Origin of the sequence: Thermoanaerobacterium thermosaccharolyticum DSM 571, from assembly GCF_000145615.1 — a bacterium.
Lineage (GTDB): Bacteria > Bacillota > Thermoanaerobacteria > Thermoanaerobacterales > Thermoanaerobacteraceae > Thermoanaerobacterium > Thermoanaerobacterium thermosaccharolyticum.
In genome coordinates, this window is sequence record NC_014410.1 from 2,690,928 (window position 1) to 2,748,598 (window position 57,671).

General features: G+C 32.4%; 53 protein-coding genes, 1 tRNA gene, 5 pseudogenes, 1 CRISPR repeat array and 1 other annotated feature (2 of these 61 cut by a window edge). Of the genes and pseudogenes, 7 read left to right on the top strand and 52 right to left on the bottom strand.

Going from position 1 to position 57,671, the window contains the following annotated elements; genetic code table 11:
- The 11 genes from TTHE_RS13175 to TTHE_RS13220 form a co-directional block, all read right to left on the bottom strand.
- Positions 1 to 479: the 5' portion of a hypothetical protein gene (locus TTHE_RS13175; RefSeq protein ID WP_013299065.1), read on the bottom strand. It extends 232 nt beyond the left edge of the window; 479 of the gene's 711 nt are visible here — the first part of the coding sequence; its start codon is at positions 477 to 479; the stop codon falls past the left edge of the window.
- Positions 480 to 726: 247 nt separating this feature from the next.
- Positions 727 to 1,407, bottom strand: a complete 681-nt coding sequence (locus TTHE_RS13180; RefSeq protein ID WP_013299066.1) for a hypothetical protein — start codon at positions 1,405 to 1,407, stop codon at positions 727 to 729.
- Between the two features lie 160 nt (positions 1,408 to 1,567).
- Entirely contained in the window at positions 1,568 to 2,710 is a 1,143-nt protein-coding gene (locus tag TTHE_RS13185; RefSeq protein ID WP_013299067.1) for a hypothetical protein, read from the bottom strand.
- Positions 2,711 to 2,797: 87 nt separating this feature from the next.
- Positions 2,798 to 3,970 (bottom strand): amidase domain-containing protein, encoded by a 1,173-nt coding sequence (locus TTHE_RS13805; RefSeq protein WP_013299068.1) that lies wholly within the window; start codon positions 3,968 to 3,970, stop codon positions 2,798 to 2,800.
- Positions 3,971 to 4,429: 459 nt separating this feature from the next.
- Positions 4,430 to 4,606, bottom strand: a complete 177-nt coding sequence (locus TTHE_RS13195; protein ID WP_196793635.1) for a hypothetical protein — start codon at positions 4,604 to 4,606, stop codon at positions 4,430 to 4,432.
- A 389-nt stretch (positions 4,607 to 4,995) separates the two neighbouring features.
- The gene (locus tag TTHE_RS13200) at positions 4,996 to 5,370 is read right to left on the bottom strand and encodes a hypothetical protein (protein WP_231292675.1); all 375 of its coding nucleotides are present in this window, start codon (positions 5,368 to 5,370) and stop codon (positions 4,996 to 4,998) included.
- Positions 5,371 to 5,623: 253 nt separating this feature from the next.
- Complete coding sequence (locus TTHE_RS14735) at positions 5,624 to 5,911, bottom strand: helix-turn-helix transcriptional regulator (RefSeq protein ID WP_231292676.1); 288 nt, start codon at positions 5,909 to 5,911, stop codon at positions 5,624 to 5,626.
- Between the two features lie 128 nt (positions 5,912 to 6,039).
- Positions 6,040 to 6,384, bottom strand: coding sequence for a hypothetical protein (locus TTHE_RS14740; RefSeq protein WP_231292677.1), 345 nt, complete (start codon positions 6,382 to 6,384; stop codon positions 6,040 to 6,042).
- A 253-nt stretch (positions 6,385 to 6,637) separates the two neighbouring features.
- A complete protein-coding gene (locus TTHE_RS13810; protein ID WP_013299072.1) occupies positions 6,638 to 7,204 on the bottom strand; it encodes a VanZ family protein in 567 nt (188 codons plus the stop codon).
- 102 nt (positions 7,205 to 7,306) lie between these two features.
- Positions 7,307 to 7,672, bottom strand: coding sequence for a hypothetical protein (locus TTHE_RS13215; protein ID WP_013299073.1), 366 nt, complete (start codon positions 7,670 to 7,672; stop codon positions 7,307 to 7,309).
- 20 nt (positions 7,673 to 7,692) lie between these two features.
- The gene (locus TTHE_RS13220) at positions 7,693 to 8,268 is read right to left on the bottom strand and encodes a hypothetical protein (RefSeq protein ID WP_013299074.1); all 576 of its coding nucleotides are present in this window, start codon (positions 8,266 to 8,268) and stop codon (positions 7,693 to 7,695) included.
- A gap of 230 nt (positions 8,269 to 8,498) precedes the next feature.
- Here TTHE_RS13220 and TTHE_RS13225 point away from each other — a divergent pair, with 230 nt between their 5' ends.
- The gene (locus TTHE_RS13225) at positions 8,499 to 9,566 is read left to right on the top strand and encodes an ERCC4 domain-containing protein (protein WP_013299075.1); all 1,068 of its coding nucleotides are present in this window, start codon (positions 8,499 to 8,501) and stop codon (positions 9,564 to 9,566) included.
- A gap of 30 nt (positions 9,567 to 9,596) precedes the next feature.
- Here the strand turns inward: TTHE_RS13225 and vapC are convergent, their stop codons facing one another.
- From vapC to TTHE_RS13305, 19 genes and pseudogenes are all read right to left on the bottom strand, one after another.
- The gene (vapC, locus tag TTHE_RS13230; RefSeq protein ID WP_013299076.1) at positions 9,597 to 9,995 is read right to left on the bottom strand and encodes a type II toxin-antitoxin system VapC family toxin; all 399 of its coding nucleotides are present in this window, start codon (positions 9,993 to 9,995) and stop codon (positions 9,597 to 9,599) included.
- The gene (locus TTHE_RS13235; protein WP_013299077.1) at positions 9,982 to 10,191 is read right to left on the bottom strand and encodes a type II toxin-antitoxin system VapB family antitoxin; all 210 of its coding nucleotides are present in this window, start codon (positions 10,189 to 10,191) and stop codon (positions 9,982 to 9,984) included. Before TTHE_RS13235 ends, vapC begins: the two co-directional genes overlap by 14 nt.
- A 113-nt stretch (positions 10,192 to 10,304) precedes the next feature.
- Positions 10,305 to 11,021 (bottom strand): hypothetical protein, encoded by a 717-nt coding sequence (locus TTHE_RS13240; protein ID WP_013299078.1) that lies wholly within the window; start codon positions 11,019 to 11,021, stop codon positions 10,305 to 10,307.
- Positions 11,022 to 11,212: 191 nt separating this feature from the next.
- The gene (locus tag TTHE_RS14060) at positions 11,213 to 11,350 is read right to left on the bottom strand and encodes a hypothetical protein (RefSeq protein WP_231292678.1); all 138 of its coding nucleotides are present in this window, start codon (positions 11,348 to 11,350) and stop codon (positions 11,213 to 11,215) included.
- Positions 11,337 to 12,164, bottom strand: a complete 828-nt coding sequence (locus tag TTHE_RS13245) for a toll/interleukin-1 receptor domain-containing protein (protein ID WP_013299080.1) — start codon at positions 12,162 to 12,164, stop codon at positions 11,337 to 11,339. The genes TTHE_RS14060 and TTHE_RS13245 overlap by 14 nt, the downstream gene beginning before the upstream one ends.
- A gap of 320 nt (positions 12,165 to 12,484) precedes the next feature.
- The gene (locus tag TTHE_RS13250; RefSeq protein WP_256961493.1) at positions 12,485 to 12,904 is read right to left on the bottom strand and encodes a putative toxin-antitoxin system toxin component, PIN family; all 420 of its coding nucleotides are present in this window, start codon (positions 12,902 to 12,904) and stop codon (positions 12,485 to 12,487) included.
- Positions 12,867 to 13,142, bottom strand: a complete 276-nt coding sequence (locus tag TTHE_RS13255) for an AbrB/MazE/SpoVT family DNA-binding domain-containing protein (RefSeq protein WP_013299081.1) — start codon at positions 13,140 to 13,142, stop codon at positions 12,867 to 12,869. Before TTHE_RS13255 ends, TTHE_RS13250 begins: the two co-directional genes overlap by 38 nt.
- A 270-nt stretch (positions 13,143 to 13,412) precedes the next feature.
- Complete coding sequence (gene rlmH / locus TTHE_RS13260; RefSeq protein ID WP_013299082.1) at positions 13,413 to 13,892, bottom strand: 23S rRNA (pseudouridine(1915)-N(3))-methyltransferase RlmH; 480 nt, start codon at positions 13,890 to 13,892, stop codon at positions 13,413 to 13,415.
- A gap of 13 nt (positions 13,893 to 13,905) precedes the next feature.
- Positions 13,906 to 14,073 carry a CxxH/CxxC protein gene (locus TTHE_RS14065; protein ID WP_013299083.1) on the bottom strand — a complete coding sequence of 56 codons (168 nt, stop codon included), beginning with the start codon at positions 14,071 to 14,073 and terminating at the stop codon, positions 13,906 to 13,908.
- A 12-nt stretch (positions 14,074 to 14,085) separates the two neighbouring features.
- The gene (locus TTHE_RS13265) at positions 14,086 to 15,207 is read right to left on the bottom strand and encodes a S1C family serine protease (protein ID WP_013299084.1); all 1,122 of its coding nucleotides are present in this window, start codon (positions 15,205 to 15,207) and stop codon (positions 14,086 to 14,088) included.
- Between the two features lie 83 nt (positions 15,208 to 15,290).
- Complete coding sequence (locus tag TTHE_RS13270) at positions 15,291 to 16,541, bottom strand: UDP-N-acetylglucosamine 1-carboxyvinyltransferase (protein WP_041587491.1); 1,251 nt, start codon at positions 16,539 to 16,541, stop codon at positions 15,291 to 15,293.
- Between the two features lie 121 nt (positions 16,542 to 16,662).
- Entirely contained in the window at positions 16,663 to 17,481 is an 819-nt protein-coding gene (locus TTHE_RS13275) for a two-component system regulatory protein YycI (RefSeq protein ID WP_041587623.1), read from the bottom strand.
- Between the two features lie 17 nt (positions 17,482 to 17,498).
- Positions 17,499 to 18,752, bottom strand: coding sequence for a YycH family regulatory protein (locus TTHE_RS13280; protein ID WP_013299087.1), 1,254 nt, complete (start codon positions 18,750 to 18,752; stop codon positions 17,499 to 17,501).
- 12 nt (positions 18,753 to 18,764) lie between these two features.
- Positions 18,765 to 19,160, bottom strand: coding sequence for a hypothetical protein (locus TTHE_RS13285; RefSeq protein WP_013299088.1), 396 nt, complete (start codon positions 19,158 to 19,160; stop codon positions 18,765 to 18,767).
- A 146-nt stretch (positions 19,161 to 19,306) separates the two neighbouring features.
- Positions 19,307 to 19,786 (bottom strand): sensor histidine kinase, encoded by a 480-nt coding sequence (locus TTHE_RS15055; protein WP_423250153.1) that lies wholly within the window; start codon positions 19,784 to 19,786, stop codon positions 19,307 to 19,309.
- Between the two features lie 3 nt (positions 19,787 to 19,789).
- Positions 19,790 to 21,070: pseudogene (locus tag TTHE_RS13290) on the bottom strand (histidine kinase dimerization/phospho-acceptor domain-containing protein); the annotation flags it as partial.
- Positions 20,994 to 21,692, bottom strand: coding sequence for a response regulator (locus tag TTHE_RS13295; protein WP_013299090.1), 699 nt, complete (start codon positions 21,690 to 21,692; stop codon positions 20,994 to 20,996). The gene TTHE_RS13295 and the pseudogene TTHE_RS13290, both read right to left, overlap by 77 nt.
- Positions 21,693 to 21,698: 6 nt before the next feature.
- The gene (locus TTHE_RS13300) at positions 21,699 to 22,514 is read right to left on the bottom strand and encodes a peptidase MA family metallohydrolase (protein WP_013299091.1); all 816 of its coding nucleotides are present in this window, start codon (positions 22,512 to 22,514) and stop codon (positions 21,699 to 21,701) included.
- 159 nt (positions 22,515 to 22,673) lie between these two features.
- Positions 22,674 to 23,939 carry a peptidoglycan DD-metalloendopeptidase family protein gene (locus TTHE_RS13305; RefSeq protein WP_013299092.1) on the bottom strand — a complete coding sequence of 422 codons (1,266 nt, stop codon included), beginning with the start codon at positions 23,937 to 23,939 and terminating at the stop codon, positions 22,674 to 22,676.
- Between the two features lie 186 nt (positions 23,940 to 24,125).
- Between TTHE_RS13305 and TTHE_RS13310 the strand changes: the two genes are divergently transcribed.
- Positions 24,126 to 25,097, top strand: coding sequence for a DnaD domain protein (locus tag TTHE_RS13310; protein ID WP_013299093.1), 972 nt, complete (start codon positions 24,126 to 24,128; stop codon positions 25,095 to 25,097).
- Positions 25,090 to 26,070, top strand: a complete 981-nt coding sequence (locus TTHE_RS13315) for an ATP-binding protein (RefSeq protein ID WP_013299094.1) — start codon at positions 25,090 to 25,092, stop codon at positions 26,068 to 26,070. The genes TTHE_RS13310 and TTHE_RS13315 overlap by 8 nt, the downstream gene beginning before the upstream one ends.
- On the opposite strand, the gene TTHE_RS13320 is transcribed toward TTHE_RS13315, so the two are convergent.
- Complete coding sequence (locus tag TTHE_RS13320) at positions 26,067 to 27,509, bottom strand: M1 family metallopeptidase (protein ID WP_013299095.1); 1,443 nt, start codon at positions 27,507 to 27,509, stop codon at positions 26,067 to 26,069. The two genes, TTHE_RS13315 and TTHE_RS13320, sit on opposite strands and share 4 nt — an antisense overlap.
- Positions 27,510 to 27,649: 140 nt before the next feature.
- On the opposite strand from TTHE_RS13320, the gene ytaF reads away from it, so the two are divergent.
- Positions 27,650 to 28,261, top strand: a complete 612-nt coding sequence (gene ytaF / locus TTHE_RS13325) for a sporulation membrane protein YtaF (RefSeq protein WP_013299096.1) — start codon at positions 27,650 to 27,652, stop codon at positions 28,259 to 28,261.
- A 298-nt stretch (positions 28,262 to 28,559) separates the two neighbouring features.
- Here ytaF and TTHE_RS13815 read toward each other — a convergent pair whose 3' ends face one another.
- The 11 genes from TTHE_RS13815 to cas3 all read right to left on the bottom strand — a co-directional run bounded on the left by TTHE_RS13815 (position 28,560) and on the right by cas3 (position 44,218).
- Complete coding sequence (locus TTHE_RS13815) at positions 28,560 to 29,312, bottom strand: copper amine oxidase N-terminal domain-containing protein (RefSeq protein WP_013299097.1); 753 nt, start codon at positions 29,310 to 29,312, stop codon at positions 28,560 to 28,562.
- Between the two features lie 361 nt (positions 29,313 to 29,673).
- Positions 29,674 to 30,912 carry an IS110 family RNA-guided transposase gene (locus TTHE_RS13335; protein WP_013299098.1) on the bottom strand — a complete coding sequence of 413 codons (1,239 nt, stop codon included), beginning with the start codon at positions 30,910 to 30,912 and terminating at the stop codon, positions 29,674 to 29,676.
- A gap of 302 nt (positions 30,913 to 31,214) precedes the next feature.
- Complete coding sequence (locus TTHE_RS13340) at positions 31,215 to 32,588, bottom strand: IS4 family transposase (protein ID WP_013299099.1); 1,374 nt, start codon at positions 32,586 to 32,588, stop codon at positions 31,215 to 31,217.
- A 176-nt stretch (positions 32,589 to 32,764) separates the two neighbouring features.
- Positions 32,765 to 35,446: a CRISPR direct-repeat array (repeat unit 30 nt; unit sequence GTTTCAATTCCACTATGGTTAGATTAAATC).
- Positions 35,447 to 35,687: 241 nt separating this feature from the next.
- Positions 35,688 to 36,443 (bottom strand): CRISPR-associated endoribonuclease Cas6, encoded by a 756-nt coding sequence (gene cas6, locus TTHE_RS13345; RefSeq protein WP_013299100.1) that lies wholly within the window; start codon positions 36,441 to 36,443, stop codon positions 35,688 to 35,690.
- Between the two features lie 10 nt (positions 36,444 to 36,453).
- A complete protein-coding gene (gene cas2, locus TTHE_RS13350; protein ID WP_013299101.1) occupies positions 36,454 to 36,711 on the bottom strand; it encodes a CRISPR-associated endonuclease Cas2 in 258 nt (85 codons plus the stop codon).
- Between the two features lie 7 nt (positions 36,712 to 36,718).
- Positions 36,719 to 37,711 (bottom strand): type I-B CRISPR-associated endonuclease Cas1b, encoded by a 993-nt coding sequence (cas1b, locus tag TTHE_RS13355; protein ID WP_013299102.1) that lies wholly within the window; start codon positions 37,709 to 37,711, stop codon positions 36,719 to 36,721.
- An 11-nt stretch (positions 37,712 to 37,722) separates the two neighbouring features.
- The gene (gene cas4 / locus TTHE_RS13360) at positions 37,723 to 38,214 is read right to left on the bottom strand and encodes a CRISPR-associated protein Cas4 (protein WP_013299103.1); all 492 of its coding nucleotides are present in this window, start codon (positions 38,212 to 38,214) and stop codon (positions 37,723 to 37,725) included.
- 74 nt (positions 38,215 to 38,288) lie between these two features.
- On the bottom strand, positions 38,289 to 39,005 hold the full coding sequence (locus tag TTHE_RS13365) for a hypothetical protein (protein ID WP_013299104.1): 717 nt from the start codon (positions 39,003 to 39,005) through the stop codon (positions 38,289 to 38,291).
- Between the two features lie 21 nt (positions 39,006 to 39,026).
- A complete protein-coding gene (locus TTHE_RS13370) occupies positions 39,027 to 40,061 on the bottom strand; it encodes a DevR family CRISPR-associated autoregulator (protein ID WP_196793638.1) in 1,035 nt (344 codons plus the stop codon).
- The gene (locus TTHE_RS13375) at positions 40,012 to 41,817 is read right to left on the bottom strand and encodes a hypothetical protein (RefSeq protein ID WP_013299106.1); all 1,806 of its coding nucleotides are present in this window, start codon (positions 41,815 to 41,817) and stop codon (positions 40,012 to 40,014) included. The genes TTHE_RS13370 and TTHE_RS13375 overlap by 50 nt, the downstream gene beginning before the upstream one ends.
- Positions 41,807 to 44,218: a CRISPR-associated helicase Cas3' gene (cas3, locus tag TTHE_RS13380; RefSeq protein ID WP_013299107.1), complete on the bottom strand. Its 2,412-nt coding sequence runs from the start codon at positions 44,216 to 44,218 to the stop codon at positions 41,807 to 41,809. Before cas3 ends, TTHE_RS13375 begins: the two co-directional genes overlap by 11 nt.
- A gap of 227 nt (positions 44,219 to 44,445) precedes the next feature.
- Positions 44,446 to 44,498 (top strand) — a sequence feature (sodium ion sensor (DUF1646 type); this cis-regulatory element may regulate processes involved in with the transportation of sodium ions).
- Between the two features lie 69 nt (positions 44,499 to 44,567).
- On the opposite strand from cas3, the gene TTHE_RS13385 reads away from it, so the two are divergent.
- Positions 44,568 to 45,620 (top strand): DUF1646 family protein, encoded by a 1,053-nt coding sequence (locus TTHE_RS13385; RefSeq protein WP_013299108.1) that lies wholly within the window; start codon positions 44,568 to 44,570, stop codon positions 45,618 to 45,620.
- A gap of 101 nt (positions 45,621 to 45,721) precedes the next feature.
- Here the strand turns inward: TTHE_RS13385 and TTHE_RS13390 are convergent, their stop codons facing one another.
- The 6 genes and pseudogenes from TTHE_RS13390 to TTHE_RS13410 all read right to left on the bottom strand — a co-directional run bounded on the left by TTHE_RS13390 (position 45,722) and on the right by TTHE_RS13410 (position 51,971).
- Complete coding sequence (locus TTHE_RS13390; protein ID WP_041587625.1) at positions 45,722 to 46,393, bottom strand: hypothetical protein; 672 nt, start codon at positions 46,391 to 46,393, stop codon at positions 45,722 to 45,724.
- Between the two features lie 226 nt (positions 46,394 to 46,619).
- Positions 46,620 to 47,423, bottom strand: coding sequence for an Rpn family recombination-promoting nuclease/putative transposase (locus TTHE_RS13395; protein WP_013299110.1), 804 nt, complete (start codon positions 47,421 to 47,423; stop codon positions 46,620 to 46,622).
- A gap of 80 nt (positions 47,424 to 47,503) precedes the next feature.
- A pseudogene (locus tag TTHE_RS13400) lies at positions 47,504 to 47,921 on the bottom strand (UPF0236 family transposase-like protein); the annotation flags it as partial.
- 141 nt (positions 47,922 to 48,062) lie between these two features.
- Complete coding sequence (locus TTHE_RS15175) at positions 48,063 to 48,482, bottom strand: glycosyltransferase family 2 protein (protein ID WP_231292680.1); 420 nt, start codon at positions 48,480 to 48,482, stop codon at positions 48,063 to 48,065.
- Positions 48,454 to 49,401, bottom strand: coding sequence for a glycosyltransferase family 2 protein (locus TTHE_RS13405; RefSeq protein WP_231292681.1), 948 nt, complete (start codon positions 49,399 to 49,401; stop codon positions 48,454 to 48,456). The genes TTHE_RS15175 and TTHE_RS13405 overlap by 29 nt, the downstream gene beginning before the upstream one ends.
- A gap of 568 nt (positions 49,402 to 49,969) precedes the next feature.
- Positions 49,970 to 51,971, bottom strand: a pseudogene (locus tag TTHE_RS13410) (GGDEF domain-containing response regulator).
- A 295-nt stretch (positions 51,972 to 52,266) separates the two neighbouring features.
- Here TTHE_RS13410 and TTHE_RS13415 point away from each other — a divergent pair.
- Positions 52,267 to 52,671: pseudogene (locus TTHE_RS13415) on the top strand (IS30 family transposase); the annotation flags it as partial.
- A gap of 151 nt (positions 52,672 to 52,822) precedes the next feature.
- Here TTHE_RS13415 and TTHE_RS14750 read toward each other — a convergent pair.
- The 4 genes and pseudogenes from TTHE_RS14750 to TTHE_RS13435 all read right to left on the bottom strand — a co-directional run bounded on the left by TTHE_RS14750 (position 52,823) and on the right by TTHE_RS13435 (position 56,646).
- Positions 52,823 to 53,382 (bottom strand): annotated as a pseudogene (locus TTHE_RS14750) (ATP-binding protein).
- A 410-nt stretch (positions 53,383 to 53,792) separates the two neighbouring features.
- Positions 53,793 to 53,868: transfer RNA gene (locus TTHE_RS13425), tRNA-Thr, on the bottom strand.
- A 92-nt stretch (positions 53,869 to 53,960) separates the two neighbouring features.
- Entirely contained in the window at positions 53,961 to 55,247 is a 1,287-nt protein-coding gene (locus tag TTHE_RS13430) for an adenylosuccinate synthase (RefSeq protein ID WP_013299112.1), read from the bottom strand.
- A 16-nt stretch (positions 55,248 to 55,263) separates the two neighbouring features.
- Positions 55,264 to 56,646, bottom strand: coding sequence for an NAD(P)/FAD-dependent oxidoreductase (locus TTHE_RS13435; RefSeq protein ID WP_013299113.1), 1,383 nt, complete (start codon positions 56,644 to 56,646; stop codon positions 55,264 to 55,266).
- 327 nt (positions 56,647 to 56,973) lie between these two features.
- Between TTHE_RS13435 and TTHE_RS13440 the strand changes: the two genes are divergently transcribed.
- Positions 56,974 to 57,671, top strand: the 5' portion of a protein-coding gene (locus TTHE_RS13440) for a threonine/serine exporter family protein (protein ID WP_013299114.1). Its footprint extends 70 nt past the window's final position; the window shows 698 of its 768 coding nt (coding positions 1-698); it begins with the start codon at positions 56,974 to 56,976; the stop codon falls past the right edge of the window.

Consider the following 57,671-nt stretch of genomic DNA (forward strand, 5'->3'; position numbering starts at 1 on the left):
GCTTTTTCCCAGTAAGCTTTATCAATACTTTCTATTTGTCTGAAAGAACCCTCAGAGTAAATAGTCAAAACCGTATAGAGTCTCGTCACTGCAGATCCGTAAGCACGTTCTTTGTAGATGATCAGCTTTGAAGTTTTATAAATATTATTAGATTGAGGCATTACTTTAGAATTCGATGCATATATAGGTTCTACCTTCTCGCCATATGCCTCTATAAACTTGCCAGTATTTTTATCAAAAACCTCTACTCGTGAAAACCCACCTGACTCTGTCCTTGAAATGTTTACTTGAGAAATATCATACGGCACATTCGTATATACATCTTTTAATTTTATCCTATTTTCATTTGCCGTTTTTACTTCCTTTACCAAACTGTTTTCGGCCTTTGCATCTGTGCTATTGAAATCAGATAAGCCATAGGCAATAATAATCAATAGAGCTAAAGCGATGAATATCAAAGAATATATTATCTTTTTCATAAAATCAACCCTCGCAAAGTTTTAGATTAATTTCATAATATATTTACTTCATAAATATGTCTATTGACCAAAAGTACTAATTTTTTTAATACTTTCGTACTAAAATGGAATTAATTGTATACTTAGTGCTTTCCTCGCCCGCAGTGGGATTTCACCGCCTAGCTATTGCCCATGCCGGGCGCACAATAGCAAACAGACCGTTCAACGTTAAATGCACGGTCTGTTTATGTTTATTATGGGATTATTTTTACTTCAGCCTAACCGTAAAATCGCCTGATATGGGAGAGCCAATCTGTGGACCATCATTTACAAAAGAAATGTAGTAATTATATGCAGGATCCAAATTGTAAAATCTTGTTGTCCACCAGCCAGTATTAGAATCTATTTGAAATTTGTCGGAACTAGCAACAAATTTATTCGTGCCAGCTTGATAAACATTAATGTGCCATAAAACATTAGCAGGATAGTCAGCTTTTACATTCCAGTCTACATATAGCTGTGTGGAACCATTTGTGAAAAAATAGTAGTTTGAAAAAATTTCAGTGTTAACTCCACTGAAAGCACCGCTATAAGGTAGATTTGTTCCCTTTGTTGGCCGACTAAGGGACATAGGATTTACATCAGCATCTAAAGAAGCTGCTTTTTGTGATGTCATCTTGGTAGTTTCAGAAGCTGGTTTAGCATTTTCTTCATTTGAAATAGTTATTTGGTTACTGATTATATCTACATTTGAAGGAACTTGCCTCAAATATGTCATTTTTGTCGTCTCAGACGATGGTTTAAGATTTTCTACAATTGGTGCGGAAATTTGTTTACTACCTGTATCCACATTTCCTCCTCGTAAAGCAAATGAAGTTCCACTTAAGCTTAAACTTAAGATGAGTATCAAGATTAAACATATTGATATTCGAATTGATTTTCTGTTCATTTTAATTCCACCTCCTTTCGGTATTAAACTACTATGCAAACATTATCAGTAAATCTTTGGCTTTATTATATATCCATTTCATTAATATTTCAATTGGCCAAAAGTACTAATTTTTTTTAGTACGAAAGTACTAAGTGGAATAAGCAATAAAGTATTTATGCTAATAATTTATGCTTTCAAGACCTGGAAAGTACATCAAATCTGCGTTAAATTCTTTATACAGATTTTTACCTTTCAAATCCATCGAAGATGCAATTTTTTTATCAGGACCAATTACATCCCACGTATCATCGCTTTTTAGATGTATTGCGCCCAATAGCTTATTATCTTTAAATGCGCATATTAGAGGTTCTACATTTGTATCTGTACTTACAGGAAGGCTTAAAATCAACACGTCTTTGTACTTCCCAACAGGCGTTATATCCTTAGAATAGTCCGGCCTAAAGCTTCCTTCCTTCACGATGCTTCTGCATTCTTTCGCAACATCATCAAGCAAAGTTGCTTTTTTGGTCTTAAGATCGACTTCACCTAAAGTTTTGAAACATTGGATGTAGTATTTAGAACCTACAAGCATTGTATTATTAGGAAAAGGTGTATAAACAACGCCACCACCTGGAAGCCTTACCTCGTCCCAACTTATCTTGTCAATGTTATCTACATTGCACTTGGCAATATATATATTGGAATGTGTCTCAAATGGATAGTCAAAGATAAATGTTATATCACCTGTTTTGCTATCATAATCTATAAAGCATGGTTGATTATATTCACCTACTGTAATGTCATTGCCTTTGTCATCCTTCGTTTTATACAGAAATGATACATTCTTTTCCATTACATCGCTGCCATTGTGTAAGTATAATGTATAGTTTTTTACTTTTTTAATTGGTTCAGGATTGTCATCCAAATTCCCTTTAGCTTCAATGTCCTTGCCGTATACCATACCCACATCATTGCCTTTGACAAAATCTACTTTGTCTTTATATTCATCTGTTGGATAATACGTCTTCCTCAATACTATCCTGCCATCTCCATCCCAAAATAAAGGTGTGACAAAATTGGGGTCTTCTGAGACATAGACTATCTTTTCAGTTAAATTTACTTTAGAATTATTCAAATCCCAATAAGCTAACATCGCCGAATGTTTATTATCTGGCTCATTTGTATATATCAAAAAAGGTATTTTTATCTCTTCAGAGTCGCTCTTAGGGCTTTCATTTTCTGTTACTTTAGTATTGTCTACAGTATAACAACCTGTAGCAATAAATATAAGTGTAAAGACCATCAAAAAAAATTTTTTCATAAAGAACAAAAACTCCTTCCTTAAAAATTCATACAAAGAAGAAGCAAAATAAGCTTCTTCTTTGTATGAATTAAACACTCATTAATCTTAATTCCACAGAACATAATATTCATAGGTTGATACATTTGAGTAATTTACTTGATTCCTATCATTTGTATGTCCACTAAATTGCCTTGTTATTGTATCATTTTTAACAATCATGACGACGTGAGAAGTAGAAGTGTAAAGGACTCCTCCAGCCGATGCAGACGTATAATTTGATGCTTTCCAATATCCTTTGTTAAGCATATAACTTTTTAACGAACTCGTATTTACCCATGATGCTGCCGTCTGTTTAGCAGTAGCACCTCTATACCACGTACCGTCCGTCGGAATGCCTCCCGCATGTAAAGCCTGTGACACAAAGTCAGCACAATCATTATGGCACAATCCAGGATAATACGGATAAGCACTATTGTTCCATGTATTTCTAGCTTGCAGTATACCACAGGACGTTCCGTGATCATAACATGATGTGGCATTTATAGACCATCTATTGGCGTAATCTCTGGCAGCAATCCTGTCATATGAAGCATAAAGTGCAGGTGAATATTCCTCTTTCTGTAAATTCAAAACCTGTTGCATATCGTGTATGCCTTCTGTTTCCATTTCTTCTGAAGATTTAGGAAGCAGATTTTGTATAGGAACCATAGTATCAATATTTTCTGCCATTATATTTATGGAATCCTGAACTATCTGATTGTCTTTCACATCAGCAGTAACTGTCAAGAAAAAATTATTATCATCAGCTTTATTTATATACTGACTCAGATCATTAAATCTAAACTCCAATTCTTTAGAGGCTTTTGATAATTGATATTCTTTTAGGCTATTTTTATTTGCTTCAAAAAGAGCACTGTTCATTTTAGCATTAGATTCATATTTAAAATTATTTAGATTGACCTTCTTCAACATTCCCTTTATATATGGAAGGTCTTCAACTTTTTTTGCCTTTAAAGTCGTATTCATCGTTACAAAAAGATTCGCTTCAACTTTTGAATCAGTAACTTTCAGATCATTAAATTTAACTTGAATGCTGTTAATTGTGTAAAATTGCCCGAATCCGTTAGTCAGCACATTTTTTACTTTCTGCTCAATTGTATCTTTATAATCATTCGTATAATCCGCTTTCGCATATGTCACAGATGCAAAAGCCGTGGTCAATAATGATAGCATCAACAAAGCCAGCAGAATGCCTTTTGCCATTTTTAATCCTTTCATATTCTTTCTCCCTTCTATCCTATTTTAATTTAAAGTAGCAATTCAAGTTTTAAATACCACCTCCTTTTTTTATTCGCTCTGACACTTCTGCTGCTTTAAGTTATTCTAAAAAAATTGCCAGTCGATGTTTGATTTCATTATATGTTTCTTCCAAAATTGTGTCAACTGACCAAAAGTACTAATTTTTTTAGTACGAAAGTACTAAAGCGGAATGACCTGTATATGAAATTATATCAGAACCATCTTCGTTGCATAGTTTTACTGTCATTTTCTTTTTTTCATATTTAAATAATTATTAATAAATTATTTATCTTTTTAATAAACTTTTTACTAAATTGCCTTGTTAAGGAGATTTCCAATTGATGATAAAGACAAACGACAAAAACAAAAGATTTAAAACTAATACAAACAAAATGATAGATAATAACCATTTGGAGAATTTATCTAAACCCATTCATCTCAGTTCTTCCAGACATCACCGTTTCGAGTAACGCTTACTCTTAGATCAACATACTCATCTTGTACAACCAAACCATTCCCCTCATACTCTATGCCCCAGTGAAAATTACCTCTTGCATAAGCTCTGCAGTATTCTCCGTTATTTATAACTGTAGTACCAGTTTCCCAGTTTGACACTTGCCAGGCTGAAAGGATACCTCTTTCATAATAACCCCATAACCCTCCATTTTTTACTCGTTCTGACACTTCTGCTGCTTTAAGTTATTCTAAAAAAATTGCCAGTCGATGTTTGATTTCATTATATGTTTCTTCCAAAATTGTGTCAACTGACCAAAAGTACTAATTTTTTTAGTACAAAAGTACTAAAGCGGAATGAGCCATATGTGAAATTATATCAAATCCATCTTCGTTGCATTGTTTTACTATCCTTTTCGTTTTTTGCATACTTAATAATTATTAATAAATTATTTATCTTTTTAATTAACTTTTTAATTTTTGTATGTCCACTAAATTGTCTTGTTATTGTATCATTTTTAACAATCATTACAACGTAATATCTTGCTAAATCAATTTATATTCTCTATCTTTTGAAAAAAGCGTTTTTCCAAATCTTTTAATTTAGACCTTAAAATGCTTTCATCCATATGTTTTATCTCAGCAATCTCGCTAAATGTCATTAAAGACATATCTATACCCCAATGCATTTTTAATAATTCTTTTTCTTCCTCAGAAAATTCTTTTGTTAGCTCGGTAAAATTTCCTTTTATAAATATCAACAAGTTTTCAAATCTATCCTTTTCATATGGTTCCGTTGGCTGTTCATCTTCAGTTATAACTATATTTTCTGATTCAATACCATTTTCTATTTTTTGAAGTATTACTTTTTTCCTTCCACAACCCTTAATCACAACTATACACCGCCTACATTTCTTTATGGCCAAATATGTATTTGATCTTATATCTTTTTTAAGTTCTTTGTGATAATTAGCACTCCGTTTAATGACTTCATTTTCCCAGTTTCCAGCACTAATTTGTTATTTCCCTTTTTTAAACCAATTATGCAAAAACAAGAACAATTTATATAGAAAATATAATATTATTATAATCAGAACTAAATTAACTGTGGTAAATATAATAGTCACAATATTCATTGATGGCATTAATACAGCCCTCCTTCATGGGTTTACAAAAGTATTATATCAAGTCCATCTTCGCCGCTTTGTATATACAGTCCTTTACATTTTTCACGTTTAATATTTCAAAAATCTTATTCTTATGGTATTTTACATTGCTTATTGATCTATTAATCATTTTTGCTATCTCTTCATCCGTCTTTCCTTCCGCTGTCAGTTTCAAAATCTTTAGCTCTACTTCTTCAAATTTTCCCTCTATCATTTCTTTTTTAAGCGCTGCATAATTATATTCTGTATATTTTGCCATCAAAAACACCATAAACACGCATTCATCAGTAAGTCCATTCATACATGAAATATCGATTACACCTATCAATTGCCCTTTATTGTCAAAGACAGGTACAGCTATGCAGTCTATCTCCCTGAGGCACTTAAGATAATGTTCATTCTTTTTGACAAATGCAGTTTCTCCTTCATTTAAAGCAATCGATACTTATTTATTCCTGCAAATTCTTCTTTCAACTGAACACCTATATTTAAATAAGAAAAACTACTTTTGTTAGGCACAATCAAATCTATTATGATGCCGTTTTCGTCTGTCAATAGATATGTATATTTTTTAAATTGGCCATTAATCTTAGATATTTCATGAATGCTTTTTCTAAAGGCTTTAATTAGCAACTTCTTCTCATCGGAAATGTAAAGATCTGATACAAACATAAACGGTTTTGTGTCTTGATTAAGTCCTCTTCTTGTACATCTTCTCCATGCTTCATCAAACAAATGCTTATGAGTATCATATTTTATGACTTCATACTTCATCTCGATCTCCCTTATTACAATAAAGTTAAAATATTAACAACGTTTAAAATGTACCAAATTTATTTTTGTATTTTTTCTATAATCATATTTCTACAAAAACTTTTGAATTCCTTTTAATGTAACCAAAACTTAACATTTCTTAATAAATTCTTAATGTTTTTAATAAATTTTTTAATTTTTCTTATCAATAATAAACAAGGGACAGATTAATATCTGCCCTTTAGAAATAAGATTAATTGCAAACCATACCTGGTTATTCAATTTTATTTGCAACATTATTAATATAGTTTGCCATAAAAGATGCTTTCCTAATTCCTCTTTGAATTATAAAACCTAATATTAATCCAATAATATTCAATATAACATCATTAACATCGCATGTATGATTGGGATACTTTGTCAAATAATCAATAATAAATTGAGCAATTTCTATAAATACTGAAACACACAAACCCAACAATAACGTATAATTAAATTTGTTCATCTTTCTATATATTATCGGTACAAAAAAGCCAAGCGGTATAAAAAGTATAATATTCCCAACCACATTTTTTATAACTATATTAATTGGCTGTAATCTCATAAGAATTATTATATCTTTCATAGGAACAATATTTACATTTGGAGTATAATTAGGCATAGGTGGATAAAATGTAATCGGGAAAAACACTATACTTATTAGTTCAATTGCATATATAATAAACCCTGCCATAAATGTGACTATAACAATATTTTTTGTCGACTTAAATTGTTTTATAATAAGAGGAATGAAAAAAATAAACAAAATAGCTTTTAATCCTATCGGAAAATTTATCCCCAAAATAATCCATCTCCCGAATATAACTTGATTTATTTAGGCTCGATATTGTTTCATAATCTCCAGATGAAGACACAACAATAAAAATCTATTCTTAAATGCTTTTTAATTATCTCCTAAAACTAAATCACATAAATATGGTAGAATGTTCTCTCTTCTATAGCATTCGAAGAGAAAGTTTAGTTCATTTTTTCTTTTAGGTAAACGTCTATTAAACTCTTCAATAAATTCTTCTTTACTTAAATTATTTTCAGTGCTTTTATTAAATGCCCACTTTAACAATCCCTCAAGTTCTTGTATTTCATAAGCTGTATATTTATTGAGAAGAGCATATGTGCTGAAATTTTTTGCAAGTGGTTCTCCTTTTTCAGAAGCTATGCGAAGCAATGCATCGATTAATAACCTGTTTTGTGATTCCAATTCCAGCACTCTCTGTTCTAACTCCAGTACTCTCTGTTCTAAGCTATCCATAAAGTTATCCCTCCTAAAGATTAAAAAACTCCCCAATCTATAATATATTTTAGACCAAGCCCTATTCCTTTTGCAATGCTATAAGGTACACCCAATCCATTCAAAAATCCCGTTACTTGATCTTCAATCGCTTGAAGTGCCAAATCTTCCCATGTAGAAAGCTCATCCAATTTATTTGCAATCTTGATAGAATATTTTCTTAGATATTTTGCAGCTTCTTTATTAATATAAGTTTCCATCCATTCAGCTATTTTATCTATTGCACTTGATCTTAACATTCCAGCAATTCTTTTTACAGATAGTTTTAAAGCTTTACCTTTTAAACCTTGTGGTTTAATAGTGCCACTTTCTTCTACACTTGTGTCCTTTTTTTGTGCATATTCTGCAGTCATTGATCCATTCTCAACTTTTTGTTTGTCAATTGGAACATTTTCAATAGTTGTATATGCTCGGTTGTCATTAATTGATTTCTTTAAATTTGCATCATTGAACGTTGGATTAGCAGCATAAACTGGACTCAAAGTTGAAATTGAAAGAAGTGCTACAACTAAAAATAATGAAATGAATTTTTTCAAAGTTAAAAACCGTTTTATCATATATTAACATCTCCCTCCCTTCCTTTTAACATAAACTATTAGATGCTATCAGTAATTCTCTTAGCTTCATAATATATCCACTTCATAAATATGTCAATTGACCAAAAGTACTAATTTTTTTAATACGAAAGTACTAAGATGGTACTTGTCGCATGAAAAAAGTTGTAACAACCTCTTTTTCATAGTAAAATAGTTGTGTAATTATGAATCATATTTAGGAAAGGGTCATTATGAGCGATCTTTTATGGATACTTGAATCAACAAAAAGCGATAAATTTCCATACAGGCTTAGCATCAAAAAAGGCGATACAACACTTTTATCATTGTTTGTGCAGAATAAATGGCCTGGTGCAGGAAGTCAGATATTTTGCCTTAAAGATACCAATGAACAGTCCAATGATTATGAAGTCATTGAGAAAGTACCAATTATATCAATTGATCGATATGGCAAGCGGCTATCTGTGGTCTTAGACCGCGGTGTAAATAAAAGGTGCGAATTTCTATTCCTTAAAAAGAAATACAAAAACAAAGAAGGGGAATACGAACAGATATTTTGGAGAACACAGCAAGGCTTAAAGGAGCACAAGCCTCGTGTCAAGTTGACTGCAAAAGGAAGCAATGATCTTCACATATTGATTGATGCAAATGAAAAATACCCTTGGAAATTTACCAATTGCATTGTTGAGAGAGTACAGTTGCCAGCAGGTGATTACGCATTGTTTTACAATAATGAAATAGAGGCCGTCGTAGAAAGAAAAAGTTTTGAAAACTTTAAAGCCGACATCGCCAATTTGCCAATTTTACATCAGAAGCTGGGTGAATTGGAAAAATATAAGCATTCGGCACTTGTCATTGAAGCCAACTATTCAGATTACTTAAACCCTGACAAATTAAGCATTTATACGCCATCATATATGGCTAAAGTGATAGCTGAGATTTTTGCATTTCATCCAAAATTTCAAATTATATTTGCTGGCAATAGAAAATTGGCCAATGAATGGACATTACGGTTTTTCCAAGCCATTGTATCACACGAAAGCGAATCTATACCTGATAGAGTCGCAGAAGAAATATCAAAATATCAAACGAAGAATGACTTTACAGGCGGAATTTACTACGCCATTAGAAAAGAAATTCTTGAAAATATGGAGGGAGATTTTACAATAAACGATTTAAGAAATAGATTTGCTAATACAAAAGACTCTACAATCAGAAAGGTACTAAATGACCTTAAAAAAGAAGGTTTGATAATTAGTCATGGCAGGGGTAAAGGCAGCACTTGGACAAAAGCACCGTGAAAAGTCTATATGTACCTTAAAGTAAGCTTATCAATATTCTTTTAAGTTTTTGTCAACTTCAGCAATATAAGAAAAATCTTTGTCATCATGTAGAAGGTATAAATTATTTTCAATTGCAGTCTCTGCTATAAGCAAGTCAATGGTACTACGTATTGTAATTCCTTTCTTTCTGCAAACAAAATAAAGTTTTGCTGCTGCTTCGTAGGATTTCATACCATTTTTTAAATCATAAAACCTCTGTGTACTTAAATATTCTTTCAATAATTTAAATTCTCTATCTGATTTTGCTCCTTGCAAAACTTCCTGATATATAAAAAAATTTATACCAAACGGCACACCATTTTTTATTACGTCTTCTAATTTTTCTACTTGCTTATTATTTATACCTTTAAAAAATGCTATCAAAACTGATGTATCAACTAATATCATGATTTTCCCTCATCTTTTTATAATCATAGTTTTCGTCAAATTGTATTTTTCCTTTTAAATCCATTAGATTCTTCCTTTTATGGTTTTCTATTAACTCTTTTAACGCTATATTGACAATTTCTTTCTTTGTCTTTATCCCAGTTATCTTCAAAGCTTCTTTAATAAGTTCGTCATCAATAATGATATTTGTCCGCATAATAATACACCTCCATATGTGTATTATAATACACATATACCTTTATGTCAATGTGAAAGTTTTGAAGAATAGTTCTTAAGCATAATGCTGCCCATATTATCACCAATAAATTTTTAATACAAGCTGTAACGATAGCCTAATTCTACGATTTTTCTTAAATAATATGTGCTGCCTGGTATAGACAATACACTGCGGGCTGAACTGTCTAATAAACCAACTGTAAATAATGTAGCTTTCATTTTAATAGTCGTGGTTCCGCTTGTCTCGATTTCTGTTGTAGGAAAGCTTCCTATCGTTGAAATAGCACTTGCATGTGGATTTTCCAGCTTCCAATCGCCATCGCTTGCTTTTTCCCAGTATGCTTTATCAATGCTTTCTATCTGCCTGAAAGAACCATCAGAATAAACAGTTAAAACTGTATAGAGTCTCGTCACTGCAGATCCATCAATTCGCTCTTTGTAAATGGTCAGCTTTGAAATTTTACTAATATCATTTAACTTATCTAAGATGTCTGATTTAGATACAGTTTCTGCCTTTTCGCCATATGCCTCTATAAACTTACCAGTATTCTTATCAAAAACCTCTACTCGCGAAAACCCATCTGCCTCTATTCTTGAAATGTTTACTTGAGAAATATCATACGGCAGATTCGTATATACGTCTTTCAATTTTATCTTATTTTCATTTGTTGTATTAACTTTCTTTGCCAAAGTGTTTTCGGTATTTACATCTGTGCTAGTTTTTTGAGAATGGACAGCAGCTAAATCATAGGCTATGACAATCAATAAAGCCAAAGCAATTAATATTAAAAAATATATTATCTTTTTCATCTAAAATCTACCCTCACAAAGTTTTAGATTAATTTCATAATATATTTACTTCATAAATATGTCAACTGTCCAAAAGTACTAATTTTTTGTAAAATCATGTATGTCTTAGAATTTTATAACATTATTATATGTTTAAATCCTTAATAAAAGATGGCAAAAAATAAGATGCTACCGTAGTAACTGCATCTTGACTATTTTATATATGTAACCAAAAGTTTTAATATTTCTTTTGCAATTTTACGCTCCCTGTCTGTACATTTATTAAGCAATTCTATTAGCACATCTTCTTTTCCATTTAATCCCATCCACTCATCCCTATCTCTTAACATTATTTAAATGTTTCTTAATCGTAGGAACTAATTCTACAGCAACATCTTGCATTGATTTAAATTCTTTTCTATCTATGTATTTCAAATTTCTAAGAAAAGATGGTAACTCATTCCAATCTATATTCCAATCTTTAATTGTAATCATTAAAATATTTCTTTCAGAAGCATATCTTGAATAAAATGTCTCTCTTTCAAGTTCACACCAATTTGATTTGAGATAATTTTGCGTAATGTAAAATAATACACCAACACATTCATCAATAGCCTTTTCAATTTTACTTACTATGCTTTCTCCATAGTCAATATTGTTTTTTGCATACCAAATTGAAATAGATCTTCTATTTAATTCTAATGCCAATTGATCCACTTCTTCTTCATCAGCAGTACTATAACTTATAAAAATCAAATTTTTTGGTTTCATTTCCTGATTGCTATACAATTTTGACTTTAGATACTTTTTTTCTGAGAAATAGAAATAATTATCAAAAATAAAGTCACAATTTTTTGAGTCAATTAAAGAATAAAAATTAAATTGTCGCTGACCTATTGCTTCGAAAAAATCTGTTAGATTTAAATCTGTTCTTAATTTACAACCTAAATTCTTAAATTGATTAATTATATCCTCTCTTAAATTCGGTAAATCGGTTTTGAAATTTAATACTACATAAAATTCTAATGAATACGGATTATTATTAATAAAAACTGCACACATAGGCATAGTTGATGCGTTAAATTTATCTAATAATTTTTTTAGCTGTTCCTTTATAGGAGTTCTATCACCATAATCACATTCAAATATCATATCATAATCCATATATAACCTCCTCCTTGTATAATATATTTGCATTCAGTTATTTAGTTAATTTTCCAAATTCATGTCATTTTTTTGTCTGCAAACTAATAAATATAATTCATAAAAAAGCTAATATGCTTATATATATATTGATAATGAACGATGAAAATGCGTTTTAACTTAAAAGATACCATTTATCTATTTACAGTGTGAATTACATTATTTATAATTGGTATAGATTTGTTTGTAATATCTCCTTTATTACTATTCATTTCTACAGAATTTAATATAACTCCTACCGTTGTGGATGGATAGTTGCTCTGTATTTTATTTTAACTTTGTTAGGAGTATTTCTCTAAGAACTGTGCAGGTGCGAGAATTTCCGGTTTTTCTATATCAATATCTAAAAAATCTTTATCACCTGTAATTAGTATATCTACATCTTCAATAATTGCTGTATATAAGATTGGATAATCTTTTTCATCTCGAATTTTAAATAAATCATTTTTCATTTCTTGCGGCGTATAAACCATCTCGTAAGGAAATTTGCTTAAAAATTTGTCTATAGCTCCCTCCTTACCTTTAAACTTTCTTTTAACCACATCTACAGTTTCATCAATAACAAATGATGATAAAATTAATTTATGCCTTTTAGCTATCATAATCATTAAATCATTTATACTACTTTTGGGAAATAAGAAAGCGGAAATGAGGATATTGGTATCAACTGTGATTCGCATGACGTTCTTCCCACATTTCATTTCTAACTTCCTTTACCAATTTGACTACATCCTGCTCATCTTTTAAGCCAAGCCTTTCAGCTTCACCTTTAAAAGCATCTTGTACTTCCCGTAATGCAAAAATTGCCGAATTTTCAATGAAGATTTTCCCATTTTCCTCTAAAAAAATTACTTTATCACCATCTTTGATGTTTAGTTTTTTACGGATTTCTTTTGGTATTGTAATTTGACCTCGAACAGTCACCTTGGCTAATTCCATAATATTAATTACCTCCTTATTTTCATTGAAAATAAGATTTCTACACTTATATTATAAGTTAATTCTGATTAAGTATCAAGTCAATTATCCAATCTCCAGAGATTTCGAAATAAAATTCCAGTAAAAAATTTATTTTTACAAGAATTTTTATATTTTACATCTAGTTAAACATATGGTGATAACAAATTCCTTGGATGCCAAAAATAGTTATACTTTCCTCTTGCCTCATGAATTTTAATAATGAATTTCTGAAACAATACTATCTATCCCTCACTTATGATATGGCTCACCCTTCATTATCTTAAATGCTCTGTAGATTTGCTCTATCAATATAAGTCTCATAAGCTGGTGTGGAAATGTCATTTTTGAAAATGATAGCTTCAAACCTGACATAGATTTTATATCGTTATGTAAGCCAAGGGATCCTCCTATCACAAATGTAATATTAGAATTGCCCGCTGTCATAACATCTTCTATATAGCGGCCAAATTCTACTGAGTCCATTTGTCTACCTTCTATGCAAAGAGATATTATGAAGCTTCCTTTTCTAATCTTATCGACAATTTTAACACTTTCTCTTTGCATAACACTTATTTTTTCTTTATCACTTAAGCTTTCAGGTGCCTTTTCATCGTTCACTTCAATTATGTTTATATTGCAATATGGCTTCAATCTTTTTACATATTCCTGTATTCCATCTTCTATAAACTTCTCCTTTATCTTTCCTACTGCTATTATGTCTATATTCAAAATTCTCCCTCCGTCACACTACAAGGTACTTAGGAATATCATCGCAAAAATCGCACTTATGAGGTGCCAACCAGTCAGTAAACGAGACATCATCAAGCCTATATATATCCGGCGGCTGCTCATATACATCCACAAATTCCTCTATGGCATCCTCTAAATGTTTCTCACATACAACATACATAATTTATTCTCCTCATTTCCCAAGTGTTATCGTAGTCGTTCCTATGTTCCCAGTCAGTGTCCTGTATTTTACGCTTACCTTATCTCCTATGTTTCTTGAGTATATCACTGTCTTAAGCTGAACCATCGTATCGACAGGTTTACCATCGACTTCCAGCAGTATATAACCTTTTTTGATGCCTGCTTTTTGAGCCGGGCCTTTAGGATCTATATCTGCAACGTATATTCCTTCTGCTATAACTATATCTGCATTTATATAGCTAGCTATCTCTCTATCATATCCTACTATGCCTAAGTACGGTGCTTTAAATGTACCTGTAGTTATTACTTTATTAATTATCGGTTTAATAATATTGATTGGTATTGCAAATCCTAATCCTTCTGCTGTTGTAACTTTTGCCGTATTAATACCTATAGCATTGCCCTGCGCATCGACTAATGGTCCACCACTGTTCCCTGGGTTTATTGATGCATCTGTCTGTATAAGATCTTCCATTATCTTTTGTTTGTTGTTCTCCTCTATTGGCAAACTTCTATTCAATGCACTTATTATACCAGATGTCACAGTTCTTTCAAAGCGCAGTCCCAAAGGGTTACCTATAGCTATCACAGTTTGGCCTACCACAATCTTATCTGAATTTCCTAATGAGATAGTAGGCAGATTTTTGGCATTGATTTTAACAACAGAAAGATCTAAAGTAGAGTCAGACCACAAAACTTTCCCAGGCAATGTGCTGCCATCACTTAAATAGATCGTAAGTTTCTTTGACTCAGGGCTTGCTACATGATTATTTGTAATAACGTACCCGTTTTTATCAACGATAAATCCTGAGCCTACACCTTCAACCTGTTTCTCCAATATATAGTACTGTCTTTCGTACTCAACAGAAGATATACCAACAACAGCTTGGGTATCTTTCTTTGCTACAGCTTCCGCAATCGTAGAAGGCTCTGCTTTAGAGATTACCACCTCTTTTTTAAGGGGCCCTGTACCTGTATATGGAAGCGGTATTATTTTCCCCCAAAGAAATTTTGGTGCAATGTATGTAAATACGAGAGACGTAATTACAGCAATTATTATGACGGTCGTCAGGTATGACGGCTTTTTTATCTTCCTATCGTCACCATTTTGCATCATATCACCTCTTAATTATCATGTGTATTATGAGGTGATTTATTCTATATTTTATTATACAAAAAAATAAGTCCAAATTGGACTTATTTTACTCTTTTTATGTCTGCACCGAGTTTTTGTAGCTTCTTCTCAATTGCTTCATATCCTCTATCGATGTGGTAAATATTTTTAACCTCTGTAACACCATTGGCAGCGAGACCGGCTATTATCATAGCCGCCCCGGCTCTCAAATCAGTAGCTTTAAGTGGTGCACCTGTGATTTTTTCAACGCCCTCTATAACAGCCGTTCTACCTTCTACTTTAGCATTAACGCCCATTTTTTTAAGCTCGTCCAAGTATTTGAATCTGCCTTCATACACATTTTCAGTAATCATGCTTACACCATCAGCCAGTGCTAAAAGTACCGCCATCAATTGCTGCATGTCAGTTGGAAAGCCAGGATACGGCTGTGTTTTAATATCAACTCTCTTTAATCTTCCAGCTGTGGTAACTCTTAAATCTTCATCGTACTCTTCAATTATAACGCCCATTTCAGACATTTTCGCTATTATTGATTCAAGATGCTTTGGAATAATGCCTTTTATTGTTACATCACCGTGTGTAGCTGCAGCTGCAACCATATAAGTTCCAGCTTCTATTTGATCAGGTATAACAGTATGCTTGCAACCGTGAAGCTTGTCTACACCTACTATTTTAATCATATCAGTGCCTGCACCTTTTATATTAGCACCCATCGCATTTAAGAAGTTAGCGACATCCACAACATGTGGTTCTTTTGCGCAATTTTCCAGTATAGTTGTGCCTTCAGCTTTACAGGCAGCCAGCATTAAATTTATCGTAGCTCCCACGCTTACAACATCAAAATAAATATGATTCCCCACTAATTTATCTGCTTTTACCTTTATGATTCCATGTTCAATCGTAGTTTTAGCACCTAATGCCTCAAAACCTTTAATGTGCTGGTCAATTGGCCTCACTCCAATATTGCAACCACCAGGCATTGCAATAGCAGCCTCATTAAATCTACTTAGAAGAGCCCCAATAAGATAATACGATGCTCTCATTTGACTTGCCAATTCGTGTGGTGGGCAAAATGAATTAATACCTTTAGGATCTATAATTATCTCATGTTCTTTTTTTATAGTTTTGCCACCAAGGTATTCAATCATTTTACTAAGCAGTTCTATATCGCTTATTTCTGGCAAATTGTCAATAGTGCTGGGAGTATCTGCTAAAAGAGCAGCAGGAAGTATGGCAACAGCAGAATTTTTCGCCCCACTAATCTCAACTGTTCCTTTTAATGGTATTCCTCCATTTATCACAAACTTCTCCACTGTTTGATCTTCCCTTCAAGAAAACTAAAAACATCACAATTACACATATATACTTTAATACAATTTCAACAACTTTACAAGCATTTTATTTAAAACAAGCGAAATAAAAAAGAGGTAATTTTTACCTCTCTTCAATATTACCAGTATATGCGTTCACATAATAAACAGAGTTTTCTGTTGTTATCCTCCAAGTAGGTATTGCTTCGCCTGTATCGGCATTTCGCCAGCTAAAAAAGTAGACAGGTTTTATTTCTTTTACAATAATATTATGATGGCCCTCATCCACATCAAGAAGCTTAAGAAGTGCATTTATAGGTGGTATAATCTCTTTTCTTTCTTTTTCTTCTCGTATTGGAATAAGCCATGTAGATTCAAACGAAAACGTATCATTGCTAATAACACCTTTCATATAACTAACATCTACATTAATACCGTTGTAAACTTCTGTATACTCAACAGTGTATTTGTTGCCATCAGCGTATTCATTTATAACAGAATATTTCTCTTCAAGATTTTTACTTTTTACAAATGACTTTATATAATTAAAAGCATCATCTTTATCCATTTTTGTAAATTTCTCATCGCTTATTTTATAATAAAAAAAACCATTCTTTACTTCTATTGTACCATTTTCAATGTTATAAAATGATCCATTGTCATATGAAATTTGTCTAGAGCCATTTAAAAAATTGCCCTCAATATATGCTTTGGTGTAATTTTTTAGCTTCACCAAAAGCATAGGCATCGGCTTGTAATTTTTAGGAATCTCCGCTTTAACAACAATATTGTTTTCTTTTAAGATATCGTTCATTTTTTTTATCTCTGAAGAAGAAGGTATTGAATTGCTGGTTTCTGCAATATTCAAATTTCCTAAGTAAAGTATCACGTTTAATACCGCAAATATAAGAATTAAGATTGTTTTTGCCTTTGACCAGTCCATATTATATAACACCATCATCAAATTATTTTGCCATCCAAAGCATTTATAAGGTACTCATTGCCTATGCATTTAACATCCCATGCAGGGATTAGCTCAGTCCCATCAAATACATACACCAGTTTTAACGATTCCACACCTTTTATCTTATTGTCAACTATTGCTTTCTGTATATTATAAAGGTTGCTCTTGTAATCTCCAGCATAATAAATATCCATGAAATTCACTTTAGCAGTCTTTATAATCCCATTTGATACAGAAATGTCTATAGGCTCTGATTTTTCTCCATTTCTGATTACGCATATAGGATAATCAAATATGTAATTAAATGAAAAATTATACTCCGTACCACTGCCACTAACACCCGTTATGTATACATCTTCCACATTGATTCCTAGATCTTTTATAAATTCTAATGCTTTATCTAATGACTCAATTTTGCTCATAGTTAGTTTTGTCGATGTTGTTGTTGTATCAAAGTACTCTATTAAGCCATTTCTGTAAAGCCTTAGCCCTCTTATGCCATCAGTATATATGTATGAACCATTATTTTCCTTTATCTCTCTCACAACAGATATGTTTACAAATACATTCTTAGTTATAGTCCTATAGATGCTATCATTTGCAAAACCCTTGTTTACATATTTCCCTAATGTGAAATTCTTCAATGTAAACACATTTTCGCTGTAAACATCATCTGCAGTCGTCATTACATAGTCGATTGAATTTTGAAATTGTTTGCCAATTAACTCGTCAAAATATCTGGAATTCTTTAAACTCATGACAAAGTAGTTGTTGTAATCCGTAAATATAATTTGCGGCTTACTGCCAACTTTAATTATAATCTCTTTTATATATGCGTCGGAGTTTATCTTATTTAATTCAGATAAACTTTCTAAGTTTAAAGCATCAGTAAATATATCTTTTGTTATGCCTTTGCCCATATCAATATATATCAAATTGCCTCTAAGATTTATGCTGCTTTTGTCAACCTGCGATAATGCAATTCCTTTGCCCAAATTATCTTTTAAAGTTTTTATTGTATTTGCCCATATTGAAGTTATATCATTTGACGATGTTATGTCTCTAAATGTGTCATTAGCATTTATCTCAATCGATGAAGGTCTAACTATACTAAAAATATCCACACTTGATGGTGTGGGCTTAGTCATAAAAAAGCTTTTTTGTGGAAAAGACGTCCACAATGTGTAACTTAAATAAAGGCTTGTTGAAACAAGCAATACTAACACAATTGTTTTTATATGCTCTTTCATAGGAACACCGCTCTACTTAAAAAGCTTATTCCACAAGCCTTCTAATGTGTCAACCGTAACCTGAATAATTCCATCCTTATACTGAAGCGTTATATGTCCTTTGACAATTTGTATTTTGCCGTCCTTAACAGCCTTCAACGTAACATAGTTATCACCAAGAGCTAATGTTATCAATTTTGCAAAAAGACCAGTATCACCTATTACCCACTTGTCATTTAAATTATCGTTTAAAATAAGCTCAACATAAGTATCTGGCTGCCCATTGCCTGATATTACAAAGTATTTGTTGTTTGTTGTGACATTATTTATGTCTGATTTAACCGTGATTAAATCATCAGCGAATCCATACGTCATAAAAAACGTCATAAACATTACAGTGGCAATGATAAGGGCTAAAACCTTTTTCAAAAGTACCACTCCCCATCATAATATAACAAAAAGTTATATAAATTTACACATAATTCCTAATATAACCATTTTCACTTATAGTTAAATTATAGAATACCATTATTACAACAATGTTACAGCAATATTAAAATATAATTACGGTTTATTTAGTATTTAAGCTTTATATAGACAATTGTACCAATTCCTACTTCGCTTTCGATATTTATTTCCCCTCCATGTGCCGTAACTATCTCTTTCGCAATTGCAAGGCCAAGTCCAGTACCCCCCAGTTCTCTAGATCTTCCCTTATCCACTCTATAAAATCTTTCAAATATCCTTGGAAGGTCCTTCTTTGGTATCCCGATGCCATTATCAGAAATAGTTATATAAGCATAGTCATCATCGTACTTTGTAAATACCCTCACATATCCGCCTAGATTTGTGTACTTGATAGCATTCGACACTACATTAAGCAGCACCTGCTCCATTTTATCCCTGTCTATATTTATGTTTCTTTTTTCTTCTCCGGCACAAAATGTAAGTTTTTGATTTTTTTTCTGTGCTTCAATCTTTATTTTATATAGGATATTTTCTATAAACTCATTTAAATTGGTTTCTTCCAGATTTAACTTGCCGTTTGAGTCCATCTTTGACAGAAGAAGCAAATCCTTCACAAGCCTTGTCATCCTGTCTACTTCTTTGTCGATAATGCTTAAAAATCTGTTCCTGTATTCTTCATCAACACCATCATTTAAAAGCGTCTCTGTATAGCTTTTAATAGTTGTAAGAGGCGTCCTCAATTCATGGGAGACATTTGCCACAAATTCTTTCCTCATGTTATCAAGGTTTTGCTGCTCTGTAATGTCGTGCAGTACAAAGACATTTCCATCTATATTCTTATCAACTTTAATTGGGCTTACAAATGATTTCAAAATTTTACCATTACAGTATATAAGGCTTTCAGTATTTTTAAGCTGACCTTGCGCAATTTTTTCTAAAGGCTCATCCATAGTAATTTTTTCGCCTATCATTCTTTCAGCAGCATTATTAAAAAGAATCACCCTGTTTGAATCATTTTTGGCAATTACCCCATCAGACATATAGCTTATAATAGCTTCTACCTTGCTTTTCTCATTTTCCATCTCATTTAAAGTTGATTTAAGCCTTTTAGACATGAAGTTAAACATGCTGCCCAATTTACCTATCTCATCATCAGATTTTATATCTATATGTACATCAAAGTTACCTTCCGCCATCTCGCGGGCGTACTTCGTAACTTCTTTTATTGGGTCAGTTATTGTCTTTGCTAAAATATATCCAAGTATTACGGTTATTATTACAGCAATAAAAGTTGCGCTTAATAAGATGAAATTTACATCAGATAGCGTGTCATAAACGCTTTTTAAAGATCCGCTTACATATACCACACCAGATATTTTTCCATCGCTATCTACAACTGGCATTGCAATACTCCTGATTTTGCCATTTGAATTATTGTCATTGCTGGTTTCCATCCCTTGTTTTCCAGATAATGCCTTTATAACTGCAGGTGTCAGCATCTTTCCTTTTTCACCTGTAGAGCTGGCCAAAATATTTCCATCCTTATCAAGTATGTACACATATTTTATGTAAGCATTAGGGCCTAAATACATATTTATTATGTTATCCAGGCTAGACTTTGAATTCATGTTGTCTTTTAATGTAAAGGCAATTCCAGTCGCCTGTGCTTCTATGTAATTTTCAAAATTAGTCATGTGGTAATTTTCCAACGATTTGAAAAGGTATACCCATATGATTTCCATTGCCACCAATATTAAAAGTCCATATATGAGAATTATTTTCCACTGTATGCTTTTATAGTTCACTTTCTTCGCTAAAATAATAACCAACCCCTCTTTTGGTATGTATATACCTTGGGTTTGCTGGATCATCTTCGATTTTTTCCCTCAATCGCCTTATAGTCACATCAACTGTCCTCACATCGCCAAAATATTCATAGCCCCACACCTTTTCCAAAAGCATTTCTCTTGAAAAAATGAGCCCTCGGTTGGCCACTAGGAATTTTAAAAGGTCAAATTCCCTTGATGTCAGCTCTATAGGTCTTCCATTTTTTTCAACTTTATACTTTGATAAATCTATGCTTAAATTATTAACGATTATGACATTAGACATGCCCTCTCCATTGTTTATTCCACTTCGCCTCAGGTTAGCTTTCACCCGTGCAATAAGCTCCCTCATGGAAAATGGCTTTGTCACATAGTCATCGGCGCCTAATTCTAATCCCAACACTTTGTCTACTTCTTCTTCTTTGGCCGTCAGCATTAAAATAGGCGTCGTCATTGTCTGCCTTAATATTCTCAAAACAGTAAAACCATCCATCTTTGGAAGCATGACATCAAGGAGGATAAGGTCAGGATTTTTCTCTTGCGCTAATTTAAGACCTTCCTCCCCGTCATACGCTTCAATTGTACTGTAACCATTTTTTTCTAAATTGTACTTCAAAATCTCTACAATAGGTTTTTCATCGTCAATTATTAGTATCCTGCTACTCAACTTCACTCACTCCTTAGCATTGTTGACAAAGACATCGAGTCTTAAGCCTGTCTCTTTATAAAAGCTTGATTCTATACTCATTCCACTTCCTAAATCTCTAAGCATCTCTCTTATTGTTCCCATTCCATATTTATCGCTTATAGCCTTTGTCACTTGAAAAGCCCTTTTATAAGCAAGCATTTCATCAAGCGAATTAAAATCGTTCTTCAATTGCTCATAAGTGTACGGGGCACCATTATAGTTTAAATCTTTTCCCCATTCATAGCCATCCTGTCTGTACTCTTCTAAAAGAGCAATACCTTCTGTAAACCATATAGGATAATTTCCATTTGCAATATCATCTACAACAAGATGAGTAAACTCGTGCACAACAGGTCCTTCATATTGAAATACCTTTGTTACATCCTGCCCAGGAGATATCCAAAGCGATGGCGATTCTATGCTAATTACACCATTTAAGTATATGCCCATAGCATTTTCCCCTTTTGCAAGAGAAAAATCTTTGTTCATCTCATCAGGATTGTTATAAACTATAATAGTTGATTTGCCTTTTGGAGTATATCCCAAATCTTTTATAATATCATAATAATGTTTCTCAGCCGTATTAATAATAAGGTCAACATATTTGCTATCTGGTTCTGTGTACCTTATAATAAAATGTTTGCCTTCCTTTGTCTTAAAATTCTTAATGCTATTTTCAATTTTATCTTTTCCAATTACTTTATACACCGGATATGCTTTTGTCAAGATACTGCCATTCAACAAAATAGCAAGTACAAAAACAATAAATACAATAGCTACCAAATTTTTATTTTTTCTCATAATTGTATCACCTCACAAAATACTAAGAAAAGAAAAAAGATTTATGTATATATCTAAATATATGAGGTAATACAATTACATTATAACCCAATGTCATTTATATTGCAAAGTAAATTTAAGGATAAAAAAAAGAGCCCTGCTAATTTATTTGGGCTCATTTTATTTTAAGTATATTTGAGGATTTACAGGTACACCATTTTTTCTAACCTCAAAGTGGACATGAGGTCCTGTCGTATTTCCTGTCATTCCTACCAAGGCGATTTCCTGTCCTTTATAAACTTTATCTCCTTTCTTCACAATCAGCTTGCTGGCATGTCCATAATAAGTCACATATCCATTTCCGTGATCAATTTTTACGAGATATCCATATCCACTTTCCCAGCCTGAAAATATTACTGTCCCTCCATCTGCAGCATAAATTGGATCTCCAATCGATGCAGCTATATCTATACCTGCATGGAGCCTTCCCCACCTCTGCCCGTATCTTGATGTTATTGTTATGTGACCTCTAACCGGGTAGATAAAATTACCCGTAGCATATGTCACTGGAAGTGGTTCATCTCCTACAGCAATAACTTCATTAACTGGCTCACTCACCACATTTTCATTTATTACATTTTTATTGACAATTTCACCATTGTAATACTTCAAAATAGCAGTAACTATTTTAGAGCCAGTTTTGCCTCTAACTAATACTTTTGAATCATTTATAAACATTTTATCATCTTTTTGAGTAACGGTTTCATACGGAATATCCTCCATATATACCGATTTTTTCTCTGTCACAACAGTCAAGAGAGGCTTAGACTCTTTTATTTTAAGCAATTCCCCTGGATATATCCTTTGACTGATACCTGGATTTAGATTATATATATCATTTAATGTTACATTAAATTTTCTCGAAATTGACCACAGTGTATCATTATCCTTTACCACATACGTCACAGATCGACTTTTTCCCTCAAGATCTTTTACCGCTTCTTCAATTGTTTTCAGATTTGCTGTTGGTGTATCAACTTCCATTAATCTAACATCGTTTTTAAAGTAAGCTTTAATGGATCCTCTTTTATATTTGTCAAGCGTGATTTTTAGTGCTTCTAAAGCATCTTTTTTGCTCTTTAGTGCTACTACATATAGACCGTCTACTGTAATTGCTGTAGGTTTTTCAATGCGCAAATTTTTATTATTTACAGTATTTAAATAAGTAATCAAATTTTCTTTTTCGCTTTTTGCATTCGTTATATATGAAGTGTTATAGTCATTTTCTACACAGACATACGAATATGCACTTTTGTCATTGTCGATATATTTAAATGCTATGGCAAACAGAATTCCTAAAGCGACAACAAATATGCATCTTCTTTTAATTGCGGTGTTTTTCATAATGCCGCAACTAAAAGGATTTGATTTGCCTTCGTTATCCATCATCTTCTCCTTTCATTTGCGCATAGAGTGTATTCTTACAAAAATGCCTTAATATTATCTGTATTTTTACAAATTTTATACATAACTCAGCTTAAAAAATATATAAATTTGTCGTAATATATATTATATTCTTTTAAATTGATGGTTATGACACATCGTGTTATAATTAAATTTGAGGTGGTGTACATGAGCAGATGCAATTTTTCTAATGATTTTGATGATTTGGGAAGCACCCCCGTTAGCAATTTCTTCATAAATCATTACATGTTGGAAGCACCAGGCGAGTACGTAAAAGTATACCTTTTAGGACTTAAATACTCATATTACAACCAAAGCTTCTCTATAGAAGAAATGGCCGAAAAACTTTTTATGTCAGAAATCGACATAGATAAAGCTCTGAAATTTTGGGAAAAGTCTGGTGTAATCAGGCTTAGATATTCTGACAGCGAATATTACATAGAATATCTTCCGCTCGTTAAGAAAGTCGATGATAAGCACACATTGTCTATTGATGATACAGAAGTCAGGCAGATGTTTGAGACGGTTGAAAAGATGATAGGTAGACCACTTTCTCCTACAGAGATGAACACTTATCTTGGCTGGGTTGACGAATACGGATTTTCTCTGGAAATACTTACTATGCTTATAAGTTACTGTGCCTCAAAAAATAAGACATCCCTAAAATACATGGAAAAGGTAGCCATCGCATGGCATGATGCAGGCCTTAAAACCGCTCTTGATGTTGAAGCATATTTAAAAGCAGAAAGCGAAAAGTGGATAAGGTACAAAAAAATCTTACGGGCACTGGGTCTTAAGGATGACGATGTAATGGAAGCACATAAAGCCATGATGGACAGATGGATGGATGATCTGGGTTTTGACATTGACGTAATATTAAAAGCATGCAATGAATGTGTCTTAAAGATAAATGAGCCAAGTTTTCCATACATCAATCAAATACTCATTAACTGGTACAATGACGGCATAAGAACCATAAATGATTTTGATAAAGTAAAGAAAAAGCCCTATACCAAAAAAACTGCTCCTAACTATAAGGTTCCCAAGAATTATTTTAATGGATATTCACAAAGAACTTACGATGTAGACGAACTTGAGAAAAAACTATTAGCTCATTCAAGAGGTGAATTTGGTGAATAACTTGGTTCAAGAGGTTTTAAGGGAATATGAGATGCTGAGGGACAAGTCCTTAAAGGAAGCTCTTATGAGGCGGCAAGAAGTGTACAGAAAAATTCCCGAGATATCAAATATAGATGACGAGATAAAAGACATAGGCATAGAAATCTCTAAATCCATATTTCTAAAGCCTCAAAAACATAAGGATCTTTTAGAAAACTTAAGAAGTAGGCTCAACGCTTTAAAAAAGAAAAAAGCCGATTTATTAAGGTCAAATGGTTATCCTGAAACGTACATGGAGCAAAAATTTGAATGTAATATCTGCAAAGATACAGGCTATGTCAATAACAAGAGATGCAAATGTTTTGAGCAAAAACTTATAAACTTATACTACAGGCAGTCCAGCATAGAAGACATTACAAAAATTGAAAATTTCAGCAATTTTGACTATTATCTATACTCTGATAAACCTTATAAAGGCAAAATGTCTCCGCGGGAAAACATGAAAAGTATAGTCGATGTTGCAAAAGATTTTATAGATAATTTTGATAATGAGAAAGAAAGTTTGTTTTTTTATGGTGACTCAGGACTTGGTAAGACGTTTCTCTCAAACTGTATAGCAAAAGAACTACTGGACAGAGGCAAAGTAGTGCTATATAGGACAGCTCCAGACCTTGTAGAAGGATTAAGGCTTAATAAGTTGAACTCTGACAACGATTCGTACTACGAGTATACGGATTTGCTTAGAGAATGTGACTTACTTATAATAGATGACCTGGGGACTGAACCTATAACTCCTTTCAGCCTCCAGGAGATCTTCAGCATTGTAAATGCAAGGCTTTTAGCAAATAAAAAATTCATAATATCAACTAATCTACCGCTTTCTGAAGTTATGAATATATATCCTGAAAGATTGTGCTCAAGGATACTTGGCAATTTCAAACTTTTAAATTTTTACGGTGAAGACATAAGGATTAAAAGAAAAACTATAAATTAATCAAGCCATTCGGCAAAGAATCCTCCTGTATCCTTTCCAGTTACACTGTCCACTACGTCTATTAGGTTCTGCGTAGTGGCATTTTTATATTTATACTGGTTGTAATACTTATTTAGGACTTCTTTAAATTTTTCGTCACCGATAAGCCCCCTTAGTTCACTAAATACCATAGCACCTTTGTTGTAGACGATATTTGTATAATCATTCCAGTCTTTAAATTGTCCTAATGTCTTCACCATAGCATCATCTTTATTTGCCTTTGAAAACTTGTAAAATTCTCCTGAAATGATTGACTTAAATACCGCATCTGCTGTGGCTTTTCCGTAATACCTTTCGATATACATAATTGTTGTATATTCCGTAAGGCCTTCGTCAAGCCATGCTTCCTTTACTTCATTGTTTCCAACAGCTCCATACCACCACTGATGCGCAGTTTCATGCGCTATAACATACTCCAGATTAAACAGGTTATCCTTTGAATAAAGATCTTTTGAAATAAAAACTAAATTTGGGTATTCCATGCCGCCCATGTAAAAATCTGATTCAGCAACACTGTACTGCTTATACGGGTATTTGCCTATGTAGCTGTTATAAAATCTTATGGCATCTGATGCGTATTTCAATGCTTTCAATCCTACGTCTTCATCAAAATAATATGATTTAACTTTTATGCCGTCAACGTCTTCTTCAGCGACTTTAAACTTGGGACTCAACACAAGTGCAAAATCTCTTACATTAGGCGCATCTATCATCACAACATCATCATTACCATTTCTCGTTTCAGACTTTATTACACCTGTCGATGCCACCACAATGTCCTTAGGAACTGTAAGTCTTATGCTGTAATTTGAGACATCGCTATAAAATGGGTCTCCAAGTGTATAGTATGGATCATTGTTCCATCCATTTTGGTCGTACACTGATAATATTGGATAGAAATTTGTCACCTGAACAGTGTTTTTGCCGTAACCAAACCTGCCTTGAGATGGAGGAATCTGTACTTTAAAGCTAATAGTAAAGTTAATCCTATCGCCTTTTTCTAATTTTTTTGGAAGGAGTATTTTTAAAATTTCACCTGTCTTTTTATCAATGCTGTATGTAGCCGGTACATCTTTATTAAAGGTTATCTTGTTTATCTCAATATATCCAGGCTTAAATCCATTTGGATACGCCAATCCTATCTCTTCTTTCGTAAATGGAACATTATCTTTATCTTTAAATGCGTTGGGATATAAATGCATGTACACTTCACTTAAATTCACATCATCTGTGTTTATAAAGTCTACCACTTCTGTTCCAATAATAGTTTTATCTTTATCGTTGTACTTTAGATCCATATTGTACACCGTCGTGTTGCTGTTTTTAATGGGTGCAAAATAGATAAGTAGCCCTATGGCAGCAACAAGGATTACCAGCCATATATATTTTTTACCTTTCATTAAATCAGCTCCCCCATATTATTGTTCACTATATATTAATACGAAACCACAAATATTAGAACATAATTTGCTTAAGTAGAAACACATATTTACTTCCCCAACATATATTGATTATGAATCTAAAAGAGGAGGGATAAAATATGCACTTTATTTATTCACTGTTCATCGCTTTAGCCAACAACATAGACAACATAAGCGTCAGAATAGCCTACAGCGTAAGAGGAATAAAAATCACCGCAGTAAAAAATTTGTGGATATCCCTGATAACATTTATAATATCATCCATCGCCGCCATGTCTGGCAACATAATATCTGGAGTACTTAGTAAGCACATAAGTTCCATATTGAGCATGATTCTCTTTATCTCTATAGGCCTTTGGATAGCTATTGAACCGTATTTAAAAAAAAACACTGACAATCCTAATGATATAAACGACAAAGCGAAAAACATATACGACATATTGAAAAAGCCTGAGGAAGCCGATGTGGATGATTCTAAAGACATTGACTTTAAAGAAGCTACATTTCTAGGCATCGCCCTTTCTATAAACAATATTGGAGGGGGATTAAGCGCTGGCATGATAGGGCTAAATTCTTTTTTTATAGGATTTCTGTCTGCTCTTATAAGTTTCATAGCCTTATGGATTGGAAATTATGTGACAAACTTTTTAAATAGATGGAACTTTAAAAGAAAGGCGACAATCATTGCTGGATTGATATTGATACTCATAGGCATAAAACAGGTAATATAATAAAGCGAAGTATATCAAAGCAAAAAGGCGTCATTGTTGATGCCTTTTTAATATTTTACATAAATATAATATCTATAAGACAACACAAAGAATTACATGAAAAACCCGTTAAATCGTCCAAACGATTTAAAACGGCAAGTTTCAATTCCAGTATGGTTAGATTAAATTCCCCAAGCTGTGCAAAGAAGTAACTTGTACGAGCTAAGGGATTTATTACAACAAATTATTAATGTACAGAAAGCACATGGTGTAGCAATACCAGATTGGAAAGACATAGCACCAAAGAAAACACCGACAATTAATTCAGGTTATTAGTTATCTGGGTCTTAATCCAATTGAGTAAATCTTGGGGTACACCTAACTGTTTTGCTACAAAATATTCGTATGTGTACGCTGTTGCTTCATTACAATTGACGTTGTTTGGTTCAAATGAACCTGATGCCATTTGTTGCCCATGATATGCTTCATGCGCTAAAGTAATAGCAATACATTCAACGTTATAAAAATAGGGGTTATTGTTGAACATCTTCAAAGCTGGTGTATTAAATACAATCGTATGTGTATTTGAATACGTTGTTGCAAATACATTACTATCAGTTGTTGTTTCAGCTTCACTAACCTTTGATATATAGGCACATACTAACTTATATGCTTCCGGTGCTTTCTGTTTCAAAAGTGTATATGCGTCTTTCAAATAGCTATTTAGTGTGCCCGAAACAGAACTATCAATTGCCGGAGGTGTGATATTGCCGGTATTGTCATTGGTAGTTTCCCAATAATGTTCTACCATTTTGGCTTCAGGCGTGTACTGTGGCATGTCTACTGTAACAGTTTGGGTGTTACCATCCCAATTTACTTTTGCACCTAATGTTTCTGAAATTACACGAATCGGTACTAACGTAGTACCATTTACTATTTGGGGTGGCACGTCTGTATATACCTGTTGTCCATTGATTATTAACCTTATATACGGTACAGCATATACATTTCCTAATAAAAGTAGTATAATAATGATGATAGATACTATTAATTTGTATCTATTTCTAAACATATACATTCCTCCTAAAATTTGTTTTAATTTTCATATATCACAATGCGAGGTGAATGTCAATGACATTCTTGTTCATAAGTTGCTTGGCTGAATCAATAGGTTTGGCAATACGGATAAAGTCAGAGTTTCAATTCCAGTATGGTTAGATTAAATCACTCAAACTTCGCACATAGATAATTACTCTGTTCCTTACTACGAAAATGGGATAATTTCTTCCAAGACTTCAAAGACACTTGCGAAGGCTCGCTCCTTGGCAACTTAATATACTAAATATACTAACCGTGAAAAAGGCTAATACTATCCTATGCAAGTATAATCGCCTATACTTGCATAGATATCTAGTGTAATGAAAATATCTCATTTATGCAGGCTGCTTTACCTCAAAACCGAGTTTTTGAAGTTCATAAACCATTCTTGCAACTCGTTTTTTCTCGGTTTGAAGCCTGCGTGATTCAAAACAGTTTTCGTTATACTTTGTATCTGTTTTAAGCATAGTATAGATGATTACAAGTAGTTTCCTGGCAAGAGCTACAATTGCTTTTTTGGCACCTTTACGCTGTTTCATCCTCCAATACCATGCACACAGGTATGATTTCCTCTGGCGGGTTATTATCCAGGCTACTTCACAAAGGATGCATTTTATATATGGGTTACCTTTATTGATGTTTACTCGTTTTTTTTTACCCGCACTTTCATTATTGCCTGGACTTAACCCTGCCCAAGAACAAATATGTTCAGCAGTTTTGAATTTACTCATATCAGTGCCGATTTCTGCAAGGATTGTAGATGCAGCTGTTTTATCTATACCCGGTATACCATCTATTAGCTCTATTTGATGGTCATACTTACAGATAAATGAATTAATCTGGCTCTCAACCTCTGAAAGATGGGCTTTAAGACTCTCGAGATGACCGAACATCATTTTAAGAAACTGCATCTGGTGTTTGTCCAGTCTGCCATTTATAGCCTGCATTATTTCATTTATCCTTCTACGGGTTTGGGTTTTAAGACAACTGTCAAGATCCTTGATAGTAATGCTGCCGTGGGTGTAAAGATGCTTTATTATTGCACTGCCAGAAGCACCAAATATATCTGATATGAAAGATGAAAGCCTGAAACCGCAGCTTTGTAGAAACTTCTCAATACGATTCTTTTGTGAAGTTATATCCGATATAACGCTTTTACGATATCTTGTGAGGTCCCTGGCCTCCCGGATATCTTTTTCCGGAATAAAACTTCCGTTGAGAAGACCAGCCCTTAAAAGAGTAGCAATCCATTCCGCATCTTTCATATCGGTCTTCTTGCCGGGCACATTCTTCATGTGCCTTGCATTGGCAACAATCAGGGACATACGGCCATCAAATGCTGTTTCAAGAGTTTCATAGACAGGTACCCAGTATATACCTGTACTTTCCATAGCCACATGCATGCAGTTTTCTTCAACAAGCCATGCTTTTAGAGAATCAAGGTCTGAAAGCAGTGTTGAAAACACTCTGATTTCAGAGGAAGGTTGTTTGTTAACCGGTCCTTTGAGAAGGCATGCAACTATGGATTCTTTGTGGATATCAAGTCCGCAACAGCATTCAAGAATGTCTTGCATATAAATCAACTCCTTTAAATATTTTGACAGGAATGATTGCCCGAGATTATATGAACTTTACTACTCGTGCTGCCTAAAGGTGCACAATTGGCTGTACTCGAAGGCAATCAGTTTACGTTGAAAAACGGGGTACTATTCCTCCAATGAGCGACCAAACTCAGTTCCTGTCCTACTTTGAATTTAGCACATAGTTGAAATTATGCAAGTAACTTAGCCCATTTTCATCCCTGGTTGTGATTGTAAGATCATGACCCGTTGAAAACTTAATACTTTGCCAGAAAAAAGTATAGTAATTCACGCAATTATGCACATTTTGGGAGTCTTTCCTTAAGTTCTTTTGGAATCGCAGCCATAAAAGCATTAAGTAATTGGTCCAGCTGCTCCGAAGTCAGCGATAGTTTATCTGCTATTGTATCTAAGAATACTTGCATAAGCAGATGAAAAGCCTGAATCAATGTAATATCAGACATTTCATCCTGTATGTAGTAAAATATCTCTCCCATTGTTCGCAAATCTGATGATCGGCGGTTCTCTAGTGCAAGCATCATGTATCTGGTAAATACTATTGCTGTATGTGCTGTCATCGCATCGTAAGATAATGAATTACATTCTTTGCTGAGCTTCAAGTATGATTTACACACTTTGAAAAAGACTTCTATATCCCAGCGCTTTCCGTATATACGAATGATTTCATCCTCATTAAGGTTCATATCCGTGGTAATAAGCGCCAGGTAGTCTTTTCGCTTATTCTTGTTTCGGACAAATACAATTCGAGCAGGAATAGATTTTCCGTCTTTTTCAAGGGAAACTTCCACGGATAACAGATATCTTGACCTACCTCTTCTTTTTCTGTTTTGCTTGTATATTGCCGTTAACGGCTGCATTATTCCATTATATAGGTAATGCATCTTTGATGTTTTCTTCGCCATTGCAATGATATCATAGCCCATCTCTTTAATAGCAATCAAAGAAGAAGGAGAACAAAACCAAGTGTCAAACAATACATAGGATGCTGGAATCATTGCCTTTTTAGCGGCCTTTATTAATTCCAGAACTACGGCTGTTGCTTTGGTTTGGGCTAAATTCCTTCTTAAATACCCGGCGGATCGCTTGTCCATAGTTATAGCTTCATTGATACGATTCTTTTGATTTTCAGTAGATAAAAGACAGCCATTGACTGGGAGAAAAGTATTTCCATCTGACCATCCGAGTGTAAGTAAGCGAAAGCCATACTTGTATGTTTTCTTAGCATGGTCATATACTTTTGCTAGTAGTTCTACTTTTTTAGAGCTAGAGCGTTCAAACAAAGAGTCATCCACAATAAGAACATTTACGCGTTTATCGCTTGTTAACCCAGTAATTGTCTCATTTATAATCTGTGCGCTAAGCCAAGTAGTAAACCGGATCCAATTGATATGAATAGAGTTTAAGAACCTGTAAACCGTGTCCTTCTTAAAACCAGCCTGATTTGTACCCATTAGCATATTCATATACATAGATCTATTGGTAAAGATCATACAGAATAAGTACTCGAAAATGGAAATAAAGGGAATACCCTTGCTTTTGTAAGCATTCGATAACCTTAAAGCAGCCGAAATTCTATATTTTTTGAAAAAACTTTTAATCGAAGTAGAAACCTTATTATCAATTTGGTAATTTTGTGTTATACTATTCATAGCATGAGTCTCCAATTGGTTTATTTTTTAGATAATTCAATTATACCAAAAATGGAGGTCTCATGCTATTTTATAACCCAATAATATTGAATTATCAAGGTACAGAGCTACTTTTATAAGTGCGAAGTTTGAGTTATATCATATTTTTGATTCATGTCTATTATTTTCCCACACGTGTTTCAATTCCAGTATGGTTAGATTAAATCGTGCAGGTGTGTCTTATATAGGGATTCAAATGTTGCCGTTTCAATTCCACTATGGTTAGATTAAATCCTGGCTGGAGCATTTTGAACATGAGCCCCTCTCTCGTTTCAATTCCACTATGGTTAGATTAAATCTTACGTTATTGATCGTACTAGTTACACCATTTTTCAGTTTCAATTCCACTATGGTTAGATTAAATCAATGGAACTCCAGTAACAAGCGGATTTACACTTGAAGTTTCAATTCCACTATGGTTAGATTAAATCACAAAATCAAGTAGGACTGCATCAGGATTGATGGTAAGTTTCAATTCCACTATGGTTAGATTAAATCCTTGTCAGGGTAGACGGTAATTTTTTTTATATATGTGTTTCAATTCCACTATGGTTAGATTAAATCCCATAACCTGACCATTAGAACCATCTTCTTTGTATGTGTTTCAATTCCACTATGGTTAGATTAAATCCGTGAGGGCACAAAAGAGCCAACATTAGCAAACTTGGTTTCAATTCCACTATGGTTAGATTAAATCTCCTGCTTCATTAACAATTGCTAATTGAGTAATGTTGTTTCAATTCCACTATGGTTAGATTAAATCAGAACGTTAAAAACTTGTTATCAATTAATGGCGGAGTTTCAATTCCACTATGGTTAGATTAAATCTATCTTTTTCTGTGAGTTTATCCTGCACTATTTTTTCGTTTCAATTCCACTATGGTTAGATTAAATCTAATACAAGATGCAGCGCAAACAACATGGCAAGCTGGTTTCAATTCCACTATGGTTAGATTAAATCCAGCAAAAGCAGCTTTCCATTTCAATGCCCTAAAAGGGTTTCAATTCCACTATGGTTAGATTAAATCTAATGAAACGATAGATAAAACTAATACTGCATAGAAGTTTCAATTCCACTATGGTTAGATTAAATCCTGTTGGTGATGCAGCTATATTGATTTCCAATTTTCGTTTCAATTCCACTATGGTTAGATTAAATCTCTTTTTTATTGTTTTGAAAAATGTAAAGATATATATGTTTCAATTCCACTATGGTTAGATTAAATCTTTGTTTTTTGCTCCGTTTATACGACAATTTGAACCGTTTCAATTCCACTATGGTTAGATTAAATCCGTCCAGAATATGCCATTGCCTTTCGTTTTTTTGTATAGTTTCAATTCCACTATGGTTAGATTAAATCTCCGCCGACAAGCTGCGCAACCACAAGAACGTCATCGTTTCAATTCCACTATGGTTAGATTAAATCCTCGAATTTGACAAACCTAATAATATCTCTACTTCAGTTTCAATTCCACTATGGTTAGATTAAATCCTCATGGTATTTTCGTTTCAGCCTTTCCGCATATTCGTTTCAATTCCACTATGGTTAGATTAAATCTTAGAATTAGAACTCTAAAGTTTTTTAATTGTGAAAGTTTCAATTCCACTATGGTTAGATTAAATCAACAAGTATGCAACAGACGAATTCTTGTCTAAACTGGTTTCAATTCCACTATGGTTAGATTAAATCCATTGACTACATCGAAGTACCGCCGGAAATAGACTAGTTTCAATTCCACTATGGTTAGATTAAATCTAACAGCAATTAAAGACTTTGAAACATCATTTTCGTTTCAATTCCACTATGGTTAGATTAAATCTGGCTTTGTTGCTTTGGTACTAAATTCTTTTTGTATGTTTCAATTCCACTATGGTTAGATTAAATCAATACATGCTTCTGCTGTAGTTCCACTTCCTATAAACGTTTCAATTCCACTATGGTTAGATTAAATCTACAAGCCGGCTCTATGCCGGCTGCTTTTTTCCTGCTGTTTCAATTCCACTATGGTTAGATTAAATCCATTAATTTCAATCATCTCCTTTTTTGCTATGTAATGGTTTCAATTCCACTATGGTTAGATTAAATCGCTGTTGTTGGTGCTCATGATGACCGTGTCATGTCTTGTTTCAATTCCACTATGGTTAGATTAAATCGAACCTGTAGTAGAAGATAACACAAGTACAAAAGAGTTTCAATTCCACTATGGTTAGATTAAATCACATGTCAGATATCCGAATTGGATACCTACTATTGAAAGTTTCAATTCCACTATGGTTAGATTAAATCCCAGCTATGGCTTGTTGACTTGCTACGTCCTCGACCAGTTTCAATTCCACTATGGTTAGATTAAATCCAGGTGATGGAGATCAAAAGACGATCTCGTATTCTTGTTTCAATTCCACTATGGTTAGATTAAATCTCAATAGATTCAGTGATAAATTTAGTAAGAGCAAAGTTTCAATTCCACTATGGTTAGATTAAATCCCTATTCTATGTCCGTCCAATACACCTAATTCAACGTAGTTTCAATTCCACTATGGTTAGATTAAATCGCACTTTAAGGAATGCACCTAACCTCCACAGTGCCTTGTTTCAATTCCACTATGGTTAGATTAAATCGGGCGTATCGGAAATATTTCAAAGTGTATAAAATAGTTTCAATTCCACTATGGTTAGATTAAATCCAATTACGATTATTGGATTGGCTTTAATGAAATTGAGTTTCAATTCCACTATGGTTAGATTAAATCGGAAATTTTATTTATTCTCTCCCCCATCCCGATTTTGGTTTCAATTCCACTATGGTTAGATTAAATCCCCCACGAAAATCGCATGAAAATACTTACCTACTTAAATTCAATTTAACACAACATCAGTTATTTTTCAATACTTTTCAAGAAATCCAGTCCGTTTATTGACATTGTATAAAAATTCAATTTTCATCGTCTCTCCCTTTAGTAACAAAAAACAATAATCTTTTACATTATCAATTTCTTTGTCGACCTCCTATGTTTTTTACATCGAGAAATGTCGACAAAGATTAATCTTTTATAATTATTCATTTTATTTTTTGTATCATTCCAAATCCAGCACTGTTCTTTTCCCCTAATCCACATTCGTATGCTACTTTTATTAAATCAGGATTACCTGACATTGTAAAAGGTACCATATATCCTTTAACATAAACATTTTTGAATTTTATTCTCTTCCCATTAGGATTTTTCATATAATAATTTACATCAAAATCTATGTTTATATTTAAATTATCTGGAAGCGTGTTATATAAAACATAGTATTTCTCAATTAAATTATTTTTTATATTTTCAATAAATCGAGAATCATGTAAAGGTAGATTTATACTTTTCCTCTTCCCATCAATTTCAATAGCGGTAGACATAACTATTGGAGATAAACATATAAATTTATCTTCTTTATTACTGAATTCCGGTTCTTTTAACATCTCCACACTCTTAATCCTAAATTGATAATCTTGTAATTTTAAAAACTCATTGTTTAATACTTCGGTCACAAAATTTAACATAAACTCTTTTTTGGGAGAGGTTATGTATAGGTATGTTTCATCCAAAAACATTATCTCATCATCGATTATTTTGAGCTTTTTACTGCGCAATTGAGAAAAAGTAAATAACTTAAAAACTTTCTTTCCATATCTATATCCTTTTTCGTGAAGGTGTTCCGCAAATTCTCTATTCGCTTTTTTTAAAGTGTTATACACCCATCCAGACAAAAAGTAATTATAATTTATATTTAAACTTTTATATTCTTCCGGCAATAATGTTATTTTTATCCTCAATCATATCACCTCATAAAATATTATCAGTAGAATTTTTCTCTATCCCTATTATTCTTTTCGATAGCCACTTTTGAGAACTAGCAGTATATATCAAAACTGAATCGCTTTTTAAATCCAAGTGCCCTTTAAACCAAAAAATAATTCTATCTAACTGAGCCTCTGTTAATTCACCTTCAAACACAGAATTTTGCACCCAATTTAGATAAGTTTTCAAATATTTATTTACTTTTGCAACCTTTTTTTCATCAACATCATAAACTATAAGCACATACACATTACCACCACATCTTTAATGATTCATATTCTTCTTCATCTAATAAATGCTTAATAATTTTATAACATTCAAGTCTTATAAGTCTTCTATAGCTTACACTTCTATTTAATTTGGGATGTTTTATAATTGTCCCTAATTTTTCTTCAAACTCTCTTTGAAATATAATTCTACCTTTATCATTTAGATAGCACATCTCTAAATCCTGATCAAAATGTTCTTCTCTTATCATTTTTTGATTTATTAAGCTAAAAATAATCCTATCTATAATGATGGGTTTAAATATTTCACTTATATCAAGACTTAAAGAAAATCTTCTTTCGCCAGGCTCATGCAAATAGCTTACAGTCGGATTTAACTGTGTATTATAAATCTCTGTAAGAACAATAGAATACATCATCGAATTTCCAAAGGAAATCAACGCATTTATGGGATTGTCTGGAGGATTCATTGTTCTATTCTTAAATGCAAATTTCCCATCAATTATTGTTTCAAAAGCACAATAATATATATTTCTAATCCTGCCTTCGACACCCATGAGCTCATTTATTGTCTTGACATCCTTTAGGTTTTTTCTCTCATTCTCAATTCTTTCAACATATTCGTCTAGCCCTTCTTTTCTATTCGCATAATACTTAATGTTTTTTAATATATTGTGACTAGCGCCATTAATAAGTTCCTTCGCGATTTTGAGTCTTTCATTCTCATCTTTGTATTTTTCCACTTGCTTAACTAGTAAAAAACCCGAAGGCAAATGTTCTCTTGGATAAAAACTTCCGGAATAATAGCCGTAATAATTAAATACGTGCACTGTTATATTGTTTTGTGCTAAAAAATTGATTGCTTTTGTATTAAAATCTATTTCTCCAAATAAAAATATTTCTTCTACATTGTTCACAGGTATAAACTTTTTCCCAAATGTTTCACTTTCAAAGAAAATGGTATTGTCTTTCCTGCTAAGTCGTCCACTTATATTTATATATATGCTTTTTTTCATAAAATCACCTTCTAACTAAAACACAATTCATAATAGCTGCACTTTGTACAAACTCTACTTTTTACTATCGCCGGCGGTTTATCTGCAGATTTTATTTTATTGATTTCTTCGATTATCACTTTTATTTCATCTTCACTTTCCTCACTAAGATTAATTTCTTCTTTTGAATGGTTATCCATATAATGTAAGATCCCTGTAACATTTTCTATACCTTTTGTCTTTAAATAATAAATATAGTATAAAACTTGGTATTTCGTAGCTTCTTCCATAGCCTTACTCTTTTTGGTTTCGTGTATTTCCATCTGATTTTTAATAAAATCGATTTTTATCCGCCCATCTAGAAGAATCTCTTTATCTTCTCTTTGAAAACTTCTTTCATGAATAGCATTCCCTATGTCAACATAATCTGAATTATGTTCCATGTTTATGCCATGTGTGAAAAGCCATAATTTGTGCTTGCAGACGAAATAATAATTTACCTCTGTACCCGTCGCTAAATCCATAATATCACCTTACAAATTTCATACTGGGATATATGGTAAAGCATTTAGCTTTATCATATATCCCTCAGACAACATCATTTTATTTTTCTCAGTAAAGTAAAATTTTTGTTTGCCCTATATTGCTCGTATTCAAAGCAATATATTTTGCTAACTCTTTTAGCTTTTTCTCCTGAATAAGAATTCATATTGGCGAATTTAGCCTCTTTATCAACATCATCCATTTTAAAAATTATCATATTTTTTCCATAATTATTTGATACTATTTCATCAAAAATATAGCTGTAGCCTGGAGGTCTTTTATTATCATTGTACTCTTTTGCTTCAATGAACTGAAAAAAACTTCCTCTTTTTCCAAAGTAATTTACCCTCATAAATAATGATTTAAGAAAATCTATGTCTTTTTTTTCTTTTATCTCAGTCTTTATCAGAATTTTTACCAAATTATTATAGTATACATACTCCCTAAATCCAATTGTTGTTTTAAATGCATATCCCTCAATATCTTCTAAATTCACATTCTCCTTCTTTGTTTTTATCTCATATTTACTTTGATTTTTAACAAAGCAATTATTTACACATATAAAATCCGGGAGGTTATAATGTATTTCCAAGTTTTTAATCATCTCAAATATATCATCATCAAAACTTTTAAAGGTTATTGCCGCATTAATCAAAGCCATTTTAATTGAATACGGAGAAGGAGCTATCAAAGACTTTGCAGCGGGGTTTGTTGCATCACTTCTTCTCAATGAGAATAGAGAAGTCGGCTTATAAACAACCTCAAGAAGCATAAATTATCTTCCCTTTCATTTCTAATTATTTGCTCCCAACTCATATGGTTCATAATTTTGTATCAAATCAGTCATAATTTCAGTGAACTCTGACAAAGTATTGAACTCTATCACTCTAATTGAACTTTTCTCTAATTTATTAATATTTTCTGCTATAGCTTTTATTTCATTTGTATATGTATCATTTAATGGACTTATAGTTGGAGCAGGAACCGTACTATTTGAAATCGCAATAACCCCTTTGAAAGAAATAATGTGGGGATCTTGGGTATTTCTCATAGCACCATTAGGTTTAATAAATGTGTACATTATGGATTGCAAAAAAGCTTTATATCTTTCGCATCTTTGAATCGCATCAATAGCATATGTTCTTGATATCTCATTATAACCTATTCTATATATATCATAATTAGATACTAAAGCATAAATGCCAGAATTGGCAGGTCTATGAAATATATTTTGTCCTTGATTTGCTGATTCATCGTTACTTTTATTTCCTGCATTTGCTACTAACTTGACATGGAAAAAGGTATCCGTTTTTACCTTTTCAGGTATTCCTATCAACCAGCCAAATTCTGCTGCTGACTTTCTCGGTAAATTTTTATTATTATTGGTTATCAAGATGCCTTCCAAATCATCTATGACACATTTATTAACTAACATGTCCAAAATCTCTTCATCTTTTTTGTCCTTTGTTTCTTCTGTAAAGGTTTTGTCGCCACTTATCCTATTTGCATCAAAAACCTTACACTTCTCACAAAGCGGAAGCCCTTTTTCTATTGATATATGATACAAATGTTCGGCTTGGATATGTTTTAACATGTCTCCGCTAACTGCATTTACAGTGAAAATTTTCCCATCTTCATTCACAATTGTAACTTCCCGAGTCAAAACTTGATTCCCTTCTCCTCCTTCATTATTTAATGAATGCATATTGAGTCCTAATTCTCCGCAAATCGATAACGAAGAAATAAAGTTTTTATCCATTTCCCATTCTCCTTCCTTTTTAACCATTAATCTCATCAAGTTCATTATTTTCATCTTCTGCCAGTTCATCTTCTTTTTCTTTCCTGTCAAGTGAATATCCAAAGGCACACAATAATTTACCTATTAACGATGGGTTATCATATTCATCAATTAATTTCACCAAATCTTCTAAATCTTGTTGCTTTATTGTAGCTCTAACTTTCCCTTTATCTTTCTCAGCCATTTTAGCTGTCTCTTGATTATATGATACAATAAATTCTGACAAAAATTCTATCAAGTCTTCTTTATAGGCTGATTTCCTCAACAATTCCTGAGCAAGTCCATACCTAATATCATATTTTTGTTGCCCTTTGCTCTTTGCGTATTGTTCCGAGATTGTGGATTTGCGTATAGCTTTAGCAATATTCCTAAAGCCCTGATTTTGTAGTATTTCTGATATTTTGCTATCAGTTTTCAACAAAAACACCTCCATCAATTTTTCACTAAAAGGTTTAGTAAAATAATTTTTCTTTGCGATCTGCTCCATTAGAAAGATTGAATATTGTCCTATGAAGTTGTAAAAATAATCCATATCAGATGTCGTTAAAAACTGTCTATATGTTTTAAGTAAAGAAATTATATTACCACTTTCATCTTGATCTGAAATAGAGTTTCGTATATTATTGATGATCTTTAAATGTTCATCAATTATCTCTATCCAATCTTTTACCTCTTTATCTGAATTTATCTCTATAAACAAAGGCAGTTCAATAAACGAAATATTAGTAGGCGAATTGGCATTCCCCATATTTTTGAAATAAACTGTATAAAATCCTTTTATCTCATCGTGCGGACGATATCCATTTAAAAATTTTCTATTGCTTTTATACTCTTCCCTATGTTGGATTAACTCTTTCGCCATCAAAAGAACAGAATTGATGTCTAACCTTATAGACGTATTTCCCTTCAAAAGTTTCTTAAATTCGTTAAATATTTTTTTGCTTATATCCCAATCCAAATTATTTACATCGAATACATAAACTTTATTGTCCCACTTTTGTTTAGCTATTTGTACAGGTTTTATAACCATAGAAGTGAAACTTCCAGCAATTTTTAAACACTCTTGCAGCCAAAATCCATCGACGGATTTTGGAGTTATGTCATTACTTTTTTGAGGATGTGCCCCTTTAACCATTGACGGATTATATAGCTGTAAACTATTTACTTTTTCTATATTTTTTATTTTTCTTTTCTTTTTCAAATCCGATATTATTGCTTTTGCTTCTTCAATGTTGTTAGTTGTATCAGAATATAGTCTTAATACCACATCAATAATATTTTGGAAACTATCCTTGTTATCGTATAAATTAAAATATGCTTTTTTATACATATCAAGTGCTTTAAACTGATTTATGCCTGTTATAACATCCAATTCTTTTATTGGCTTATCTTCATAATTTTTAATTTTTTTATCTAATTCAGCTAATATAGATTTTGCATCAGGTAAACTTTTGGCTTTTTTCTTTTCTTCATTTATTTTTTTAAGATAATCATTATATCTATTCTTTCTTTCTTTTTCCTCTTCTAAATCGATATAATTTTTAATTCCTTTTTCTATCACTTCCTTATCATCTTTTTTCTTTAAATAAGGAAATAAATCAAAGTATCTGATTTCAGAAAGTTCCATATCTTTTACATCAAGTTCATAGTAAATACCTTTATCAATAATTGATATTTTTGCCTTCTCATGAGTAAGTCCTAAAATCAATTCTGCCAGTCCATAAGCCTCCAACGCGTTTGAATATGTTCCGCTTTCTTTCAATACATAATATTTTTTATCTGTCATCTCTATATTCACCTCCTTCCATCATAATCTGCTTATAAGCAAATGATTTTTGATCACAAATTCTAAGTATCCTAACAAAAAGAAAATATAATAATACATCAAAATCAATACCAAATTTATTAAAATTGACTGCATAGTCATTAAAAGATTGTTCATCTCCTTCTGATAAAAATTCTTTTGATTTATCAATATCTTTATACAAATTAGGACAATAAATTTTTATTAACTTTAAAGTTTTTTCCTTGCCTTCTTTCATGATTCTATACTTTGCGGAAGATTCAGTCTTTACTGAATGATGCTTAGCTATAGCGTTTAAAATAGCTATGCAAACCCCATAATCCAATATATCGCCAGCTAAACTTGCAGCTACAACACCACCAATACCCGCATGATTAGGTAGTTTAGGTCTATTATTTTCATCAACATTTGGATTATAATCAGTATGCGCTAATAATTCTTCTTTGTTATAATTTCCTTTTTTGTTTTGGTATTTAGAAGCCGATGCTTGCCAAACAGCGTTCAACTTGCCATAATCATGCATTATAATGATAAATCTTATTAATTCTTCCACATCATACTTTAAATCTAATCTTTCTTTTAATTTTAAAAATATATACTTATATTTACCTTTGAATAAATCATCAAAAGCCACCATCATATACCTTATGTGTTCTTCATAAGTATCTTTTGTAATTATGTAATCCTGTTTTTGTTGAAGTTTGTCTATTTTTAAAATTTCTCGTTGACCGGCATTTAAAAAGTTTAATCCAATGTCATCATCATAAAACACGTATTTAGAATTTAAAATCACTCTATTCTCAACCTTCAATCGTATATCATCAAGTGCTATTTGAGGATAATTAAACTTTCCGAATAAATCTTCATCATCAAGAAAAGACTCTTCTATTGCTCTTACCAGCCAGTCTTCCTCATCTTCTTTTACAACCTTTTTTAATCTTGAAATTAATGTATACCTATTTACCGGAATCGCATCATATGTATATGGATTCTTTAATAGACTTACATTTTGAACCACTAACACATTAATTGTGTCTATATCTCTTATTAATCGACTGGCATTTCCTTTTTCATTATTTATCCAGCAATCAACTATTTCTGTAAATCTCGTATGCTTTCCTTCTTCAATGCGCTCGAAATCTCTCAATTCCTTATCAGTAAGAATATCATTTATCAAAACTTCGCTTTTTTGATAATCAATATTCACACCATTCCCTATACTTTTCAATTTATTCAAAGTCCTAACGCACAATTCTTCATCATACGGTAAATAAGGTTTTGTTTTATCATCCTTATTTACATCATAAACAAAAATTTTCCCATTTTCTCCTTCATATCTTGCACATCTGCCAATCCTTTGAAGAAAAGAATTTATTGGAGAAATTTCAAGATGCATTACATCACAGGTTATATCAAGTCCAACTTCTATAACTTGTGTTGAAATTAGTATTACATTCTCATCGCTATATTTGTTGAAAAATTTCTTTATTAATTCTTCCTTGTCTTTCCTGTCATTTGAGCTAAACCGCGAATGAATACACAAAAGTCTAACATTATTCAATGACTTTTCTCTATCAATTTTGTTTTTAAGTTCTAAAAACAAATTCTGACACGTTTCTACAGTATTACATATTGCAATTGTCTTTTTAACATGATTTTTAATGATTTCTTCTGCACTGATGGTCGTTTCCTTTACAAAAACTCGTTTTACCTTATCTCTCTGACTTTTAATTTTGGCAACTTCACTTTCTTTAATAGATATCTGGCTACCGTTTAATTTTTTACAATAATTATCTAGTAGCTTACTGCTAAGTGTGGCACTCATGAAACAAAAAGGTGTTATACCATCTAATTTACTTATAATATTTAACAAAGTAGATAATGAACGCTTCACATCCAATAAATGAAATTCATCAAATATTAAATAGGAAGAGATTATAGCTCCAGTATTTATATTGCTTTGTTTGTTTGACAATGAAAAAGGTATTGACAACAAGGAACTTAAACTTTGATCAATTGTTGTAAATATTATATCACCATCCAAAAAATAAGGATCATTACTATTTTCACCTGTCTGAATAGTCACTTGTATATTCCCATTAAACTTCTTATCCACCTTTTCCCGTACATCATTGTATAGACTATTAGTTAAAACTCTCAAAGGCAAACTATATATCAATTTCCTCGGAAAATTGATTCCTTCGTAATAAGCAAATAAAAACGGCATAATACTAGCCCATGTTTTGCCCGAACCAGTAGGCGCTTGCATAATTACATTTTTTCCAGCAAAGACCTTTTTCGCTAAATCTATTTGAAAGTCATAGGGCTCAAATCCAGTGACATCTTTAAAAAATTTTACATACTCAAACTCATTTAAAACCATTGAATCGCTTTACTCCTTTTGTGATTTTTTAAAATCAAGCTGCAATGACTTTAAGATGTTTTACCTTATATATTCTACAAAACCATCAAAAATCCTCCAAAAATTCCATTAAAATTTATTATTTTGCTGCAAAAACAAACATATAAAGAAAAGGCGAAATCATAACTGATATTGATTTAAAACAATTTTTGTGATACAATTCAGTTTAGTTTAATAATTGTTTTTTCGGTTGAGCAAGATTTTCTTGCTTCAAGATTTTTGGCTTCCAGGGTGGGAAGCTCATCGTCATGATGAGTTTTCTGCCTTTTTATTTTTTATTACATGGACAAAATAAAGAAAGGTGATTTACATGATTAACGCTATTTTGTTTGCAATACTATTAATAATACTGACAGTACCTTTTTTTGTAAAGGCAATAGAAGATAATATTGAGTATTTTCTATTTGCTATGGGCATCATCGCAGTTACCGTATCAGGTGCAATGTCACTTGATCTTTTATCACATATATTAAAAAACCATCTTTTGTACATTATAACGGCTGCCGTCTTTATCAGCGGACTTTTATTTGAAATTTTTAAAATCAAAATCAAAGAATTCGTAAAATCAATTTTAAATCATATATCGCTTAAAATTTTTGTTTTTATGTTAATAGTCGTATTAGGACTTACATCAAGTATTATAACTGCGATTGTTGCTTCATTAGTTTTAGTTGAAATAGTTCACATCTTGCCAATACATCACAAAGACAAAGTCGTCATCACTGTAATCGCATGCCTTTCGATTGGCTTAGGGGCAGCATTGACACCTGTAGGAGAGCCTTTATCCACATTGGTAATCTCTGCTTTAAAAAAAGATTTCTTCTACCTTCTAAGAACGATTGGCATTTACATCGTACCTGCAATTTTTGTAATGGGTATTTTAGGCGCCTTTTACGTAAATAGATTTGCAGATAATGCGAAACCAAAGCAAGAGGAAGAATATTTTAAAGAAGAAGAAATGGAAATTAGGCAAATAGAAAATATTAAGTTTATCGTCATCCGCTCTATAAAAATCTTCATATTCTTATTAGCTTTAGAGCTTTTAAGCGCAGGATTTAAGCCTCTTGTTGATAATTATATAATGCATATGAATGTTCGTCTTTTATACTGGGTAAATATGATTTCAGCAGTTTTGGATAATGCAACATTAGCTGCAGCCGAAATAAGCCCAGCAATGGATCCAGAGCATATCCGTGCAATTCTCATGGGACTTTTAATAAGCGGTGGCATGTTGATCCCCGGAAATATACCTAATATAATATCAGCAGGCAAGTTAGAAATAAAAAGCCGCGAATGGGCAAAAATAGGAATTCCTCTTTCCATGATAACTTTAATAGTATGTTATTTTATAGTTTTTATATAATCGAGAATACAAGCACATATGGATGCACATTAACTAATAAAATATTAAGGTATGCAAATTTATGGGCATACCTTAATATTACCGAATTTATCATATTATCATTAAGCATCTTTTTCACCAATGTTTATAACATTTAACTCTTTTAATTGAGGAAATTCAAATATATCCAGCGGTATTTCTTGTAAAAGTTTTATACTTCCCTCGAAATCATCACGAAGATTTAGGTGATGCTCAGCTAAAATGCTTTCAAGGGACATATTTTCCCACTCAGCCCATCTTACAAACCTTGAGCGCTCTCTGATATACTGATTTTTAACTTCTTCGTCATCGACATTATTTATTACCTCATCGCAAATAAAAAAATTGCAGACATAATTGCGATAAACTGGCGGCAAAGTACACCCATATCCACTTTTAACAAACGGACAAGCTCTAAAAAATATTGTCTTATCTCTAATATCATCTTCTTCTGGTGCATTTTTCAAATACTCTTCATACCCATCTTTGTCAAAATACCCTTTCGCATGTATATAGTAATTATATACAACTGTTCCAGGATTATCGATTATCCTCTTTAATACTTGCAAGCCTTCGGCCGATTTAACCATCCTGTGTATATCTATCAGTTCAAACTTTGGAAAATATGAACAGCAGCCCCGCATATTTATGCTGCAGTAGCTTACACCCATTTTGCTAATACAATGATAACATGATGTACATATATAACGGGCATAACCTAAAGACTCATACCGTTCCAAATAGACTTTATCCATTGCCTCACCTTTCGCTTTTGAATTATTATAATCTATTATAAAAAATAGAGGGTGAGGACTTACACTCACTCTCAAATAAAAAGCCTTCTTTTTTTATTTTAATTAATTGCTTTACTTTTCAGATTTATTATCTTTTTTAACTGTACTAATCCCAAAATTAAGATTTTTTTAGTTCGCATACATTTCGCATACATAAAAGTGTATTTATTTCAAAAATCAATTTATCCTAATTCATCAATTTTTTTATCTCCTCTTTTGACAACTCTGTAATTTCTGCTATTCTATCAATATCCATACCTTCTTTTAATAATTTTTTGGCAATTTTTATGCTTTTTTCTTTTTCACCTTTTTCTATTATCATTTTATACGTTTCAGATTCTTCAATTCTAAACATTCTTATCACCTCCATAAAAGCTTTTTCGATAACTTCTCTTTTATAAACTATACCTGATAATATTTCAGCCTTAAATGCTATGTCCTTCTTTTTGTTTATGTCCAAAGGAATATTTTTTATAGCTTCAACACATCTTTCTAGGTATTTTTCCCCTTCTTCTTTCCTTCTATTTTGGTCCATCAATGGTAGAAGTGAATATAAATCATAATAATCTGTCTTTAAAACATCAGTAAATTTAATGTCACCAACGTTTATTATCCTGTATCTATAGTTTAGTGTGTTTTGTTCTCCAAAGTCGTAACTTAAGCTATTTGCCATCTTTACATTGTCTTTCCCTATATATACGACTACTTGATATGGTATTAGATTGTGCTTTTCCATTATCTCAAGGGAATATCTTAGCATCCTGTATGGCATTTTTCCGTCATTTTCTGATTGAAATTCTATGTGCACAGCGACATTTCCTTTATCTGTAGTACATTTGAATATCATATCACTGTCCCTGCGTTCTACTCTTGCAAATTCTATATTAAGTTCATCGATCTTTGTGTATTGTAGTCCTAAAAAATAACTCATTATGTCATCAGCCATATCCGAAAAAATATTTTTTATCGTTATATCGTATTTTTGGCTCATATTCTTCCTTCCATTTCTCTTCATCTCACCTTTATTATATCATATGGCTATTAAAAATACAGATTATTTTCATTGCATATTTGAAGATGTATATGGTCTTCATCAGCTTCTATGTATAAAGTTTCTATTTCTTTTTTAGTCTTTGGCTTTTCATATGTTTGAAGGTTGTCTATTTTTCTTAATGTGTTCATTACTGTATGCCGGCTTACATTGCAGTTAGCTCCATTTCTTTTAAGTTCCTGAGTGGTTTTTTGATATGAGAGTATTGTAGAAAGATCTGTTATATCAGCTTTAAGCTCAGCATCTATTCTTTCATATTTTTGGATGCCAGCAGCTTTATCTACGAGATATGCCTTCTCTCCTGTTTCTTTATTTTTATAGTACCGTCTTTTGTATGTGATATCTCCAAATGCAGTTGTTATTGTCCTTTCACAATCTTTTTGAACTACCACCCAGTTTTCCATCAAGTAATCCAATAATTTTTTCTACGACAAGCAGGAATTTTTGAAGTACATGTTAAATTTTTTTCCTGCTTTTTCACCTAAGAAAATTTTACACTAAGCTTTCTGCTAAGCTTTTGGAAATGTATATACTTTTTAATAATTATATATTCTTCGTTTAATCTGCAAAATACACAATTCACTTCCATGTTTTGCGAAGATTCAAAATTTCCTGCATATATCCCCATACAGCAATAGGTGAATGAATAACTTGATAAAATAAAATATAAAAAATATATCCAAGCCGATTTCTTCGGATTTTTAACCCTAAAGAATCAAATACATTTTTTTGAAAAATATACATCACTATTGTTACAAAAATATTTAAAGGAAGCACTAAAAGAGTATACGGTCCTACAATGTAATATTTACCCCAAAAAGCTATTATAAGTCCAGGTATCCAAACAAAAGTATATGTCATATCTATAAAGGGAATCAATATATCCAGACTAATTAAAAATCTTGCAAGAAATCTTTCTTGCTGCAAAGGGCCTGCCTTTTTAAAGCCTTCAAACATGCCACGTGCCCATCTAGACCTTTGTCTTATAAAATGCTTCATTTCTAGTTGGAACTTCTGTAAAAGCAACTGCAAAAGGCTCAAAATACACTTTATAGCCACTTTTGAAAAATTTCCATGTCAATACAATATCTTCGCCTATTACATCTTCCCAACCACCTATCTTTTTTACAATATCCGTTTTATAAAGGCTAAAAGCACCTTGTGCAACTAATGTACCTTGATATAAACCTTGCATTCTTTTTAAAGAAGCAATTCCCATAAAATAATCCCATTCCTGCATTTTAGATAAAATATTATTTCTGCTATTCCTTACTAAAACATGTCCAGCAACTGCACACACATCAGGCGGAGCACTTAAAATTCTTGAAACTATATTATTAATTGCATTTCTGTGTAATAATGTATCAGCATCAAGCGTTATAAAATATTCTGTATCAATCGTTTTTAGTCCAGTATTTAATGCGTTATTTTTTCCCGGCTTTGATTCAAATAAGAATTTGCACTGTATTCCATAATGTTTTGCGGCATTTTTTGCTGCTTCAATGGTTCCATCTGAAGAATTATTGTCAACAATCACAACTTGTATTTTACCATTATATTCTTGAGTCGAAATATATTTTAATGTATCAGCAATTTTGTCAGCTTCATTTCTTGCTGCTATCAAAACTGTAATTGGTATATCAGGATTTGTATTTCTATAGAACGGTTGTTTATCCAAAAGAAGACTTACTGTATCAAATGCAACAAGATAGCCTGGCGCATAAGCTATAAAAGTAATTATAAATAATGCAAGTGGAAATCCAACAGCTTTACTAAGTTCGTGTAGCCAAGGTTGAGATAATTTTATTGAAAGGATTACCCATAAAATTGCTGAAAATTGTGATATATAAAATTTATATATTACAGGTATGTATTTTTTGTTTTTTCTATATTTACCTGGTTTTACCTCTGACTGCAACTATGACATCTCACTTCCTGCTATATATTGCAAATTGTTGAATTAGATTTACCATATTCGTATATATTTCATATTCAGCAGCAATTTCATTAAGTATTTTTTCTTTCCGCAATACCTCTAATACTATTTTTGTTTTTATTCTGATGTAAAATTTCTATTCTCAACTATGATTCCAACTTATTTTTGCTTTTTTGTCTATCTATTTCTCAGGTATCATTACCCTTTCAATAATAAAACAAATTTTTTTGTATCTTCGCCTGATAATATACGGATATGGCTTAACATTATGTTCGTTAATCCACTATTCTTAGATTCAAATTTATATCGTTTCTTTGATTACTGTTTTTATAACTCTTACATTTCTTTTGTTTCTGCCGTATCTTGTTTTGAATTGATATTTCTTTTATTAAGCCTTCTTTTGCAAAATTAATTAGCTCCTCTTCATCTTTGCCGTTATCAGGAAATGCACTTATGCCAAAATACCACTTACCTGGCAGTTTATCTTTAATTTTTTTTATTACAAACTCTGCACCTATCCTCCCTCTATGTCTAATATTTCAACACACTTTCACACGCTTTTTACGCAATTTCTTCCATTATTTTTTGCTTCATAAAGCATATTATCTACTCTTAAAAGAACCGTGTCAATTGTATCATTATCCTTATATTCAGTGACTCCAAAGCTTGCTGTTACGCTTTCTATGCCTTCTAATTCCATTGTACTTATTTGCCTTCTAAGTTCTTCAGCAAGGTTAACTGCATTATTCAAGGAAGTTTCGGGCAGGAGGATTATAAATTCCTCTCCTCCCCACCGAGCAAAGTAATCTGTCTTCCGTATTCTTCCTTTTACCGTCTCAGCAACTTTTTTAAGTACCATATCACCTGCTGCATGTCCAAAATGATCATTAACATTTTTGAAATGATCTAAGTCAAACATAATGAGGGAAAATGGCTTTTTATTTCTCTTTGTCCTCTCTGCTTCCTGTTCCAATATCTCCATGAAAAAACGCCTGTTATAGATATTTGTAAGAGGATCAGTAACTGATTGACTGTAAAGCAATTCCTCAAATTTTTTACGTTCACTTATATCACGAATTATTCCTATAGCATGCCACGAATCATTAACTTTAACAACAGAAAGTGAAACTTCTACATCAATTTCATGGCCATGTTTATGTCTTGTTTTCATTTCAACTGTTTTGCCTACTATGCTTCCTTTACCGTTTAATCGAAATCTTTCAAATGCTTCTCTGTATGCTTTATATAATTGTTCGTCTTGAATCATAAATGCATGTAACTCTTTTCCTATTATTTCATCTCTTGAGTAGCCAAGTATCCTTTCTGCCGCAGGATTCCAGAAAGTTACCTTTCCGTTATCATCAATCATGATTATTGCATCTCCCGCATATACAGTTATAGTATTTAAAATTTCATTCTTTTCTTTTAGATCATTTTCTATCTTTCTGCGCTCTGTCAAATCTACAGCAAGTGCTACATATACTTTTTCATCACCAAATTCTATAAGTTCTAAGTGAATTTCTGCTGGATATAAAGAGCCATCTTTTCTGCGGTTCATTGTGTCAAAAATGATTAATTTTCGTTCTCCATTTGAAAGAGGCTCAAGAAATTCTTTAAAAGCTTGTAATGTAAACTCTGGACTTAGATCAACAGGAGTCATTTCTTTGAATTCTTCTTCAGTATATCCTAAATTCTCTCTTGCTCCATGGTTTACTGCGATGAATTTTAAGGTATCTGGATAAAATATATAAATTTCATTAAGTGAGTCTTCAAAAAGTTTTTTATAAAATTCAAGATCTTTCTTGGCTTTCCATTCTTTAGTAATGTCAAAAACAATTACGTGCATCAACGTTTTTCCTTGATAATCTAAAAGAGTTGAATATGTTTCTACCAATCTTTCTTTCCCATTAACTAATTTTTGAAGGCAAATGCAAGGATTGCAATCATTTTTTAATACTTCAGAACACTTATGACAACCATCAATTGTAAAAATGCCAGCAACAGATTCTATGTTCATCTGTAATATGGTTTCTTTAGAACATCCATAAAAATTGCAAGCAGCTTTATTAGCATCAACAATATGCCCTGATTCTGGTTCAATTAGCAGCATTGCTACATCATGATTTTCAAACATGCTATAAAATAATTTTTCTCTATTTTTTATCTGTATTTTTGCCTCATATAGATTAAAAGCCATTTCTATTTGAGAAATGAGCACACATTCATCTACACCTTTTAGGATATAGCCGTAAGCCGAAACTGATTTTATTTTTTCCATTATTTCCTTACTGGCATTAGCAGTCAAAAATAAAATTGGAATGTCTTTATGCTGCCCAATTATTTTTGCTGCGTCTATGCCATCAATTGTTCCACTAAGTTCTATGTCCATAAGAATTAAATCTGGACTTTTGGAACTATGTATTGCTTTTTCAATGGTCTTTTCCCCTGATAATACTATTTCTGTTTTATATCCGTATTTATTTTAAAATATCTGCAGTTATTTGTGCATTGAGTTTACTGTCCTCTACTATTAGAACCTCCTTAGTATTCATCAGCTAATACCCCCAACAAAAGATTCTTGCAAATTTAACTTTGTTTATTGTTTTAAAAAGAATTTGCAATATTCGATTAAAGATTATTCAAGAATTTTTTCACGAAATATTATTATACTCTTTTTGCTTGAAAATACAATAAAATTTGCCATTTTGAAAATGATTTACACTAAAATTTTAACATTAAAATTTGGGTTAGTTGTATAATTAAATGTAACAGGCAAAAATTTAATTGAGAAAAATTGAAACTATAGTTTCAAACCATGTATGATATTAAGTGAAAATCAAATCAACATACAGGAGGTTTGATGTGATAGATGAAAAAGACAGCTTATCAATCAAGAAGGTATTTGATAAACTCAAAACGCAATATAAGGAGAATTTTTAAAAGATATTTAAGAGTATAACGGCAGACAATGGCGCGGAATTTGCCGAATTGAGTGAAATATTAAAGGAATGTGAAAGCAAGGCATATTTTAGTCACCCATATTCTGCATTTGAGAGAGGGACAAACGAGCGTCATAATGGGTTAATAAGGAGGTTTATACCTAAAGGAAAAACGATAGCTGACTTATCAGAGTGGGCTATAAGACGAGTGCAAAATTGGTGCAATCAACTTCCAATGAGGATCTTAAGATACAAGACACCTGAAGAATGTTTTTTAGATGAGGTTAGCAAAGTTATCAATTATGCACAATGATTACGATGAAATAGTTCAACCATGGCAAATGCAAAATTGCCGCTGTTTCCCCTATATGGGAAACAGATATATCATACATGGTTAGAAAATTATGGTTTTATCAATTATTTAAAAAGTGTTGCATTTCATATTGCAATTTACAATTGCATTTTTAAGCAACTTCTGCTATTGAAAAAGTGATCCATGTGCTAATGAATTTCTGAGCCATTGCTAATGGACTTTTTCTATGGTTGATAGTGGGCTTTTGAAAATGATATTTACTTTTATTTACATATGTTAATAAAATCAGCATTTGCAAAGTAACCATCTGAGTAGTATTCTCAAATATTTCTGTCCATCTCGAAAATTCAAGGTTTGTAGATACAATTATACTTCCTTTTTCACTACGATCCGAAATTATTATGAATAATAAATCAGCTTGGTTTCTATTAAAACATAGATATAAAAGTTCATGTAGAATCAATAGGTCTACTTTTTCTAACTGTTTTTCAAGTTTTAGAAGCTTTTTATACTCTTGTGCTTCTGTAAGTTCTGTGACAAGATTGGCAACAGTATAGAACTTTACGTTATACCCTCTTTACAATCCTTTAGCCCTAAGCCTATTGAAATATGAGTTTTGCCTGTGCCAGTGTTTCCTATCATAATGACATTCTGACGTTTGGATATAAATTCACATGTGGCAAATTTTTCTCCCTTCTCCCTCCTTCCCATTTTAGTGTAAAATTTTCTTAGGTGAAAAAAAGCAGGAAAATAGCAGTAAAATGTAGAAATAAGACCTCACCATCCTCCCAAAAGGATGAGTTAGAAAACAAATAGGACAGTGAGGTCTTATGATGATAATTCAACATACAGTTCGAAAATTCCTGCTTGTTGTAGAAAAAAATATTGAATCACTTGATGAAAAATATACCTATTTGGAATTTGAAGAAGAACTAAAAAAATTCTAAATCGCTTTTTTTATCCTTTTTTGCTGCGAAAGTACGGATATAATTCTTGCATATTTATAAAAAATCGAAATAAAACAAGGTATCCACCATTTAACGGATACCCCTTCATTTTCACATTAGCACTTTTACACTTTTTATTTTTCAAGCACTTTTTTATTTTGAAATCCTAAAATATGGAGCTGGCGAAAGGAATCGAACCTTCAACCTGCTGATTACAAGTCAGCTGCTCTGCCGATTGAGCTACGCCAGCATCTTTTTTATTGCCCTGACAGTTATATATTATAACGGGTAAGTTTCACTCTGTCAACACCTTTTTAAGAAATTTTTAAAGGAGGCTGATGGCTAAGCCATCAGTTCCTCTCTGATTATGGTCTTTTCTCTTCCTGGACCTACAGATATTATAGAAGCATTTATTCCTGTCAGTTCTTCTATCCTTTCTACATATTTTTTAGCATTTTGCGGTAGATCTTCAAATTTCTTAATATTAGTTATGTCTTCAGTCCAGCCATCCAATTCCTCATAGACAGGCTCACACATAGCAAGGTCTTTTAAACTAGCCGGAAAATTGTTTATTATTTTCCCATTATATCTATATCCTGTACATATTTTAATCTTTTTAAGTCCTGTCAGTGTATCAAGTTTAGTCAGGGCAAATGTTCTTATGCCGGATACTCTTACAGCATAATTGACTATGACAATGTCAAGCCAGCCGCATCTTCTGGGTCTGCCTGTCGTTGTACCGTACTCATGACCCTTCTCCCTTAAAAAATCTCCTTCTTCATCAAAAAGCTCTGTCGGAAATGGCCCCTTTCCGACTCTTGTTGTATACGCTTTAACAACTCCTACCACATCATTAATCATTGTAGGGCCTATGCCTGCACCGACAGTTACACCGCCTGATATAGGATGCGATGCAGTAACATACGGATATGTCCCCAAATCTATATCAAGTAGAGTACCCTGAGCGCCTTCAAATAATACCTTTTTGCCTTTTTTTATTAAATCATATAAAAGCGAAGTTGTATCAACAATGTAAGGTTTTAAAATTTCTGCGTAATTCATGTATTCTTCATATATATTCTCAAAATCCATTTCTTTTGAATCATATATTTTGGTAAATATCTTATTCTTACTTTGTACGTTATTCATCAGTTTTTCTTTAAAAGATTGGGGGTCTACAAGGTCACATGTTCTTATGCCAATTCTCTCAGATTTATCCATATAGCATGGGCCTATTCCCCTCTTTGTTGTGCCAATATCGTTCTCGCCTTTAGACAACTCTTCTAATTCGTCAAGTTTAATATGATACGGAAGCACTATATGTGCCCTATCGCTTATCTTTAAATTTTCTACGCTAATTCCTTGGCTTTTCAATGTATTTATCTCATCAATCAGTGAACCTGGATCTAACACAACGCCGTTTCCAATGATGCAGATTTTATCAGGATATAAAATCCCAGATGGTATAAGATGCAGCTTATATTGGGTCCCATTCTTTTCAACAGTATGTCCAGCATTATTTCCGCCTTGATACCTTACAACAACGTCTGCCTTTTCAGCAAGGTAATCTGTTATTTTTCCTTTTCCTTCATCGCCCCATTGTGAGCCTACTATAACAAGTGTTGACATTATTTTGCTCCTTTCTTTACTTTACTCTATTTAAAATTTCCCTTGCAACAACGACACCTGATACAGATGCTTGTGCTAGTCCCCTTGTAATGCCTGCACCATCGCCAGCTGCAAAGAGATTTTCGATTTGCGTTTCAAACTTATTTGTAAGCTTTACTCTAGATGAATAAAACTTGACTTCTACCCCATACAAAAGGGTGTGCTTGGAATAAATGCCAGGTGATACTTTATCAAGAGCCTTTAGCATTTCGATGATAGATTGAAGAAATCTATAAGGCAGTACAAGACTTAAATCGCCAGGTGTAGCATCTTTTAAAGTAGGCTCTACAAGGCCTCTTTTAAGCCTTTCTGGAGTTGACCTTCTACCTGACAAAAGATCCCCAAGCCTCTGTACAATGACGCCGTCCCCCAGCATATTTGCCAGTGATGCGATGTATTTTCCATACGCAATTGGCTCTTTAAATGGCTCTGTAAATTCTTTGCTTACAAGAATTGCAAAATTTGTGTTATCTGTCTTTATATCTTTGTAACTGTGTCCGTTGACAGTCTTAAGACCTTCGTTATTTTCAACGACAACTTTTCCATAAGGATTCATGCAAAAAGTCCTGACTCTGTCATCAAATGACTTTGAATAGTAAATGAATTTCGACTCATAAACAACATCTGTTATGTCTTCCATGACGACAGCAGGAATCTCTACTCTGACACCAACATCGACCGCATTATTTTTCGTCTCAAGAGACAACCTCTCTGATTCTCTTTTAAACCAGTCTGCACCTTCCCTTCCCGGCACCACTACTACAAATTTAGCCAAGTACTTCTCGCCATCCTCCGTCACAACACCGCAGGCTTTGCCGTTTTCCGTTAGTATCTCCTTAACCATCTTTTTAGTCTTTATCTCTATTTTATCTATTAAAAAATCTTCTATATTTTTTATTATGTCGTAACACTTTTCCGTGCCTAAATGCTTTATAATTGCAGGAATAAGCTTTAAATCTGCTGCTGCAGCTCTTCTTTCTATATCTCTTATTTTTTCTTTATCAGTTCCGTGTACTTCTCTAGTTCCGCCAAATTTCACATAAACACTGTCTACGTAATTTATCAGCTCATCCAATTGTGACTTTGGAATATATTCATCCAAAACACCACCATAGTCAGATGTCAAAGTAAGTTTTCCATCGCTAAAAGCACCTGCTCCACCTATTCCGCAAGTGATGGAACACGGTTTGCAGTTTGCACACTTTGATCCATACTGACTTATGGGACATATTCTTCCTCTAATATCCCTTCCTTTTTCTAAAAGCAATATATTTAATCCACTATTTTCTTTCACCAATTCCAGGGATGCAAATAGTCCTGCCGGACCACCACCAACTATAATTACATCGTATAATTTCATATGAAACACTCCTTCTAGATAAGATAACAACATCCCCTTAAGTATATTATCAGATATTCTCAATTTAATCAACTAAAATTACGAATAATAATCAATATTTTTTACATAAAGTTCGTTTTTTCGCCCGTATTCTGGATTTTTTGAGACCAATTTTTAATTTTTTAATGCCAACTTTTATTTCGTTAATAAGATAAAGTCAATAAAATCATACCTTATATAATACTATTGCCTTTTTAAAACCCTATTTCTTTAATGCCGTTTTTTTATGCTCAAAAATAATATATAATAATCTTGTAAATTTTATAAATGTGAAAGGATTGTAGCCAATTGAATCACGAAGATCTTTTAAAGTTTGTTGTTTTAGCCGGTCAGACGATATTGGAAAATGGCGGGGAAACATACAGAAGTGAAGACACCATAACAAGGATGTTGGAAAACAAAGTGGAAAGAGTCGAGACATTCGTAACACCTACAGGCATATTTGCATCTATTGAAAATGATGGGAAGATTCAGACTACAATAACAAGAGTAAAACAAAGAGAAAGTGATTTAAACAAAGTTGCCCTTGTCAACGACTTATCAAGAAGATTTAGCAAGGAAAATTTAGATACACTGGATCTTGATAAATACGTAAAGGAATTGAGGAAAATAAGGTTAAAAGGTAAATACAATTATGTGCTGAGAATATTTTTTGCAGGTGTTGCAGCTGCATCGTCGGGTATGCTGCTAGGAAGTACGCTTAAAGACTTCTTGCCTACATTTGTGACTGCTACACTGTTGCAAATATTTGTAACATATTTTGAAAAATTGCGTCTTTCTACATTTATAATCAACATCATCGGCGGAGCATTTGCAGCACTACTTGGAATAATCTTTTCGCATTTCTCTGTCGGTACATTAAATGGCATCATAATAGGATCCATCGTAACACTTCTTCCCGGTGTCGCCATAACAAATGCCGTAAGAGATGCCATATGGGGTGATCTAGTATCAGCTGTCTCAAGAGGTGTTGAAGCGGTAATATC

Bases quoted from the DNA above. Each gene is read 5' to 3' on its own strand.
- TTHE_RS13215 (WP_013299073.1), bottom strand. From the start codon at position 7,672: ATGGATAGCTTAGAACAGAGAGTACTGGAGTTAGAACAGAGAGTGCTG.
- TTHE_RS13395 (WP_013299110.1), bottom strand. From the start codon at position 47,423: ATGAGCCAAAAATACGATATAACGATAAAAAATATTTTTTCGGATATG.
- TTHE_RS13430 (WP_013299112.1), bottom strand. From the start codon at position 55,247: ATGTCAACACTTGTTATAGTAGGCTCACAATGGGGCGATGAAGGAAAA.
- TTHE_RS13180 (WP_013299066.1), bottom strand. From the start codon at position 1,407: ATGAACAGAAAATCAATTCGAATATCAATATGTTTAATCTTGATACTC.
- TTHE_RS15055 (WP_423250153.1), bottom strand. From the start codon at position 19,786: ATGGACTCAAACGGCAAGTTAAATCTGGAAGAAACCAATTTAAATGAG.
- TTHE_RS13300 (WP_013299091.1), bottom strand. From the start codon at position 22,514: ATGAGAAAAAATAAAAATTTGGTAGCTATTGTATTTATTGTTTTTGTA.
- TTHE_RS13385 (WP_013299108.1), top strand. From the start codon at position 44,568: ATGATTAACGCTATTTTGTTTGCAATACTATTAATAATACTGACAGTA.
- TTHE_RS13365 (WP_013299104.1), bottom strand. From the start codon at position 39,005: ATGCTTCTTGAGGTTGTTTATAAGCCGACTTCTCTATTCTCATTGAGA.
- TTHE_RS14065 (WP_013299083.1), bottom strand. From the start codon at position 14,073: ATGTATGTTGTATGTGAGAAACATTTAGAGGATGCCATAGAGGAATTT.
- TTHE_RS13220 (WP_013299074.1), bottom strand. From the start codon at position 8,268: ATGATAAAACGGTTTTTAACTTTGAAAAAATTCATTTCATTATTTTTA.
- ytaF (WP_013299096.1), top strand. From the start codon at position 27,650: ATGCACTTTATTTATTCACTGTTCATCGCTTTAGCCAACAACATAGAC.
- TTHE_RS14735 (WP_231292676.1), bottom strand. From the start codon at position 5,911: ATGAATGGACTTACTGATGAATGCGTGTTTATGGTGTTTTTGATGGCA.
- TTHE_RS13255 (WP_013299081.1), bottom strand. From the start codon at position 13,142: ATGGAATTAGCCAAGGTGACTGTTCGAGGTCAAATTACAATACCAAAA.
- TTHE_RS13340 (WP_013299099.1), bottom strand. From the start codon at position 32,588: ATGAATAGTATAACACAAAATTACCAAATTGATAATAAGGTTTCTACT.
- TTHE_RS13335 (WP_013299098.1), bottom strand. From the start codon at position 30,912: ATGCAAGACATTCTTGAATGCTGTTGCGGACTTGATATCCACAAAGAA.
- TTHE_RS13185 (WP_013299067.1), bottom strand. From the start codon at position 2,710: ATGAAAAAATTTTTTTTGATGGTCTTTACACTTATATTTATTGCTACA.
- TTHE_RS13310 (WP_013299093.1), top strand. From the start codon at position 24,126: ATGAGCAGATGCAATTTTTCTAATGATTTTGATGATTTGGGAAGCACC.
- cas1b (WP_013299102.1), bottom strand. From the start codon at position 37,711: ATGAAAAAAAGCATATATATAAATATAAGTGGACGACTTAGCAGGAAA.
- TTHE_RS13250 (WP_256961493.1), bottom strand. From the start codon at position 12,904: ATGAAATGTGGGAAGAACGTCATGCGAATCACAGTTGATACCAATATC.
- TTHE_RS13815 (WP_013299097.1), bottom strand. From the start codon at position 29,312: ATGTTTAGAAATAGATACAAATTAATAGTATCTATCATCATTATTATA.
- TTHE_RS15175 (WP_231292680.1), bottom strand. From the start codon at position 48,482: ATGAAGCATTTTATAAGACAAAGGTCTAGATGGGCACGTGGCATGTTT.
- TTHE_RS14060 (WP_231292678.1), bottom strand. From the start codon at position 11,350: ATGTTAAGAGATAGGGATGAGTGGATGGGATTAAATGGAAAAGAAGAT.
- TTHE_RS13275 (WP_041587623.1), bottom strand. From the start codon at position 17,481: ATGGACTGGTCAAAGGCAAAAACAATCTTAATTCTTATATTTGCGGTA.
- cas3 (WP_013299107.1), bottom strand. From the start codon at position 44,218: ATGGTTTTAAATGAGTTTGAGTATGTAAAATTTTTTAAAGATGTCACT.
- TTHE_RS13390 (WP_041587625.1), bottom strand. From the start codon at position 46,393: ATGGATAAAGTCTATTTGGAACGGTATGAGTCTTTAGGTTATGCCCGT.
- TTHE_RS13305 (WP_013299092.1), bottom strand. From the start codon at position 23,939: ATGGATAACGAAGGCAAATCAAATCCTTTTAGTTGCGGCATTATGAAA.
- TTHE_RS13435 (WP_013299113.1), bottom strand. From the start codon at position 56,646: ATGAAATTATACGATGTAATTATAGTTGGTGGTGGTCCGGCAGGACTA.
- TTHE_RS13280 (WP_013299087.1), bottom strand. From the start codon at position 18,752: ATGAAAGAGCATATAAAAACAATTGTGTTAGTATTGCTTGTTTCAACA.
- TTHE_RS13240 (WP_013299078.1), bottom strand. From the start codon at position 11,021: ATGAAAAAGATAATATATTTTTTAATATTAATTGCTTTGGCTTTATTG.
- TTHE_RS13235 (WP_013299077.1), bottom strand. From the start codon at position 10,191: ATGCGGACAAATATCATTATTGATGACGAACTTATTAAAGAAGCTTTG.
- vapC (WP_013299076.1), bottom strand. From the start codon at position 9,995: ATGATATTAGTTGATACATCAGTTTTGATAGCATTTTTTAAAGGTATA.
- TTHE_RS13265 (WP_013299084.1), bottom strand. From the start codon at position 15,207: ATGCAAAATGGTGACGATAGGAAGATAAAAAAGCCGTCATACCTGACG.
- TTHE_RS13245 (WP_013299080.1), bottom strand. From the start codon at position 12,164: ATGGATTATGATATGATATTTGAATGTGATTATGGTGATAGAACTCCT.
- TTHE_RS13370 (WP_196793638.1), bottom strand. From the start codon at position 40,061: ATGAACTGGCAGAAGATGAAAATAATGAACTTGATGAGATTAATGGTT.
- TTHE_RS13805 (WP_013299068.1), bottom strand. From the start codon at position 3,970: ATGAAAGGATTAAAAATGGCAAAAGGCATTCTGCTGGCTTTGTTGATG.
- cas4 (WP_013299103.1), bottom strand. From the start codon at position 38,214: ATGGATTTAGCGACGGGTACAGAGGTAAATTATTATTTCGTCTGCAAG.
- TTHE_RS13320 (WP_013299095.1), bottom strand. From the start codon at position 27,509: ATGAAAGGTAAAAAATATATATGGCTGGTAATCCTTGTTGCTGCCATA.
- TTHE_RS13225 (WP_013299075.1), top strand. From the start codon at position 8,499: ATGAGCGATCTTTTATGGATACTTGAATCAACAAAAAGCGATAAATTT.
- TTHE_RS13375 (WP_013299106.1), bottom strand. From the start codon at position 41,817: ATGACAGATAAAAAATATTATGTATTGAAAGAAAGCGGAACATATTCA.
- TTHE_RS14740 (WP_231292677.1), bottom strand. From the start codon at position 6,384: ATGAAGTATGAAGTCATAAAATATGATACTCATAAGCATTTGTTTGAT.